At 48.5% G+C, this 57,671-nt stretch carries 48 protein-coding genes and 7 pseudogenes (2 of these 55 only partly in view); 25 read left to right on the top strand and 30 right to left on the bottom strand.

Annotated features, from left to right (window positions below; genetic code table 11):
- The 5 genes and pseudogenes from LBCZ_RS10845 to LBCZ_RS10865 all read left to right on the top strand — a co-directional run.
- On the top strand, positions 1 to 165 hold the end of the coding sequence (locus tag LBCZ_RS10845) for a C1 family peptidase (protein WP_025013305.1). The gene continues 1,182 nt to the left of window position 1, outside the view; 165 of the gene's 1,347 nt are visible here — the last part of the coding sequence; the start codon falls outside the window, past its left edge; the stop codon is at positions 163 to 165.
- Positions 166 to 377: 212 nt separating this feature from the next.
- Positions 378 to 1,478 carry an ABC transporter gene (locus tag LBCZ_RS10850; protein WP_025013306.1) on the top strand — a complete coding sequence of 367 codons (1,101 nt, stop codon included), beginning with the start codon at positions 378 to 380 and terminating at the stop codon, positions 1,476 to 1,478.
- Positions 1,478 to 2,671, top strand: a complete 1,194-nt coding sequence (locus LBCZ_RS10855; RefSeq protein WP_032958847.1) for an ABC transporter — start codon at positions 1,478 to 1,480, stop codon at positions 2,669 to 2,671. Before LBCZ_RS10850 ends, LBCZ_RS10855 begins: the two co-directional genes overlap by 1 nt.
- Positions 2,672 to 2,685: 14 nt before the next feature.
- Complete coding sequence (locus LBCZ_RS10860) at positions 2,686 to 3,564, top strand: ATP-binding cassette domain-containing protein (RefSeq protein ID WP_025013308.1); 879 nt, start codon at positions 2,686 to 2,688, stop codon at positions 3,562 to 3,564.
- 160 nt (positions 3,565 to 3,724) lie between these two features.
- Positions 3,725 to 5,759, top strand: a pseudogene (locus tag LBCZ_RS10865) (KUP/HAK/KT family potassium transporter).
- 131 nt (positions 5,760 to 5,890) lie between these two features.
- Here LBCZ_RS10865 and ppdK read toward each other — a convergent pair.
- The 3 genes from ppdK to LBCZ_RS10880 form a co-directional block, all read right to left on the bottom strand.
- Positions 5,891 to 8,518, bottom strand: a complete 2,628-nt coding sequence (gene ppdK, locus LBCZ_RS10870; RefSeq protein WP_032958848.1) for a pyruvate, phosphate dikinase — start codon at positions 8,516 to 8,518, stop codon at positions 5,891 to 5,893.
- A gap of 161 nt (positions 8,519 to 8,679) precedes the next feature.
- Complete coding sequence (locus tag LBCZ_RS10875) at positions 8,680 to 9,267, bottom strand: CBS domain-containing protein (RefSeq protein WP_080769610.1); 588 nt, start codon at positions 9,265 to 9,267, stop codon at positions 8,680 to 8,682.
- A gap of 306 nt (positions 9,268 to 9,573) precedes the next feature.
- Positions 9,574 to 10,245: a 2,3-bisphosphoglycerate-dependent phosphoglycerate mutase gene (locus LBCZ_RS10880; protein ID WP_025013311.1), complete on the bottom strand. Its 672-nt coding sequence runs from the start codon at positions 10,243 to 10,245 to the stop codon at positions 9,574 to 9,576.
- A gap of 162 nt (positions 10,246 to 10,407) precedes the next feature.
- On the opposite strand from LBCZ_RS10880, the gene LBCZ_RS10885 reads away from it, so the two are divergent.
- Both LBCZ_RS10885 and LBCZ_RS10890 read left to right on the top strand, forming a co-directional pair.
- Positions 10,408 to 11,514, top strand: a complete 1,107-nt coding sequence (locus LBCZ_RS10885) for a low temperature requirement protein A (RefSeq protein WP_025013312.1) — start codon at positions 10,408 to 10,410, stop codon at positions 11,512 to 11,514.
- A 71-nt stretch (positions 11,515 to 11,585) separates the two neighbouring features.
- Positions 11,586 to 11,870 carry a hypothetical protein gene (locus LBCZ_RS10890; protein WP_025013313.1) on the top strand — a complete coding sequence of 95 codons (285 nt, stop codon included), beginning with the start codon at positions 11,586 to 11,588 and terminating at the stop codon, positions 11,868 to 11,870.
- A gap of 159 nt (positions 11,871 to 12,029) precedes the next feature.
- On the opposite strand, the pseudogene LBCZ_RS10895 reads toward LBCZ_RS10890, so the two are convergent.
- From LBCZ_RS10895 to LBCZ_RS10915, 5 genes and pseudogenes are all read right to left on the bottom strand, one after another.
- Positions 12,030 to 13,093, bottom strand: a pseudogene (locus LBCZ_RS10895) (lactate oxidase).
- Between the two features lie 392 nt (positions 13,094 to 13,485).
- Positions 13,486 to 13,695 (bottom strand): CsbD family protein, encoded by a 210-nt coding sequence (locus LBCZ_RS10900; protein WP_025013314.1) that lies wholly within the window; start codon positions 13,693 to 13,695, stop codon positions 13,486 to 13,488.
- Positions 13,696 to 13,873: 178 nt separating this feature from the next.
- On the bottom strand, positions 13,874 to 14,131 hold the full coding sequence (locus LBCZ_RS10905) for a hypothetical protein (protein WP_025013315.1): 258 nt from the start codon (positions 14,129 to 14,131) through the stop codon (positions 13,874 to 13,876).
- A gap of 102 nt (positions 14,132 to 14,233) precedes the next feature.
- Entirely contained in the window at positions 14,234 to 14,440 is a 207-nt protein-coding gene (locus tag LBCZ_RS10910) for a hypothetical protein (protein WP_010492293.1), read from the bottom strand.
- Between the two features lie 199 nt (positions 14,441 to 14,639).
- A complete protein-coding gene (locus tag LBCZ_RS10915) occupies positions 14,640 to 14,894 on the bottom strand; it encodes a hypothetical protein (RefSeq protein ID WP_025013316.1) in 255 nt (84 codons plus the stop codon).
- A 342-nt stretch (positions 14,895 to 15,236) separates the two neighbouring features.
- On the opposite strand from LBCZ_RS10915, the gene LBCZ_RS10920 reads away from it, so the two are divergent.
- A complete protein-coding gene (locus LBCZ_RS10920) occupies positions 15,237 to 16,481 on the top strand; it encodes an MFS transporter (protein ID WP_039639383.1) in 1,245 nt (414 codons plus the stop codon).
- A gap of 101 nt (positions 16,482 to 16,582) precedes the next feature.
- Here LBCZ_RS10920 and LBCZ_RS10925 read toward each other — a convergent pair whose 3' ends face one another.
- The 3 genes from LBCZ_RS10925 to LBCZ_RS10935 all read right to left on the bottom strand — a co-directional run bounded on the left by LBCZ_RS10925 (position 16,583) and on the right by LBCZ_RS10935 (position 19,598).
- Positions 16,583 to 17,839, bottom strand: coding sequence for a glutamate-5-semialdehyde dehydrogenase (locus LBCZ_RS10925; RefSeq protein ID WP_025013317.1), 1,257 nt, complete (start codon positions 17,837 to 17,839; stop codon positions 16,583 to 16,585).
- 91 nt (positions 17,840 to 17,930) lie between these two features.
- Entirely contained in the window at positions 17,931 to 18,770 is an 840-nt protein-coding gene (proB, locus tag LBCZ_RS10930) for a glutamate 5-kinase (protein WP_025013318.1), read from the bottom strand.
- 285 nt (positions 18,771 to 19,055) lie between these two features.
- Complete coding sequence (locus LBCZ_RS10935; RefSeq protein ID WP_025013319.1) at positions 19,056 to 19,598, bottom strand: hypothetical protein; 543 nt, start codon at positions 19,596 to 19,598, stop codon at positions 19,056 to 19,058.
- A gap of 393 nt (positions 19,599 to 19,991) precedes the next feature.
- Here LBCZ_RS10935 and LBCZ_RS10940 point away from each other — a divergent pair, with 393 nt between their 5' ends.
- Complete coding sequence (locus LBCZ_RS10940; protein ID WP_010620018.1) at positions 19,992 to 21,044, top strand: IS30 family transposase; 1,053 nt, start codon at positions 19,992 to 19,994, stop codon at positions 21,042 to 21,044.
- A 104-nt stretch (positions 21,045 to 21,148) separates the two neighbouring features.
- Here the strand turns inward: LBCZ_RS10940 and LBCZ_RS10945 are convergent, their stop codons facing one another.
- Positions 21,149 to 21,706, bottom strand: a complete 558-nt coding sequence (locus LBCZ_RS10945) for a hypothetical protein (RefSeq protein ID WP_010492305.1) — start codon at positions 21,704 to 21,706, stop codon at positions 21,149 to 21,151.
- Between the two features lie 214 nt (positions 21,707 to 21,920).
- Here LBCZ_RS10945 and LBCZ_RS15010 point away from each other — a divergent pair, with 214 nt between their 5' ends.
- Both LBCZ_RS15010 and LBCZ_RS16745 read left to right on the top strand, forming a co-directional pair.
- The gene (locus LBCZ_RS15010) at positions 21,921 to 22,112 is read left to right on the top strand and encodes a hypothetical protein (RefSeq protein WP_052253364.1); all 192 of its coding nucleotides are present in this window, start codon (positions 21,921 to 21,923) and stop codon (positions 22,110 to 22,112) included.
- A 129-nt stretch (positions 22,113 to 22,241) separates the two neighbouring features.
- Positions 22,242 to 22,694 carry a CPBP family intramembrane glutamic endopeptidase gene (locus tag LBCZ_RS16745; protein WP_225423322.1) on the top strand — a complete coding sequence of 151 codons (453 nt, stop codon included), beginning with the start codon at positions 22,242 to 22,244 and terminating at the stop codon, positions 22,692 to 22,694.
- 10 nt (positions 22,695 to 22,704) lie between these two features.
- Here LBCZ_RS16745 and LBCZ_RS10955 read toward each other — a convergent pair whose 3' ends face one another.
- Positions 22,705 to 23,904 carry a DUF2075 domain-containing protein gene (locus tag LBCZ_RS10955; RefSeq protein WP_039639332.1) on the bottom strand — a complete coding sequence of 400 codons (1,200 nt, stop codon included), beginning with the start codon at positions 23,902 to 23,904 and terminating at the stop codon, positions 22,705 to 22,707.
- A gap of 200 nt (positions 23,905 to 24,104) precedes the next feature.
- Here LBCZ_RS10955 and LBCZ_RS10960 point away from each other — a divergent pair.
- The 6 genes and pseudogenes from LBCZ_RS10960 (at position 24,105) to LBCZ_RS10985 (ending at position 29,845) form a co-directional block, all read left to right on the top strand.
- Positions 24,105 to 25,159, top strand: a pseudogene (locus LBCZ_RS10960) (Mbeg1-like protein).
- Positions 25,160 to 25,406: 247 nt separating this feature from the next.
- Complete coding sequence (locus tag LBCZ_RS10965; RefSeq protein ID WP_025013859.1) at positions 25,407 to 26,057, top strand: helix-turn-helix domain-containing protein; 651 nt, start codon at positions 25,407 to 25,409, stop codon at positions 26,055 to 26,057.
- Positions 26,058 to 26,253: 196 nt separating this feature from the next.
- Positions 26,254 to 26,910, top strand: a complete 657-nt coding sequence (locus LBCZ_RS10970; RefSeq protein ID WP_025013860.1) for a helix-turn-helix domain-containing protein — start codon at positions 26,254 to 26,256, stop codon at positions 26,908 to 26,910.
- Positions 26,911 to 27,133: 223 nt separating this feature from the next.
- Positions 27,134 to 27,610, top strand: a pseudogene (locus tag LBCZ_RS10975) (helix-turn-helix domain-containing protein); the annotation flags it as partial.
- Between the two features lie 123 nt (positions 27,611 to 27,733).
- Positions 27,734 to 28,786 carry an IS30 family transposase gene (locus tag LBCZ_RS14460; protein WP_039639765.1) on the top strand — a complete coding sequence of 351 codons (1,053 nt, stop codon included), beginning with the start codon at positions 27,734 to 27,736 and terminating at the stop codon, positions 28,784 to 28,786.
- Positions 28,787 to 28,873: 87 nt separating this feature from the next.
- Positions 28,874 to 29,845: an aldo/keto reductase gene (locus LBCZ_RS10985; RefSeq protein WP_039640087.1), complete on the top strand. Its 972-nt coding sequence runs from the start codon at positions 28,874 to 28,876 to the stop codon at positions 29,843 to 29,845.
- Positions 29,846 to 30,131: 286 nt separating this feature from the next.
- On the opposite strand, the gene LBCZ_RS10990 is transcribed toward LBCZ_RS10985, so the two are convergent.
- The 6 genes and pseudogenes from LBCZ_RS10990 to LBCZ_RS15935 form a co-directional block, all read right to left on the bottom strand.
- Complete coding sequence (locus LBCZ_RS10990; protein ID WP_039640003.1) at positions 30,132 to 31,487, bottom strand: threonine/serine exporter family protein; 1,356 nt, start codon at positions 31,485 to 31,487, stop codon at positions 30,132 to 30,134.
- 112 nt (positions 31,488 to 31,599) lie between these two features.
- A pseudogene (locus tag LBCZ_RS10995) lies at positions 31,600 to 32,979 on the bottom strand (bacteriocin secretion accessory protein).
- A gap of 11 nt (positions 32,980 to 32,990) precedes the next feature.
- Positions 32,991 to 34,625, bottom strand: a pseudogene (locus LBCZ_RS11000) (peptide cleavage/export ABC transporter); the annotation flags it as partial.
- An 82-nt stretch (positions 34,626 to 34,707) separates the two neighbouring features.
- A complete protein-coding gene (locus tag LBCZ_RS11005) occupies positions 34,708 to 35,760 on the bottom strand; it encodes an IS30 family transposase (protein ID WP_010620018.1) in 1,053 nt (350 codons plus the stop codon).
- A 121-nt stretch (positions 35,761 to 35,881) separates the two neighbouring features.
- Positions 35,882 to 36,457, bottom strand: a pseudogene (locus LBCZ_RS11010) (cysteine peptidase family C39 domain-containing protein); the annotation flags it as partial.
- 316 nt (positions 36,458 to 36,773) lie between these two features.
- Positions 36,774 to 36,920 (bottom strand): bacteriocin-like peptide, LSEI_2386 family, encoded by a 147-nt coding sequence (locus LBCZ_RS15935; RefSeq protein ID WP_156129380.1) that lies wholly within the window; start codon positions 36,918 to 36,920, stop codon positions 36,774 to 36,776.
- Positions 36,921 to 37,086: 166 nt separating this feature from the next.
- On the opposite strand from LBCZ_RS15935, the gene LBCZ_RS11015 reads away from it, so the two are divergent.
- Both LBCZ_RS11015 and LBCZ_RS11020 read left to right on the top strand, forming a co-directional pair.
- Positions 37,087 to 38,388, top strand: coding sequence for a GHKL domain-containing protein (locus tag LBCZ_RS11015; RefSeq protein WP_025013933.1), 1,302 nt, complete (start codon positions 37,087 to 37,089; stop codon positions 38,386 to 38,388).
- Position 38,389: 1 nt separating this feature from the next.
- Positions 38,390 to 39,196, top strand: coding sequence for a response regulator transcription factor (locus tag LBCZ_RS11020; protein WP_025013934.1), 807 nt, complete (start codon positions 38,390 to 38,392; stop codon positions 39,194 to 39,196).
- A 180-nt stretch (positions 39,197 to 39,376) separates the two neighbouring features.
- Here the strand turns inward: LBCZ_RS11020 and LBCZ_RS11025 are convergent, their stop codons facing one another.
- The 4 genes from LBCZ_RS11025 to LBCZ_RS11045 all read right to left on the bottom strand — a co-directional run bounded on the left by LBCZ_RS11025 (position 39,377) and on the right by LBCZ_RS11045 (position 40,655).
- Positions 39,377 to 39,661 carry a hypothetical protein gene (locus tag LBCZ_RS11025; RefSeq protein WP_025013935.1) on the bottom strand — a complete coding sequence of 95 codons (285 nt, stop codon included), beginning with the start codon at positions 39,659 to 39,661 and terminating at the stop codon, positions 39,377 to 39,379.
- Between the two features lie 265 nt (positions 39,662 to 39,926).
- Positions 39,927 to 40,148, bottom strand: a complete 222-nt coding sequence (locus LBCZ_RS11035; protein WP_025013937.1) for a Blp family class II bacteriocin — start codon at positions 40,146 to 40,148, stop codon at positions 39,927 to 39,929.
- A 119-nt stretch (positions 40,149 to 40,267) separates the two neighbouring features.
- Positions 40,268 to 40,429 carry a hypothetical protein gene (locus tag LBCZ_RS11040; protein ID WP_032959198.1) on the bottom strand — a complete coding sequence of 54 codons (162 nt, stop codon included), beginning with the start codon at positions 40,427 to 40,429 and terminating at the stop codon, positions 40,268 to 40,270.
- Between the two features lie 28 nt (positions 40,430 to 40,457).
- Complete coding sequence (locus tag LBCZ_RS11045) at positions 40,458 to 40,655, bottom strand: hypothetical protein (RefSeq protein WP_025013939.1); 198 nt, start codon at positions 40,653 to 40,655, stop codon at positions 40,458 to 40,460.
- A 241-nt stretch (positions 40,656 to 40,896) separates the two neighbouring features.
- Here LBCZ_RS11045 and LBCZ_RS11050 point away from each other — a divergent pair, with 241 nt between their 5' ends.
- Complete coding sequence (locus LBCZ_RS11050; RefSeq protein WP_080769614.1) at positions 40,897 to 41,949, top strand: IS30 family transposase; 1,053 nt, start codon at positions 40,897 to 40,899, stop codon at positions 41,947 to 41,949.
- Between the two features lie 210 nt (positions 41,950 to 42,159).
- Positions 42,160 to 43,212 carry an IS30 family transposase gene (locus LBCZ_RS11055; protein ID WP_010620018.1) on the top strand — a complete coding sequence of 351 codons (1,053 nt, stop codon included), beginning with the start codon at positions 42,160 to 42,162 and terminating at the stop codon, positions 43,210 to 43,212.
- Between the two features lie 208 nt (positions 43,213 to 43,420).
- Here the strand turns inward: LBCZ_RS11055 and LBCZ_RS11060 are convergent, their stop codons facing one another.
- Entirely contained in the window at positions 43,421 to 44,374 is a 954-nt protein-coding gene (locus LBCZ_RS11060; RefSeq protein WP_025013721.1) for an aldo/keto reductase, read from the bottom strand.
- A gap of 214 nt (positions 44,375 to 44,588) precedes the next feature.
- Between LBCZ_RS11060 and LBCZ_RS11065 the strand changes: the two genes are divergently transcribed.
- Both LBCZ_RS11065 and LBCZ_RS11070 read left to right on the top strand, forming a co-directional pair.
- The gene (locus tag LBCZ_RS11065; protein ID WP_039639998.1) at positions 44,589 to 45,320 is read left to right on the top strand and encodes an SDR family oxidoreductase; all 732 of its coding nucleotides are present in this window, start codon (positions 44,589 to 44,591) and stop codon (positions 45,318 to 45,320) included.
- A gap of 34 nt (positions 45,321 to 45,354) precedes the next feature.
- Positions 45,355 to 46,500 carry an NADH-dependent flavin oxidoreductase gene (locus LBCZ_RS11070; protein ID WP_025013720.1) on the top strand — a complete coding sequence of 382 codons (1,146 nt, stop codon included), beginning with the start codon at positions 45,355 to 45,357 and terminating at the stop codon, positions 46,498 to 46,500.
- An 11-nt stretch (positions 46,501 to 46,511) separates the two neighbouring features.
- On the opposite strand, the gene LBCZ_RS11075 is transcribed toward LBCZ_RS11070, so the two are convergent.
- The 4 genes from LBCZ_RS11075 to LBCZ_RS11095 all read right to left on the bottom strand — a co-directional run bounded on the left by LBCZ_RS11075 (position 46,512) and on the right by LBCZ_RS11095 (position 51,115).
- Positions 46,512 to 46,829 (bottom strand): SHOCT domain-containing protein, encoded by a 318-nt coding sequence (locus tag LBCZ_RS11075; RefSeq protein ID WP_025013719.1) that lies wholly within the window; start codon positions 46,827 to 46,829, stop codon positions 46,512 to 46,514.
- A 51-nt stretch (positions 46,830 to 46,880) separates the two neighbouring features.
- Positions 46,881 to 48,257: a class II fumarate hydratase gene (locus tag LBCZ_RS11080; protein WP_025013718.1), complete on the bottom strand. Its 1,377-nt coding sequence runs from the start codon at positions 48,255 to 48,257 to the stop codon at positions 46,881 to 46,883.
- A 150-nt stretch (positions 48,258 to 48,407) separates the two neighbouring features.
- Entirely contained in the window at positions 48,408 to 49,163 is a 756-nt protein-coding gene (locus tag LBCZ_RS11085; RefSeq protein WP_025013717.1) for a hypothetical protein, read from the bottom strand.
- A gap of 344 nt (positions 49,164 to 49,507) precedes the next feature.
- Entirely contained in the window at positions 49,508 to 51,115 is a 1,608-nt protein-coding gene (locus LBCZ_RS11095; protein ID WP_025013716.1) for an Nramp family divalent metal transporter, read from the bottom strand.
- Positions 51,116 to 51,804: 689 nt separating this feature from the next.
- On the opposite strand from LBCZ_RS11095, the gene LBCZ_RS11100 reads away from it, so the two are divergent.
- A complete protein-coding gene (locus LBCZ_RS11100; protein WP_039639996.1) occupies positions 51,805 to 54,522 on the top strand; it encodes an HAD-IC family P-type ATPase in 2,718 nt (905 codons plus the stop codon).
- A gap of 288 nt (positions 54,523 to 54,810) precedes the next feature.
- Entirely contained in the window at positions 54,811 to 55,176 is a 366-nt protein-coding gene (locus LBCZ_RS11105; protein WP_010492426.1) for a hypothetical protein, read from the top strand.
- A gap of 199 nt (positions 55,177 to 55,375) precedes the next feature.
- Here LBCZ_RS11105 and LBCZ_RS11110 read toward each other — a convergent pair whose 3' ends face one another.
- Together LBCZ_RS11110 and LBCZ_RS11115 are read right to left on the bottom strand one after the other, a co-directional pair.
- On the bottom strand, positions 55,376 to 56,428 hold the full coding sequence (locus tag LBCZ_RS11110; RefSeq protein ID WP_010620018.1) for an IS30 family transposase: 1,053 nt from the start codon (positions 56,426 to 56,428) through the stop codon (positions 55,376 to 55,378).
- Between the two features lie 259 nt (positions 56,429 to 56,687).
- Positions 56,688 to 57,671, bottom strand: the 3' portion of a protein-coding gene (locus LBCZ_RS11115; RefSeq protein WP_025012867.1) for an MFS transporter. 387 nt of this gene lie beyond the right edge of the window; 984 of the gene's 1,371 nt are visible here — the last part of the coding sequence; the start codon falls outside the window, past its right edge; its stop codon occupies positions 56,688 to 56,690.

Consider the following 57,671-nt stretch of genomic DNA (forward strand, 5'->3'; position numbering starts at 1 on the left):
GGTTACTTCGTGGCAAGCGACGACTGGTTCGATCAATTTGTCTATCAAGTCGTTATTTCCAAGAAGTACCTGCCAACCGAATTGCAGGACGTCATCAAAAACGAATACGCCAAGCCAACCGTTCTGGCACCATGGGATCCAATGGGTGCTTTGGCATCAAGATAGTGTCAGTGAATTGAACTGGCGGCGATAAAAATAGGGACAGAAGTTTTTCGGCATTGATGCTCGAAAGGCTTTTGTCCTTTTTTGTCTGGCACTGAAACGCGCTTACAGGCCCTTACATTCCGGTTTCTAAGCGGGCCCGTGCGCGCTCTGCCTGAATTGTGGTATTCTGATGGCAACCGAATTAAAGTCATTTTTCGAAATGGAGGTCGGGTATGGGGACACAATTGGGTTTTGATTGGCGTCAAATGGTTCATTCGCGGAAGAATCTTGCCTTGGCAGGGCTGTTTGTTGCGGCTTTTATCATTGGCTTTTTTGCTTTGATGTGGACGCATCGTTTGGATGTCGGACAGACGGCACAGGCGACAGCGAATGCGGCGGTGGCTAATTACGCCGAATATAATCTGGACACGTTGAGTAAGTCGCAGAAGCCGTTGTTGGCGAATCTGGACGCGCAGAATTCGGCAACCGGTGTGATTGGCTTGGGAATTAAGCTTGGTGAGCCCGATACAACGCGGAACGGCTTGCTGAGCTTACGCAATGCACAGCTGGCAATGCGGCAGCGGCATTTTAAAGCGATCAACACGATGCCATTGCCGCCGCTTCATCAGCTAAAAGGCGATGTTTTGACGCTCACAAGACTAAAGAATGATGACAAACCTGCCGTTACCGGGGTGACAACCAGCAGTGCTTACATAGTCACTATCTTGCCTTATCTCAGTTGGCTCACCGGCGCAGCGGCTATTTTGCTTGCCTGCGATAGTTGGGTCGAACGGCGGCGCCACCAAACACTGATGACCGCACGTCCGTTAACGGCTGGCGTGGCCGGCAGCAGTCGGCTCCTGACATTAACCGGATTTTATCTGCTTATTCTGGCGGTCGGCTTGCTGGTGATCGTTGCGTTGCCAGCAATGTTTAATGGCCTCGGCGATACTGCCTATCCGCTAGCGGCCATGGGTGAGACCTTACTGCCGCTTTGGCAATATCTTTTGCTGTTCGGTGGTCTGACTCTATTGGCAGGTATCTGGATCATTACTTGTTGCATGTTGATTAACACATGGGTAACAAATGCTTATCTGACAACCTTCATTGTGACCGCAGCTGCTTTATTGCCACTTATGCTGCCGCAAGTCTTCCGCTGGCTTTGGTTCCTCCCTTTGCCGTATCTCGATAGTTACGCCACTTTAAGCGGCACGCTGGTTGACCGGCTCAATCAGCCGCTTGCCAGCGTGGGCGTCGGTGCAGCCCTGTTACTTGGCTGGGCCATCGTCAATCTGGGAATTTTCGGCTATCGCGTTAAAAAGGAGGATGCCTGATGCGCTATTTTCGGTTTCAACTCCACCAACTGCTCACCAACCGCAAAAACTTAGCCGTCATCGGCATTACCTTGGTTGCGCTACTGTGTCAATTTGTCTTTTTTCCACCCAACAACGTGCCTGCCGAGCTGCCGACAAGAAATGCGCTGACTCGCGATCGCGATAAAAATGTGGCTTTTGTCAATGAGCCTCATGGTCCCCTGACAGCTAAGTGGGTACCAGCTACCCGTGAGTTTGCCAACATCGAAACGCGCATGTTAAACGCCCAAAAGCAACAGCACACTCAGGCGTATGTGAAGGCAACCCTGCATTATCTGGCATTTTTAGGTCAAAATGCCGCCAATCCCGATGCCCAATCCAGCCCGTTTCACTATCCGCTTTCCTATTATTTTGAGAATCGCCAGTACCCTGATGCCGACGCGGCCTTTGCCAATGCGACCATGTACCGTTCGCTGGAACCGCTAGCCAAACAAGCCCATCCCGACACGGCCACGGTTCAGCAACAGACTTTTTGGCAAACGCTGTTTCGCGGTGCGGCAGGCGGCTGGCTGACAGCTTTATTGATCGTCACGATTTTGTTTGCCAACGACTTGCTGACGAGCGAACAACGCCATCGCAGCATTGCCCGCTTATTGCCGGTCAGTCCCTGGCACGCTGTCAATACCAAAACATTCACGGTTTTCACAGCATTATCCGGCTTTTTAGTGCTGGCAGTCGCCATCATTGCGGCTTTTGTCATCCCCCAACACGGTCTGGGGTCATTGTCGGCCGCAATTGCGTATTATGCTAAAGATGGCATGTCGATTAAACTGGATCCCTTAGCGCTTGGCATTGCGTTGCCGACGATTCTTGGTCTAACCCTCTTGTTAATGTGGCTGTTCATTCGCCTGAACCTGTTGTGCCAGCTGCTTTTCCATAACGAGTTGGTCGGGCTGGTTGTCAGTGCCTTGTTACTATTTGGGGAGCCACTTTATTTCATGCACGGCATTGCCTTTTCGGTTCCACAAACAGCTTACTATCTGCCTGGTTACATGAATCCGGCGGCAATCGTCAGCGGTTTACAGAATTTTCGTTACGATACGAGTCGCATGAGTCCGCTGGCTGCCGTCGTCGTTATTGGCAGTATGATTCTCATGCTTGAACTCGTGCTGTTCATCGTCACGCATCGCCGGCGCGCCGCCATTATCAAGTAAACGGAGGTCTCACAATGGAACTGCAATTACAAAGTCTCGCTTTGAGTTTTAAAAATAAGCCGCATGTCATTGATAACATCAGTCTCACCATGAGCAGTGGCTCGATTGTGGGCATCGTGGCGCCTAATGGGACAGGTAAAACCACCTTGTTGCGCCTGATCTTGAATGACCTCAAGCCGCAATCCGGTAAGGTTGTCTTAGACGGGCAAACCTATGGCAGTCAAAAGCAAAGCCTTGCGATGCATCGCCAAATGTGTCTTTTCCCGGTTCAAGACGACCTTTATCCCGACTTGTCTGGCAAAGCACATTTGGAATATTATGCGCGGCTTTGGCATAACCGGAAAAAAAGCGTCAAGCAAATCATCACGGCTCTGGATATGCACGATTATGTCAATCAGCCGGTGCGTACCTATTCGATGGGGATGAAACAGCGGCTTTGCTTCGGCATGGTCATGGCCGCAAACACGCCGATCATGCTGCTGGATGAATTCATGAACGGTTTGGACACCATCAACGTCGCGCGCATGTCGCGAATTCTGCGCGGCTTGCGGGCGGAAGGTAAGCTGATCATCACTGTGTCGCACTTATTGAACAATCTGCAGGGCTATGCTGACCTGATCTACTTTATGCGTGATGGTAAAATCATCAAAACGATCGATCAGCACGAGCAGCAGCCGCTGTACATCCAAGTGGCGGCCGACAACGCCAACCGTCTGCCGCGAATGCCATGGCAACATTACCCGAATGGCCTATTGGTTTTGTCGGTTAATGAACTTCCCGGCCAACATTTCAATCAACTGTTGTTGGGACTTGCCGCACATCACATTGCTTTTAAATTGGCGCCGCTGGATCTTGACACTTACTTCAATGAATTTTACGAAGCCGAGCGTTAATTGACAGTTTGTCCTAATGACCCAAAACCGCTTACCCGCGGCTTTCGTTGCTTAATGACAATGATCACGCGGAATTTCGTAAAATGAATTAAGCATATCTGCCTTACATTGGCGCATGTTTCTGCTACAATGGCGTTATTACTTTTCAGGGGGTGCACGAATGGCGTCAGGCTTGGCTGCTAATAAGAAGCTGAAGCATAAAATTTCTGCCGCGGCTTTACTTGTAACACTCGGTGTTGTTTATGGAGATATCGGAACATCGCCGCTTTATGTTATGAAGTCAATCGTTGCCGGAAACGGTGGCATGGGACATTTTGATACCGATTTTTTGGTCGGCTCTGTTTCGTTAATCTTCTGGACCTTGCTCATCATCACGACGATCAAGTATGTTTTGATCGCATTGCGGGCTGACAACAACGGTGAAGGTGGTATTTTTGCCTTGTACACGCTGGTTAGTCCTGCCAGCCATGATCGGCGGGGCCGCTTTGTTGGCTGATGGCATGTTGACGCCGGCTGTGACGGTGACAACGGCGATTGAAGGGCTCAAAGGCGTCCACATCAATGGCAATATTCTGATTGACAATCAGCAACAAGTCATTTGGGTTACGATTTTCATCATCACCTTTTTGTTCTTCATTCAGCGCTTTGGTACTGATCTCATCGGTAAGGCGTTCGGCCCCATTATGTTTGTGTGGTTCACCTTTTTAGGCGTTGCCGGCTTTCTCGCATTGTCAAAAGACTGGTCAATGTTACGCGCCTTGAATCCATACTACGCACTGCGTTTGCTGGTTAGCCCGGATAATAAAATGGGTCTGTTTATTTTAGGCAGCATTTTCCTGGCGACCACCGGGGCTGAAGCGTTGTATTCGGACATGGGCCATGTGGGGCGTGGCAACATATACTTAAGCTGGCCTTATGTTAATATCTGTCTGGTGTTGAACTACTTTGGCCAGGCAGTGTGGCTGGACCGCAATTCGCACGTGACAGCGTTCAATAAAATCAGTGATTTCAACCCGTTCTTTCAGATGTTGCCGGAAAGTATCCGGCTGGGTGCGATTATTTTGGCAACCTTAGCTGCGATTATTGCGTCACAGGCTTTGATTTCCGGTTCTTACACGTTAGTCTCCGAAGCCATTAAACTGCGCTTCCTACCGCGGTTGCACATTGTTTATCCAACCCGGCTTAAAGGCCAGCTGTACATCCCGGTTGTTAACACCATTTTGTGGGTAGCGTGCCTGGCAATCATCGCCTACTTCAAGACCAGCGCCGAAATGGAAGGTGCCTACGGATTGGCCATCACGATTACCATGTTGATGACCACCTTGCTGCTTTATCAATACTTACGGGTCCACCACGCGCCAACTGTGATCGCATTAGGCACCTTGATTTTCTTCGGTGCCATTGAAACGGTATTCTTCATCTCCAGTGCCGTTAAGTTTCTCCATGGCGGCTATGTCACCGCAATGATTGCCTTTGTGATCCTAGCGATTATGTTTGTCTGGCAATACGGCGGTCGGATTCGCGACGACAACACGTACCGGGCAGAAATGGCTTCACTATTCGCTTATAAAAAACAGCTTTCCGAATTACGTAGCGATCCGAACTATCCGACTTATACCACCAATTTGGTGTATATGACCCAGATTGCCAATGACCACTACATCAAAAAAGAAATCCTGTACTCGATTCTGGATAAACGGCCAAAACGTGCCCAGGTTTATTGGTTTGTAACGGTCAACGTTACCGATGAACCTTACACAGCCGAATACACGACTGACACTTACGGCACCGACTACATGGTCAATGTCCAACTGTTCCTAGGCTTCCGGATGGAGCAACAGGTCAACGTTTTCCTGCGGCAGATTGTCAATGACATGATGCGCGAAGGCGAATTGCCAACCCAGCCGCAGAAATACACCACCATCCCAGATCGACAGGTCGGTGATTGGACGTTTGTACTTTTACACGAAGAGCTGTCACCACAGACTCAGATCAAAGGCTTCCAGAAAACCATCATTCAGGCGCGGTTATGGCTCCAGCGTGTGACCGTTTCGCCAGCTCAGTGGTTCGGCCTGGAATATGCCGATACACTCGATGAGACCGTACCGCTTGTGCTTGGGAAGATTCCGATTACCAAGTTAACGCGACTAAGCAGGTCGCAGGTTGATGCTCAGGCGGAAGACGAAGACGATTAAGTCGAAAATCAAATCAAAAAGGTGCACCACAAGTCATGAAGCAAGTTTTACTGCTGACTTGGGTGCACCTTTTTATATGGTCTGAATCGCGATCATTTGACTGCGATTATTTTTACATCGGTCATTACGGATTACGAACGGGCCTTTGCCTTTTTCGTGGCCCGCAACGTTGCCTGGGCTGCGGCCAGCCGCGCAACGGGGACGCGGTATGGTGAGCAGGAAACGTAGCTGACGCCGATGCTGTCAAAGAATGTGACTGAATCCGGATCGCCACCGACTTCGCCGCAGACACCGATTGGCAACTGCGATTTTGTCGCGCGGCCTTTGTCAATTGCCATCTTCATCAACGTGCCAACGCCTTCTGTATCAACCGTTTGGAATGGATCGGCTGGCAGGATTTTCTTTTCCAGGTAGGCTGGCAGGAATGAGCCGACATCGTCACGCGAGTAGCCGAAGGTCAACTGGGTGAGATCGTTGGTGCCGAAGCTGAAGAAATCGGCAGCGTTGGCGATAGCGTCAGCGGTGACACATGCGCGCGGTGTTTCGATCATCGTTCCGACTTCATACGTCACCTGAATGCCTTTAGCTGAGGCCATCTGTTCGATTTCGTTGCTAACCAGTCGGCGTACCCAACGCAATTCGGTTTCCGAGTTAGTGAGCGGAATCATGATATGCGGCGTCACCGTGACGCCTTCATCGGCTATCCGGAAGACCGCATGCATCATCGCCCGAACCTGCATGGCGTAGATGTCCGGGAAGGTAACGGCTAAGCGATCGCCGCGATGGCCTAGCATCGGATTGACTTCTTTCAGCGCCGCCATCCGCTCGCGTAACTGGTTCTGCTCTAGACCCAGCTCATTGGCCACTTCGTTAATTTTGCGTAAGTCATGCGGGAGAAATTCATGTAATGGCGGATCCAGTAAGCGAATTGTGACACTTTTACCTGCTGCCAGACGATATAAATCGTAGAAATCCTGTTCCTGCATTTTCTCTAAGGCAGCCAGCGGTGCTTTGCGGCCTTCCGCATCTTTTGCCAAAATCAGCCGCCGCATTTGCAACAACCGCTCCGGCTGGAAAAACATGTGCTCGGTCCGAGTTAGCCCGATGCCATCTGCACCAAAAGCCAGTGCCTGCTGCAGATCCTTTGGCGTGTCGGCATTGGTGTAAACACCCATCCGACTCGCTGCTTTGGCCCAGTCCAACAAGGTGGCCAGGCTTTCCTTAACCATGGCGGTGGTTGTGATGCGCCCGCGATAAAGGTGCCCGGTTGTGCCATCGACCGATACCCAATCGCCTTCATGAAGCACGATGTCACCAACCGTGGCTGTTTTGGCATGTTCATCGACACTCAGCGCGTGCATCCGCACGACGCCGGTGGCTCCCATGCCGCGGGCAACCACCGCTGCGTGTGAGGTCATGCCGCCGCGAGCGGTGACAATCGCCTGACTGACGATCATCCCTTCAATGTCCTCCGGTGAGGTGTCCTGCCGCATCAAAATAACCTGATGACCGGCTTCGTGCGCGGCTTTGGCCTCCGCAGCGGTGAAGTAAACTTCACCGGTGGCCGCACCGGGTGATGACGGCAACCCGGTGGCCAACACATCATGGGCGGCCAATGCCTGCGGATCAAACTCCGGATGCAACATGTCACTGAGCGATTTCGGCTCAATCCGCATTAAGGCTTCCTGCCGATCAATTAGCCCTTCATTGACCAAATCGACGGCAATTTTAACCGCAGCAGCCGGCGTCCGTTTTCCGTTACGCGCCTGCAAGAGATAGAGTTCGCCGTGTTCGATCGTGAATTCAAGATCCTGCATGTCGCGATAATGCTGCTCCAAAGTCGTGGCGATCGCAGCTAGCTGATCGTAGACTTCTGGCATTTGCTCATGCAAGACCGCAACGGGTTGCGGCGTCCGCACGCCGGAGACAACATCCTCACCTTGGGCATTTAAAAGATACTCACCAAACAAGGCGCGTTCGCCGGTCGCCGGATCACGGGTAAAGGCCACCCCGGTACCGGAATCTTCACCGGCGTTGCCGAAAACCATGGTCTGCACATTAACGGCTGTGCCCAAATCTTCAGGAATATGATTTTCGCGCCGATAAATCACTGCGCGCCGATTGTTCCACGATTCAAACACCGCAACAATCGCCGCTAAGATTTGGGCTTTGGGCGATTGCGGGAACGATTTGCCTGCGTCTGTGTAAAGCTGCTTGAATGCCTGGATAATCCGCTTCAGGTCATCTGTGGTTAAGGCCAGATCAGATGTGTACCCCTTTTCCTGTTTGATCGCGGTCAAAACATCATCAAACGCACTTTCTGATAGGCCGTAGACAACATTCCCGAACATGGCCAGCAGGCGGCGATAACTATCATAGGCGAAACGCGTATCCGCCGTCAGCGTTGCCAGCGCCTGCACGGTTTGGTCATTCAACCCGATATTCAAAATCGTGTCCATCATGCCCGGCATCGAGATCGGTGCGCCGGAACGAACCGAAACCAGCAGTGGCGCGGTCGGGTCGTCGAAACGTTTTCCGGTCGCCTGTTCCAATGCCTGCAAATGCTGATCCAGCTCGGCCAACAAGGCGTCTGACAGACCATGTTGTTGCTGATAGTCGTGGCAGGCCGCCGTTGTCATGGTGAATCCCGGAGGAACCGGTAATCCATGATTCGTCATTTCGGCAAGGTTAGCCCCTTTGCCGCGCAATAAAGCCCGCATCTCCATGTTGCCTTCCGCAAACGCATAGATTTGTTTCATCACAAATCCTCCCATTCGTTAAATATGACGTTATATATGTTCGATATATAATGTATTATTTAGTTCCGAAAAATGCAAGCGTTTACACTCGAAAATTGGCCTATTTCTTTTAATTTTTTTTAAAGCAAAAAAAAAGCTGCTGGTAGTATTCGCCAAACAGCTTATGGGGAAAGGGTTTCAATCAGATATTTAAAAATACGATTCTTGGTAATCTTTCCGATGACATGCGTGTCACCCCGGTTTTGGACTACTGGCAACGAATCAACGTTGTGTTTGAGCAGCAACTTGCTGGCGTCCATAATCGTGGTATCCGCCGTCACGGTGACAACATTGGGCATGCGCGTCATCACGATACTGGCAGGCAGCGTCGTGTCGCGACCAGTAAAGCTGGCCCGCAGCAAATCCTTACGCGAAATCAAACCAACCAAGGCGCCGTCATCATCCAGTACATACAAGGAACCGACATCGGCGATAAAAAGATTGGTCACCGCTTCTTCCATCGAGGTCGTGAGCTTGATTTCCGTTGGTGGAAGCAGGATTTTGGCAATGGCCGTTTTAAACAACGCCTCATTGCCGGCCGGTAAAATGCTGGCACCCTGGTAAGCGTAACCTACTTTAGGCCGGGCATCCAGAATGCCAATCGTTGTCAGCAGACGCAAATCGGCCCGAATCGTGGCCAAACTGATTTTTAACTTGGCCGCTAATGTTTCCCCGGTCATGGGGCTGTCAGCTTTCAACAGCTGAACAATTTTACGTTGACGTTTGGTAAGTTGCGTAGGTGCCCCCTCCTTTTTATAATTAACAGTATAACATTTTTAGGATCTATAAAATCAAACATCGTTGACAAAGATAGTTGCTGGCGATATCCTCATTTCAGGAAGAGGGTTCATTCAATCGCCACGGACTTATCACCCGTAACAAGCGGTAGCACGTGATTTGCAGCTAGCAAACAATGTTTGCTAGCTGTTTTTTCGCAAAAAAACAAGTTACATGGTGCATTGAGCATTGTAACTTGTTCTGCGATACTGATTTTTTAGACAACGCCTAAGCTGCCTTCAAAGCGTTTGTTTTTTAAGAATCTTCAAGTGATCATCAAGTGTATAGACAATCGGCTGCGCATTGCCGATCTCGACTTTGTTGATACCGGCGTCGCTGATGTCTTCCATGTACTTGACCAGCGCCCGCAATGTTGATCCATGGGCCACAATGAGCTGATTCTTACCAGCCATAAGCCGCGGCGCCAACTCGGCACTCCAGTACGGCAGCAAACGCTCACTCGCATCCGCAAGACTTTCACCCCGCGGAATAATGGTGGCCGGGTACTGGTGGTACCGGCGTGAACGACTGGGATGGGCCAGCAACGGCGGATGCGCGTAAAAGCTGCGCCGCCAGCTGGCAACCTGATCCGGGCCAAAAAGTTTGCGGGTCAGGTCTTTGTTGATCCCGCGCAGTGCCCCGTAATGCCGTTCATTCAGCCGCCAACTTTTGGTAATCGGCAGGTAATTCTGCCCGATCTTGTCCTGCACAATGTAGGCAGTCATGATGGCACGTGATAGCACACTAGTATGGACATGATCAAACAGGATCCCGGTTGTCGCGATCTTGCTGCCGGCCTCGGCTGCTTGAGCCTTACCATGCGCGGTTAACCCCACATCGGACCAGCCGGTATAAGTATTTTGTTGATTGGCAATGCTTTCGCCATGGCGTAAAAGGACTAGTTTGACCAAATCTCGACCTCCCTATCTAAACTAGTATAACAATCTCAGCTGAATTAGTGTAGCCTGGCTTGGCAGCAACTGCTTTGCCGCCAAGTCACGAAAATGATAGGCTACTATATATTGAGACAAGCAAGGCGAGCACTGCCTTAGCTTTTAGAAAGAAGGATGCTCATGGCCAAGTCGCTTCGATCGGTCACGATGGTCGAGCTTTTTTATGATTTGATTTTTGCCTATGCTGTTGGTCGCATGGCGCAAACCCTGGCTTTGCCGGTGCATGGCAGGATCGCACCGCAAATAATCGGGGAATTTTTATTGATGCTGCTGGTGTTTTGGGTGATTTGGACTTACCAGACCGTCTTAACCAATCAGTTTTCGCATCCCCAATGGCGCCACAACCTTTTTAGCCTGTTCAACATGTTCTGGATCATTGTTTTGAGCACCGCGATCACCAGCGACCTCGCCACAACCAAGTGGCCGTGTCAACTGAGCACAGCAGTTTTATTTTTGAGCCTAGCAAGCGAATATGGCTTGGTTTGGCGAAGAAATCATGCGACCCTCGCCAAAATATCCGGACTGACACTTGCGACCGGTAGCGTGATCGCCTTGATATCACTTTTTCTAAAACCTTATTCCCTCTCGTTCGCTATCTTTTTTGCGGGAATTATCGGCGCCGCCCTGATGCCATCCCTGGTTTGGCGACCAAATAGAGCCCCACTGACCGATCTCGCCCATTTAAGCGAACGGTACGCGTTACTGGTTTTGTTGATCTTCGGCGAATCGATTATTGGCGTGGCGGACACAGTCTATGCCGGTCTTCCCTTCCCGGCAGCACTTTTCTTCCTGGTCGTCATGCTGTTGTTTGTGGCCTATCAACTCGTCTATGATAACGGCCTCAATCGCCGGCAGAAAAATAGCGGGTTAGCGGTAATCCATCTGCATTATCCACTTATGGCGGCGATTCTCAGTCTCAGTACGCTGATCCACTTATGGTTGGCGCACTCACTTGATCCGCAGTGGTTTGCTTTTGCTATCACCCTCACTTTGGCTGTCTACTATTTTAGCCTCATCGGTTACCTAAGTGCTTACCCGGTCAAGCGGATTGACATTGGCTTCAAGCGCTGGTTCTACTTGGGTTTCTCACTTTTGATCTTCGGCGTTTACAGCTTGATGACATCGGTTATGCCGCTGCCCTTCCTGCTTGGCTTGACCGCCTACCTCCTCGCCGACACGCTTTATCTTTGGCAATTCATCTTACATCCCAATGGACCGACCTATTAGGATGTATAATTAAAGAGTGTAAACCAGTTCACTCTGAACTGATAAATGCATCCAAGAAAGGGGAGCTCCACATGACAACCTATGATGTCACCTTCAACACGGTTGATGGCAAATCACTGATCAAGCGTAACGTCGAAAGCGACCACGAAAATGCCCGAGTTTGGGAAGACGCGGTGGAACGGTTTGACGCTGTTCACCTTTACATCAAAATGAATGACAAGACAATGGTCAGCCTACTGCGGCGAGCCGTGGTCAGAATCGATATGACGGAACTGCCAAGTGATATCGAAAAACGCGCTAATCGACGCGATGAGTTCCGTAATGCCATGTACACACTGAGTCAAATCGGCCTGTAGATGGATTATCGAAACCCAATCATACAGTGACGCGGTTTCGATGATGAATGAACATATGGCTGACTTGCTTAATTCACAAGCACGCCAAAAAAGAATCCGCCTCGGCTCAAAGCCAAAGCGGATTCTTTTTTGCGTCTTAAAGATCTACTGACACCGAAACTAGTCAGCGTAGTTAAAATGGGTTAATGGTGCGTGCTTGACGTCCTCAATGGTCTTGGTTCCGGCAAGCTGCATGATGATTTCAAGTTCGTGGTCAATTTGTTCGAACACGCTTTGAACCCCTTGAGCACCGCCTAAAGCCAAGCCGTAAATAACCGGACGACCAAATGCAACCAGATCAGCACCGGCTGCTAACGCCTTAAAAGCGTGGCTGCCGCGGCGAATGCCGGAATCAAAGATAATCGGAACGCGCTTGTTGACAGCCTTGGCAATAGCCGGCAAAACATCAAAGGAAGCCGGGCCACCATTCAACTGCCGGCCGCCATGGTTAGAAACATAGACAGCAGCTGCACCTGCGCCAATTGCCCGCAAAGCATCTTCTGGTGACTGAATGCCCTTAACGATCACCGGCAAGTCCGTGTACTCCGCAATGCGGCGGACATCGTCTTCACCGATCTTTTGTGCGGCAGAGGCATAAATTTCGCCGATACCCTTACCTTTGCCGTCGCCTTCGGAATACTTTTCCAGGTTTGGCATTGGGATTGGGAATTGGAAGTTATTAATGATATCCTCTTCGCGATAGCCATCAACGGTCGCATCAACGGGGAGGATAATCCCCTTGACACCGGCCTTTTTGGCTTCATCAAGCAAGCTCTTGTTAAAGTCCCAATCCTTGCTCATGTATAGCTGGAACAATTGCGGCGCACCGTTGCCGGCTGCTGCTGTGTCAGCAATTGATGTTGAACTGTAGGTACTTTGGGCCATCAAGCCACCAACTGCAGCCACACCGCGGGCGGTATCTTTTTCACCTTGACTGTGTGCCAGTCCTTGAGCCGCTGTCGGCGCCATCATGACTGGTGTCTTCAAGTCAATGCCCAAGAAGCTGGTCGACAAGTCCGGTGAGTCAATATTCGACAACGCCTTCGGAACAATCTGTGCATGATTGAAAGCCTTGGTGTTCTCGGCTAAAGTCCATTCATCTTCGGATCCGCCAATGACGGCAAATTCAAAATATTCAGTTTTTTCTCTGCATCGCTCTGTTCGTAACCATTAACAACTGTCATGTGTCAAAAAGCCTCCCAAATTGCTTACTTATTAGAACACTTATTAGTGTAACACTTATAATTAGTAAGTAAAGGCGTTTTGCTGATTTTTTGTAAGCGCGAGTCCGCGCGGTTAGAAGCCGGAGTGTAAGCGGCCTTGGGCGTTATGGTCGGGCTTTGACCATTGCGACCAAGGTCCTTACATGCAGGCTTCTGCGCGGGCGAACGCGTTATAGAAAGCGAAAGTCAACAAACTAAGAACCAATAGCAGAACGAAACCCTTTAATTCCTTGAAAATATAAGCCCTTACAAAGAGATCACCCAACTACACCAAACGTCCTGCAAAGCAAAAAAGAAGAAGCCCGCTACTGCGTCTTCTCCTTAAGTAACTATCGGCCGTCTTGTTTCAGCCGTTAATCTTCTTTTTTCCCTTTAGCCTTATCAACCACGTCATTGAACTTTTCGGCAATCTTGTCCTTGGCATCGCTAAGCTTTTCTTTCGCTTCGCCTACCATTTGTTCGGTCTTGCCCTTAGCCTCGGTTGATTCGTCACCAGTCACCTTGCCAGCAGTTTCCTTTACTTTACCGCTAACTTTGTCTTTTGCTGCATCAAAATCTGCCATATGATCAGTCCCTTCTTTTTTACTTACTTTAAGTGTACCAAGTTGACTGATTCGCTGGCTATTATTTTGCTCGTAAAGATATGAATTATTTTTCCGGGTTACCGCCATCCTGATTATCAAATTCGAGTGAAAAAAAGAACCCTCCATATTCATGGAGAGTCCCGCGATCATTTCAAACCTAGTGCCGTGCAGCCGGCCGTTTTTCTTCAGGCGCTGGCGGAATTACCGCCTTACCGCCTTTTTTAATATGCTTATAGTTCACAACCGTTTTGTTCTTTATATCTTCAACTAACGAAGCATCATCAGGTGAAAAACTGTCAATGGTCAGCATCGCTGCATTGGCGTATAGCTTTTCAACGGTTCCTTTGAAACTCAATGGCACATCCTTGGTCTTGCGCACTGAAACTTTGTCGCCTACAACGATATCTTGTGACACACAAAAACCTCCTCTTGAACGCGGTGTTTTGAAACCATCAGTTGGCTGAGAAACATCGCACTGGGACAAAAACTTAAATAAACTAAGTTAAGGTGGGGAGATTCACTTAGTTGCCTGCACCTTGACCTTAATTGGTGCGTTCAGATCAACCGAATCACTGTAATGCTGCAACAAGTAGCGTTGCATGGCTTCACGTGCTTCCTTCTTGGTCATCTGGTGACAGATTCGCGAAGAATCGTGCCGATGACCCCATTTGTCCGTGTATTGACCTACAACTGCATAATCACGAAGATGCGCTGCAAATAACATGATTCCCCTAACCACCTTTTCTAATTGTACCATGACTCGGTACGCGTATTTGTATCACAAGATGCATTTATACACCCTAATCGGTTCCGTTTCAACCACTTCAGCAAAAAAAGATGTTACAGTTGTCCGCAGTTCACGGGACCCCAGTAACATCAATGGTTTAGCGACTATGATTTTTTCTCTTTTAAGAGTCGATTGGCTACCCGACATCTCTTTGAAGCGGCTTGTCATATGTTGTTTCCAGACGATCGCTTTTACTCTGCTTCATTTTATTGAACGCGATAACGGTCCGGCCAATCAAATCCTGCACGTTGAAGCGATCGCGCCTGTCATAATCCAGAATCTTCACGAGCGCCGAGTTTTCGTAACATTTTTCGATTTGGCCGATGAAAGCATGTTCCATATTGCCATTGGCTTGGCACAAAACGGTCATTCCTGTTTTTGCGTGTTTCATCTTAATTGCCTCCTTGTGAGCGTGTGCTGGCTCCTGCGCCAGCGCACGCGTTAATGAATTTAGTTAAGATTATCAACACGAATATCTTATTGTCAACATAGTTATTATTTTATATATAAATATTCATGCTTTCGTCACAAATTGCCGCAGTAGCAGACGATTGTGACGTTGTTTTGACGTCAATTAGGCCCTTTTTTGTCCCGGATTTATCTTGACAACAAACCGTTTTTAAGAATGCCAAGCAAAAGATAGATCACCTAATCTGCAATTTTCAATATTGACATTCGCACTAAAAAAGCCAACGATGATGTGCAGTAAACTCTTGGCAAGGCGATGATTTTTGTGGACAGGCACGTTTTTGGAGCAACTTTTTCTTCACTACGTTCAACCAACTTCCGCCGATTTTGGATCGGTCAGTGTATTTCAGTCATGGGGACTTGGATTCAACGAACCACCCAGACATGGCTGGTTTACCAGATGACCAAGTCCGCCTTTCTGGTTGGCTTACTGGCAGCGGCCCAATTTGTCCCTATTATGGCACTCACTTTAGTCGCGGGTACGCTGATCGACCGCTATCCCAAACGCCAGATCCTTTTGCTGACACAGTTTGGTTTTTTGGTGCTGGGTGCTATCATGACGACTCTGACTTTTTTAAAAATCATTCAATACTGGCAGATTTTGGCGATCGCTTTAGGCTACGGAATTCTTCAGAGTTTTGACACGCCCACTAGGCAATCATATGTCATCGAACTTGTCGGCAGAAAAGATCTCATGAACGGCATCTCGCTGAATTCGTCTATTTTCAATCTGGCCAAAATTGCCGGTCCGTCTCTGGCGGGGATCCTCATGGTGACCATCGGCGTTGCGCCGTGTTTTCTGATCGACACCTTAAGCTATATTGCGATTATTATTGGCTTGTTCATGATTCACCAGGAGCACCCGGTTGCCCGGCACACACCGCGACATATTCTTGCTGATGTCAAAGAGGGCCTTGTTTATATTGTGCATCATGACAATGTCAAACTGAGCGCCGAACTCATGCTGATTATTTGCACGTTAAATTTCAACAATAACGTCATCATCCCCATTTATGCCCAGGAAGTTCTGGGCCGCGGTGCCCAAGGCTATGCCAACCTGTTGTCGGCCACTGGTATTGGTTCACTCATTGCAGCATTTCTCATGAGTTACCTCGCCCGATTCGGTCTTCGTCGCGATTTATATCTGTTAGTCGCACTAGGAACAGCTTTGATCCAAACGTTGATGATTTTTATCCACGTTTACTGGTTAGCCATGATTTTTATGATCGTCATTGGCTTTTGCAATATGGTTTTTCTGAATCAGTCCAATGCGGCGTTTCAGTTTTCGATTCCCAACGAGCTGCGCGGTCGCATCATGAGTGTCTATGTTTTACTCAACCAAGGCTCAACGCCAATTGGCAGTTTGTATGTCGGAGGCCTCATGGACGTTGCCGGTGGCTTATGGGGATTTCCTTCCTGCGGCTTGTTGGCACTGTTGTTACTCATTCCAACCTTGTTCGGCCATCGTGGGACCGTTAAACGCTGGTTGCACGCCAAAACCGCCGACTGATGCTGAATATATAAAAAGCAAATGAGCTTCCATCGTGCGGGAGCTCATTTACTTTTAAAAACGCCACTTGATGACGACATATTTATTGGTAAAACAATACGCTAATCTTCACGCACCTGGCCATTGCCCAGCACCTGATACTTAATCGTCGTCAACGCGGCCAAGCCCATCGGTCCGCGGGCGTGCAGCTTTTGGGTGCTGATGCCGATTTCGGCACCGAAACCGAACTCAAAGCCATCCGTGAACCGCGTTGAAGCATTCACATACACCACCGCAGCATCAACCTGTTGGAGAAATTGCTGACTGTTTTGATAATTATCCGTGATGATGGCTTCGCTGTGCTTCGTGTTGTGCGCGTTGATATGCGCGATGGCCGCTTCTTCGGAATCCACGACTCTGACTGCCATGATGAGGTCGTTATACTCCGTGTCCCAATCTTCGTCTGTTGCCGCGTGCATGCTTGGCACGATGGCGCGCGCTCGCTGATCGCCGCGCAGTTCAACGCCGTGTTCCTGCAACGCTTTGGCAATCACCGGTAGCTGCTCGTCAGCCACATCCGCATGAATCAAGAGCTTTTCGGCAGCATTGCAGACAGATGGCCGCTGAACCTTGGCGTTGACCACAATCGCCACTGCCATGTCCAGCTGTGCTTGGGCATCAACATAAATGTGGCAATTGCCAGCACCCGTCTCAATCACCGGAACCGTTGCCTGCTCCACAACCGCTTTAATCAGGCCGCGCCCGCCTCGCGGAATCAACACATCGAGGTAATCGTTGAGATGCATTAATTGATTGGCTACTTCATGCCGCGTATCCGTTACCAACTGAACTGCATCCCTCGGCAACCCGTGCGCCGCCAACGCGTCTTGCAAAACCGTTGCTAATGCCATATTGCTATGCAAGGCTTCCTTACCGCCACGTAAAATGACCGCATTGCCACTTTTAAATGTCAACGCCGCAGCATCAACCGTCACGTTCGGCCGCGCTTCATAAATCATGCCGACAACGCCCAAAGGTACTCGCTTCTGGGCAATAGTCAGCCCAGCATGATTCACCCAAGCACGATCCGTTTGGGCAGTAGGGTCGTCCAGAACCGCCACCTGCCGCACGCCCGCCGCCATGTCGGCAATCCGTGCTTCCGTCAACACCAGCCGATCCTTGAATTTGCTCGGCATCGTGCTGGCAGCTTTCAGATCTGCTTGATTAGCTGCCAAAATCGTTTCCGTTTGCGTCTCCAGCGCATCAGCCATCGCCAGTAAGCCGGCATTTTTCTGTGCCGTGGTTAATTGGCCAAGAATAGCCGCGGCCGCCTTAGCCGCTTTGCCCATTTGTTCAAGATCGATCGTCGTTGTATCCATTTAAAACGTCCCCTTTGCCGTTTATGAGCCGCAGTGGCTGACAAAATGGCTGACTTTTTCATCACGTCATCTTATATGTGCGCTTTTAAATTCAACTATTTGAAGCTTGGTTATCAGGTGACACTTGCTCCAAAACGTTGCCAAACCAAGTTCCGACTGGCTCACCAGCGACGATGCGCAGGATGATCCGCGGATCACGGCCGCTTGCCAGCACCATCTGTTTGCCGGCACGCATCATCGTTTGCGCGGCTTTTAGTTTGGTCACCATTCCGCCGGTTCCAAAACGCGTTGAACTGCCACCGGCGCCAGCTAAAACCTTGGCAGACAAATGGGTGATTTCCGGAATCAACGCCGCATCCGGATGCCGGTTAGGATCCTGATCATAAAGCCCGTCAATGTCGGAAAGTACCATCAGCAAATCCGCATCAATCTGCTTTGCGACCAAGGCCGAGAGCTGATCGTTATCGCCAAAGGTTGTCCGATGATCCAACTCGTCCACGGCCACACTATCATTCTCGTTAATGATCGGAATGACCTGCTGGGCAAGTAAGGCATCAATCGTATCAAGCACATGCTGGCGCGTTTGCGGATAATCAAACACATCATGTGTCAGCAACAACTGACCAATTTTGGCGCCGTAATCACTAAACCGTTGCGTATACAAGGTCATCAGCTCTGACTGGCCGATTGCCGCAAGTGCCTGTTGATGGGCGATCGTGGCAGGGCGCGTACTCACCCCAAGCTTCGCCATCCCGACCCCAATCGCCCCAGAAGTGACCAAAACCAATTCATAGCCTTGATTATTCAACGCAGTTAAGGCATACGCCAGCCGATCAATCGTCTGTAAGTTCACCTTGCCATTTTGGTGAATCAAACTGCTTGTCCCGATTTTGACCACAATCCGTTTACAATGCATTGCCCGTTTTACCATCGTTACCTCCGCACGCTACAACTTTCTCAGCATTCAAAAAAGCACCGTTTTAATCGAGACACCCGTTAAGGCGGTACCATTCTCGTTCAAAGCAGTGCTTTGCGCTTTTTCATGATTTAATTAGTTTGACACTAAACCCCAAGCTTGGATTCGCGAACCATTCAGAACTTTCAGCTAGTGTTCTGATCTCTGTGAGTCGCTACTTTGACTTGATGAAGTGAATTGTATGCGGCGGGAGGGTAAAAGTCAAGCGTGCCGTTTCCTCATTTTTTGACATAACGGCACTTACTGTCGTGTCACCGGCACGCGCAATGCATAAATTCGCGGTAATGAGTTGCGGCCACGCACCGGTTGGCCATTGACTGTTAACGCCCCCTGCTTCACGGATACTTTTACTGGTGAAGGTAGTCTCACTGCATAACGCTCCGGTAGTTTTAGTCTTTCAACGTAAAACCTACCATCATTCAGCTTCCGGGTAATACCGACAACACCTAATTGATCAGCCTGAGCTAGGTAAACTCCATTAGCCGTCAGCGGGTTGCCGACAAGCTGCCAATCGCCGTTTTTCATTCGGTACTGTTTGCGTCCTTTAATGTCGAAGCGGTAAAAAGCAAAAATTCCGCCGGCAAGCGGTCGCTGACACCCATCCGGAAAAACCGCCATTTGTTGGAATAGCGGCACCGACTTTTGCGACTGCTGCGCCACAACTGTTTGCTGTGCTGTGAGTGAGATTGGTTTGGTCTTGACGCCACCGCCTTGTAACCCCACGACGGCTAAAATGGCTGCCCCCGCAATCAAAATTTTAATGATGATGTGTTTCCCCCGCATTTCCCCGTCTCCATGTATTAATTTTTAAATATATTAACAATAAGTTTATCAGTTTGACTAGATGATTTGCTAACAATACACGTGTTATTAAAAATGAGTCTAAAACTCACAAAATACTGCAGCGCTGTAATTTCAAAACAGGCAGAATTACGCTACCAGAACCTCTTTCCCCCGAATTCGTCATCTTTTAACGACATAAAAAAATCCCAATCCGTCAATGCGCTTATGGCAAAGATGGATCAGGATTAAAATATGCTGTTTATTTATAAACCGCGCATTTTAGAATCAAGTTAGCCACTGTCTCAAAATTTTTTGGACAATAAAAAACATCAAGAACAGATATCCTGTATCATTGAAGTTCCTACACAAACAATGGAAGAGGATATTGTCTTGATGCAGAAACAGGATAGCACACACCGCCAAAAAGGTCAGCACTTAACATCACTCGAGCGCGGAAAAGTGGCCGGATTCCGCCAAGCTGGGAAGTCCAATCGTTGGATTGCTGCTGAAATTGGCGTCTGCCCGCAGACCATTAATAATGAAATCAAGCGAGGTACAGTAGATCAGGTCAAGAAGAGTAATGGCAAGCGCGTCTACCATCGACAATACCTGCCAGAGGCTGCTCAGGCACGTTACGAGACTGCACGCTTGAGCTGCCATCGTCCTGACAAGTTCGCCAGCGTACAGGTCTTCTTAGCCTGGTACGTACAGCGAGCTAAGCAGGACAAATGGTCGCCGGATGCTTCAATCGGCTATGCCAAGCGACACAAGCTGTTTACTCCTGAAGAGCTTGTTTGTGCCTCGACTTTGTACCAGTACATTGACGACCAACGCCTAGAGATTCGAAATATCGACCTGTTGGAGAAGACTAAGCGGAAGACCTCTCACCAGCACCACACCAAGGCTAAGCGCCTGGCTGGCCGCAGTATCGAGGAACGGCCTAAGGTCGTTGAACGACGCAGGCAGTTCGGTCACTGGGAGATGGATACCATTGTCGGTAAACGCAATGGCAAGGAGAGCGTCATCTTGACTCTGATTGAGCGCAAGACCCGTTGCCAACTTCTCCGCTTGATCGAAGGACGAGATGCAGACTCTGTGAGCTATGCATTGCGTGGAATCAAGCGCGAATGGGGAGCTTGCATCAAGACCATCACAGCCGACAACGGACCCGAGTTCACCGCCTTAAATACTGCTTTTGCTGGGACGGAAACTGAGATCTTCTACGCCCATCCTTACACGTCCTGCGACCGTGGCACCAACGAGGCACATAACCGGATGATCCGCCAGGACTTCCCTAAGGGCATGTCCCTAGATGACATTAGCCCTAGTCAAGTGCAGGCCACGCAAGACCGCTTGAATCAGTTGCCTCGCAAACAACAGGGCTACTGCACACCCCAGCAAAACTTTGAGGCCGAAGCTCGGCGCGTTCGCCGCATGGCCCAGTAGTCTCTCTAGCGCCACAACTTCTATTTGATAACGGCCTGTTCTGGGATTGTCCTCAACGACTGGCTAACTTGTTCTTGCAATTTACGTTTATTTATAAACTGCGACTAGGCGCGGACAATTTTACCAACCGCAATTGGCAGGGTCACGTGCGCATCGTAGTTCATGACCGTGCCCTTGACCGTATCAGGCAACTTCAGTGAATCCGGAACACCGTGAATATAAATCACACGTTTGTCGAGTTGCAAATCTTCGCTGCCAAATGCGGCTTTGAAAGCCTGTTGGAGTTCCTTCAAATCAACGAGCTTCTCATAGGCGTAATGCCCTTCCGCATCAGCAACCGGATAACTGTCATTTGGCACATGCATCTTGGCAGGCTCGGCATCAAACGGCACCATGGTCGTACCGGAAACTGGCTCTGTTTCTGGCAAATCAACGAAACCATCACCGTTAGCATCTTGCGCCGCCGTGGCAATTTCTGCCGGCTTCCCATCAGGAAAACCATGGAAGTGTTCCCAATGCTGGACGTTTGCCGGTGTATCAAACATCTCAATATGGATACGCAGTTGCGCACCATCAACCGTAAATTCAGCGGTGCCATGCGGCTTTGTACCGATTTTCTCTGCATTCAACGGTACAATCTCTGCCGTGTATTTCTCAGCCATATAAATCAGCTCCTGTTATGATTTTTGGAACACCCTTAGAATAACGTTTATTTTTTAATTGCTCAAATTTTAAAAGAAAATTTTTAAAGGCAGGTGCTCGTGGTATTCGTTTTGGACAACTAATTCAGCTGAAAATACTTTAGCCATGCGTTCTTGCCCATAAGTGGGTATACTGATTTTAAATTTACTCGCGACTGAACGAGGGGGGAGTCCAATGTTAGTTCACAAACCGAAATACTTTTTCTGGAAGGCAATTGGTGTTTGGCTGATAACGCTTGGTGTTATCACCTTAATCGATATTCTGGATGAACGGGCCAAGGTAGCTTATTTGCTTCAACCTATACTCCATGGAATAATCTTGTTCAGCCTTTCGTTGCTGGCCAACTGGTTATTGATCCATCAATAGGTCGGCTGGAAACCTGAGGTAACAATCCTCAAAGCTTTATTACTGGGCATTCCAATCTATCTCTTTGTTGGTTTTGGCTTATACACAGGGTCACAGCAGTTTCATCTGGACTACAATTGGCAAGCTGCCATTGCCGTAGGATTCGCTGCGGGCCTCTTTGAAGAATACTTTTGTCGCGGCTTACTCTTAGGGCTTTTATTGAAAGCCTTTAGTCGGCATTCCAAAACTTCTCAAATATGGTTGGCTGTTTTTGTCTCAAGTTTATTGTTTGGCTTGTCGCACGTCTTAAATCTTACCCACCAGTCAATGAGCGATACAATTCTGGAAATAATTTCCGCAAGCGTGGGCGGTGTGTTTTATGGCGCAGTTTATTTGCGAACCGGTACCATCTTGATGGCAATGTTGGTTCACGGACTATGGGATTTTATCGTAACACTTATAGTCAGTGGTCAAATAAACACCACTCAAACGGCTGAAGGGACGGCCAGGTCCATTCTGCTTTCATTAATTGTTCTTCTGATCAGTATTTTTTATCTACGAAAATCCAAGATACGCACCATTCAACTTGAAAAACTGACATAGCTTTACTTTTTTACCGCTTTGCAACCTCCAACAACCGTTCCCGCAGTGCCGGATCGGCCGCATATAGGTACAAGCCATGCTTTGCCCTTTTCAGCAAAATGTTAATGGCATTCATCATGATCGCGGCTTTGGCGTCCTGCGTGTCTGCCAGATCCGGCCGTTTTTTGAAGGCTTCTTTGTCTTGGTACTGTGCCAAGTTGACGGCCAGGCGATCGCGTTGCTTATCGTAGCCGAGACTTGGTCCCAAAATCACGCCAGCATAATTTAAGTCAAACCCCTGTATGGTATAAATCGAGCCAACCTCATGAAGTGTTTCGGGCCGCTGCGCCCATGGCCGGTCGGTAAAGTTGATTTTGTCCCATGGCAGACGCAAGGATCCGGCAGTGACATACCAGGTTTTGTTGTCCAATACCGTAAACGGATAGTCCGCGGTCGCGATCATGCGCGACAATCCCACCGCGGCATCGCGTTGCTGAATCAGTTGATACATTGGCTGGCCATCCGCGAAAATCCGGAAGTCAAAAGTTGCCGGTTGCGGAAGTGGCGCGATCCGGCCACGAACAAAATGATCAATCCAACGATTCACCGCCGCATCCCCTACCCGCATCTGCTCGGTTAGCCGATAATGTGTCACGGGATAATCGCGCGTAATTCGTTTGAGCAGCGCTGGGGTCCAAAAGCTTTTGAGTTTTACCAGTTGATGAAAATCAAAGACCAGCACCACCAGTTTCGCCAAGTGCAGGATATCTGTCAACTGATTGGTGTCCCGAAAATTGTTATATGGATCTGGCGCGGTTAAAAGTAAGTGGCCTTCGTCAATAAATACCACATCAGCCTTTTTGCCCGCTTTTCGATAAGCGTTGATAAAAGGCGTGGGCTTCATAAAGTCCTTTTTATGGAAATAGGCTTTGGTCCCGGCAATTTCTTTGTAAATCTTCAGCATCTCATTGTGATTGACCAACAGCTTATTGTCCGTTCCTGCAAGTGACCCACTATTTGCACGCGCGGCTTGTTGCAACTGGGTAAACGCCGCGTCCAGTACCACACTTTTACCGGATCCCGCGTCGCCTGAAATGATCAGCAGATGTGTCTGGCTTGTTGGATAATTGGTGATAATGAAGTCATGAATGTGTTGCTTCAAGGCAGCCTGTGCTGAAGTCAAAGCCGCATCCTGTGGCAAAATAAACGTTGACTGCGCTAAGTCCGGCATATGAGCACCTCCGAAATTAATATAGCATTTTCAAATTAAGTTGCCACACGTCTTCGCCAGTTAGTTAATTGGAATGACTTTTCAAAAAGAACACTAAAAGAAACCTATCTGTAAAGCAAATCACATACTTTATTCATATAAAGCGGTTAAACTATAAGTAATGAGTTTGAACTGTTATTCAAGAACTAGGAGTACTTCATATGTCTTCAATTGCTGATTACCCACAACGCCCGAGTTTGGCGTCATTTCAACAATCTCCATTGACTGAGCTGGACGCTGGTTTATTTGCGCAGCTTGGTTATTTGAATTTTAATTACCTCATTGGCCAGCCATATGCCCGGTTTGCCGATTTAAATGACAGCATGCGGCTGCATAAAGCGACCTTAACTACATGGGCCATCCCAACACACCAAGCCATGCTGCATGCGATGCATCAGAGTAAGCGATTTGCCCGCGTTGCATGGACCAACTGGCTCGAAACCTGCAGCCACCGCAATGAAGAAGATTTTGCGGCCATCACCTTTACGCTGGCACCGGATGTGTATTGCGTTAGTTTCCGCGGCACGACGAATAAACTGGTTGGTTGGAAAGAAGATCTCAATATGAGCTTCATGCCGATCATTCCGGCGCAGCGACGGGCGTTGAGCTATCTGACTAAGCAAATCAGCCGTCATCCTGGCACCTATTATCTGACTGGGCACTCCAAGGGCGGCAGCCTCGCCACGTACGCGTTCGACCATCTGCCAGAACCGCTCGCCGATCAAGTTGCGCATGTTTATAGTTTTGATGGGCCAAGTGGTGTCCCACTCGACCCCAGCCATCGTGACCGCGTGACCAAGCTTGTGCCGCAAAGTTCGCTCATCGGCGTCAGTTTGGATCCGGCAACCAACTTTGAAGTCGTTAAAAGCCGCGTCAAATTATTCGGTCAGCATGATGTGCTCACCTGGAGCATTGCAGACGATACCTTCACGCACTTGCCGACAACGACTTGGGTTTCGCGCTATTTTCAAAAAACCTTCGCCTGTGGTTAGCCGGCCTTGATGCTAAGGCAACTGCCATCACTGTCGACGCTTTGTACCGAATCCTGCGCAGCGGCAATGCCATTACACTTGATGATCTGGCAAAAACCAAAAATCACTGGCGCCACTATTTCCATGCCTTCCGTAGTTTGGACAAACATCATCGCAAACAGCTAGGCCGTTCATTCCGCGGTCTGCTCGGCGCAATGGCGGGATCGTTGGTGCAAACCCATTAAAAGTAGCAAATGGGTATGATTGTCCCACAAAATGTCTAAGAAAAAACGTTCCGCCAGACAAGCAACCGTCTTGCGGAACGTTTTTGTTTGTGTTGACATTTTTGGGACATGTGCGACTATCGACCGCTCATAAAAATCACACAAACCGCATCACACCAGTACTCTATGATTCTTAGACCCGTGCTGAGCAAAAAAGACTTGTGCAAAATCAAAAATGCTTTGACAATGTTCTCAAGGGGGTAAAGGTATGCAGTTCAGTGACAAACTCAAAATGGCACGCCAACAGCAGCACTATACGCAGACACAAGTCGCCGAACAATTACACGTGTCACCGAAAACCATTTCCAGTTGGGAGAACGCTCGCAGTTTTCCTGACATTAGCACACTCGTCAAAATCAGCGACTTCTATGATATCTCATTGGATCGCTTACTAAGGGAGGATCAGACCATGATGGAACACTATGAAGCTATCGACAAACAAACAATACGCGACAAACGGATTTTTCAGGTCACTTATTTCTTTAATCTTGTGCTTATTTTTGGGTTTGTGATTGTTCGTATACTCAGCTACACCCCACCCATTTTGCAGCAAATTGGCGGTTGGTTAATGTTGGCATTCTTCGTCAATCTGATTGTCTTGGCGACACATTATCCGGACTATCGGCTATGGACCCGCTCATGGCCACGGAGAATCTTGTTAATCGTTCTCACTATTGGCTTTGCGACAATCTTCTTCCTTATTAACCAGGAACCGATAACTATTCCCGCGGGAGACAGTTACTACCAAAACGGTTACGCGGCTGGCGCACAGCTTCGCATGGTAACGTTTCCTATCATCCAAACCTTGAGTACCATTTTTGCTGTCTTTGGTTTTGAAAGTGTTTTAGATAAGAACTAACTTTTAATCATAACCGTTTTGTTCGCTGCGCTGACCTTCAAGTTCGGTGTTTGACCGAGTTTTTGTTACTTCTCGATTTTAGAAGCCAACACAAACCATACCGTATCAACAACCCTACGACCCTTATACGCCCTAACTTGCAAAAATACTGTACATTTTTAGCTATACCTTAGCAATAAAACAGGTGGTGAAAAACTTGCAACTTAGCGACAAGCTGAAACTAGTACGACAGCAACAGCACTACACGCAGACACAAGTCACCGAGCAATTACACGTGTCACCAAAAACCATTTCCAGTTGGGAGAACGCGCGCAGTTTTCCTGACATCGGCACACTTGTCAAAATCAGCGATCTCTATGACATCTCATTGGATCGTCTATTACGGGAGGATCGAACCATGATGGATCATTATGAAGCTATCGACAAACATGCATTACGCGATAAGCGGATTTTTCAGGTCACTTACTTCGTTAACCTTATACTTCTTTTAGGTATCGTGAGTTTGAAAATGCTCACTGTTATGCTGCCTTGGGTGCGTCAATATACTATTGGGTTAAGCTTGATATTCATTGTGAACCTGATTGTATTAGCAACGCACTATCCTGTTTATCATCAGTGGGTTCGTTCACGACCGAGACTAGCCTTATTCCTCATACTTCTTGTGGGACTCACGACCGCCTTAATTTTTATTGGCTTATATGAACCAATTATAGTCCCCGGTGGCAATAACGCGTATGCTCAGGAAGCTTATATAGCCGGTTCAAAGATGGGCATTGTTTTACGCGGCATGGCAGTAACTTTCAGTACCATCTTCATCGTCTTCGGTTCTGAAGAGACCTTGGACAAAAATTAGTCTTTTATTCATAGCATACTTGGCGCACAAAAATCACAATTCTGTTTCTTGCTTGGTCTTGAACCAAGCTTTTTTAGTTGATTATCAATTGAGATGCTTTTTTGATGGGTGGCTCATAATCCGCGCCACACCAACAACTCTACGATTCTTAGAGTCACTATTTTGCAAAAAGACTTGTACATTTTTAGTCACACCTTAACAATAGCAACAGGTGGTGAAGAATATGCAGCTTAGCGACAAGCTGAAATTGGCTCGGCAACAACAGCACTTGACCCAAACACAAGTTGCCAAGCAACTACATGTTTCAGCAAAAACAATTTCCAGCTGGGAGAATGCGCGTAGCTTCCCCGACGTCGGAACTTTGGTCAGTATCAGCGACTTTTATAACATTTCTTTAGATCAATTACTTAGGGAGGACCGTACAATGATGGAGCATTACGAAACAATCAGCAAACAGGCACAAAGAGACAAATGGTATTTCAAAATTACATATTATCTAAATGTCATCTTTGTTTTAAGCACCTTGGCTTTAAAAACCGTTCCGAATAACCTAGAGACTGTATCAAGGTGGGTTCTACTCGCATCAATTATCAATTTAATGGTCTTAGCGACCCACTATCCAAACTACCACGCTTGGATCGAAGGCAAAAGTCATAGAATGTTGTTGGGAATCTTCCTCGCATTGGGCATCATTTCTTTAACGCGCATTTTAGAATCAAGTTAGCCACTGTCTCAAAATTTTTTGGACAATAAAAAACATCAAGAACAGATATCCTGTATCATTGAAGTTCCTACACAAACAATGGAAGAGGATATTGTCTTGATGCAGAAACAGGATAGCACACACCGCCAAAAAGGTCAGCACTTAACATCACTCGAGCGCGGAAAAGTGGCCGGATTCCGCCAAGCTGGGAAGTCCAATCGTTGGATTGCTGCTGAAATTGGCGTCTGCCCGCAGACCATTAATAATGAAATCAAGCGAGGTACAGTAGATCAGGTCAAGAAGAGTAATGGCAAGCGCGTCTACCATCGACAATACCTGCCAGAGGCTGCTCAGGCACGTTACGAGACTGCACGCTTGAGCTGCCATCGTCCTGACAAGTTCGCCAGCGTACAGGTCTTCTTAGCCTGGTACGTACAGCGAGCTAAGCAGGACAAATGGTCGCCGGATGCTTCAATCGGCTATGCCAAGCGACACAAGCTGTTTACTCCTGAAGAGCTTGTTTGTGCCTCGACTTTGTACCAGTACATTGACGACCAACGCCTAGAGATTCGAAATATCGACCTGTTGGAGAAGACTAAGCGGAAGACCTCTCACCAGCACCACACCAAGGCTAAGCGCCTGGCTGGCCGCAGTATCGAGGAACGGCCTAAGGTCGTTGAACGATGCAGGCAGTTCGGTCACTGGGAGATGGATACCATTGTCGGTAAACGCAATGGCAAGGAGAGCGTCATCTTGACTCTGATTGAGCGCAAGACCCGTTGCCAACTTCTCCGCTTGATCGAAGGACGAGATGCAGACTCTGTGAGCTATGCATTGCGTGGAATCAAGCGCGAATGGGGAGCTTGCATCAAGACCATCACAGCCGACAACGGACCCGAGTTCACCGCCTTAAATACTGCTTTTGCTGGGACGGAAACTGAGATCTTCTACGCCCATCCTTACACGTCCTGCGACCGTGGCACCAACGAGGCACATAACCGGATGATCCGCCAGGACTTCCCTAAGGGCATGTCCCTAGATGACATTAGCCCTAGTCAAGTGCAGGCCACGCAAGACCGCTTGAATCAGTTGCCTCGCAAACAACAGGGCTACTGCACACCCCAGCAAAACTTTGAGGCCGAAGCTCGGCGCGTTCGCCGCATGGCCCAGTAGTCTCTCTAGCGCCACAACTTCTATTTGATAACGGCCTGTTCTGGGATTGTCCTCAACGACTGGCTAACTTGTTCTTGCAATTTACGAATATCGTTTATTAGGCAAACCGGCTACAAAGTCAGTGAAGTTTCCCTCGGTACTTGGCAACTGGGCGGCAAGTGGGGGGCACCGTTTGATGCCAAAGTTGCCCGCGAAACTTTGGAAGAAGCATACGCTCATGGCGTCAACTTCTTTGATACTGCCGATGGTTATCAAGGCGGTGAAAGCGAAAAAATGGTCGGCGCTTTTGTCAAACAGCATCCCGACGTTCATTTCACGACCAAAATCGGCCGTAAAGAAGAACCGTTGACTGCCGAGCATTTTGATCCTGATCATGTACGCCGCTATGTCGATGAATCATTACAAAATATGGGCTTGGACAGCCTGGATATTGTCTTGTTGCACTGCCCGCCAATGCAGGTCTACTACCAACCCGAGACTTTCTTTGCACTGGATGTCTTGCAAAAAGCCGGCAAGATCAAGCATTACGGTGTCAGCATCGAGCGCGCAGAGGAAGGCATTAAAGCTTTGGACTATGACACGGCTGTCGTTGAAGTGATTTTCAACATGTTCCGTCTGCGCCCTGCCGAAACCTTCTTCCCGCTGGCCAAACAACATGATGTTGGCATTCTCGCTCGCGTCCCATTAGCAAGCGGCTTACTGACCGGCAAGTTCGATGAAAACACCAAATTTGCCCCGACCGATCAACGAGCCAACAATCGTCACGGCGAGCACTTCAGCAAAGGTGAAACTTTCTCCGGCGTTGATTATCTAACCGGCGTTAAAGCTGCCCGCGAACTTAAGGAACGTCTCGGTTCAGATAACCTCGCCGCAACCGCACTTCGGTTTATCCTAATGTATGATGCTGTTTCAGCCGTCATCCCCGGTGCCAGCAACCCTACCCAAATCGAACGCAACACCGATGCTGCGGATGTACCGCCGCTGACGCCTGAACAAATGGCAGTGGTTAAAGATGTGTATGACCGCCTGATCAAAAATCCGGTTGGATACGAATGGTAACAGCTTAATCACTGTTGTCAAAAGCTGCCGCTCACCGATTTATATCGATGTAAGGGTACTTTTACACGCCACCGGAGTGTGATCAAGGCCAGCTCACATGTTAGCTAGGTGGCATCAGGATTTATGCACCACTCATCGCTGCCGGCAGCTTTCTTTGGCAACAGCGCTGTTGCGACATAACGATTTGCTTCATTGCTGACAAATCAAATCATTCAAGCAATCAACGCAACAACCCCACTTTGCCAAGCAAAGTGGGGTTGTTTGTGTGCTTCGGATGACTAGAGGCTCAATCGCTTTCCCGCCACCGTGAATCCATAATCAGACGCGCGGTAAATAAGCCCAGTGGCAAAAACATGATAATGAGTGCCGCGCGGGTCATCCATTCCGCGCCAACGCCAATGTTGTTAAGACCGATATTATACACAGCCCGATAAATATAAAGGCCCGGAACCATGATCACAATTGATGGCACGGTCAGTGAAATTCGCGGATAGCCATCGACACGATTAATCGCCGAGGCAATCAAGCCTGCGACCAAGGCACCGATAAACGCTGCCGCAGCTGGCGGAATCGTATTTAAATCCACCAGTTCAAGCCGCAACGTGTTGGCGACGGACCCGATCAAACCAGCCTGAACTGCCATGCGCCGCGGACTGTTGAACATCACGGAGAAACCGAAAACGCCACAAAAACTAGCGATGAGCCGGAAAATCAGTAAAAGTGCCGGATTAAGGCCTAAATCGGCAAAATTCTCTGGGCGCAAGTGCACTACCATGGCCACTAACCACCCAACCAATGAAGCGACAATCGTGATCATCAAAGCATATAACAGCCGCTCCATGCCTGAGCGCATATCCTGCTTGGAAATATCCAACATACTGGTGATGAACGGAAAGCCCGGAATGACGAACAACATGGCGCCGATATAGCCGGCTTCATGCCGTGCAGCAATCCCCAAGCTCATTTCCAGGCCTTGGAACACAAGAAAGTAAACCAGACAGGCAACCGCAACACTGACCCCGATGCACGCCAACAACGTCCAATTGCGCCGAATCATAATCCCGCGCAGCCAGTTACCGATACCCGCACCGACAAAACAACAAATCATCTCAATCGGACCGCCACCAAGCAGGAAAACGAAGGCACAGCAGGCCAATGCCGCGGCAAGACCTGCACGAAGCGGATCATAGTTGCCGGACATTTTCTGAATCTGATCAAGCCGGTGATGAATATCTCGTACCGTCTCTTTGGCATACTGCGCATCAAACTCGCGCACAAATCGTTCCAGCGCATCCAACTTGTCCGTGTTCACACCACTTTGCGGCAACGATAACACTTCGGAATAAGCGTGGTTATTGCTGAAGCAGGTATACGACAATGAAATTAACCCAATATCAGCCGAACACGACATCCGCAAGGCTCGCGCCACCGTGTTCATGGCTTCCCGAACCCGCCACGCCCCTGTGCCACACGCCAGCAGCATAATGCCAACCCGGCCAACAAGCGATGCCCGTTCCTCAAGCGTTGCATGATCCGCCTGACGTTCTTCGCTAACGATGACGTCATACCAAGGAATCTGCATATGGTGTTTTTCTGAAAGCGGTGGATTCCCCTGCGCCGCCTGATTACTTTTTGACGTCATAACTTGTGCCAATCCTTCTTCTTATAGGAATATTCGTTTTGAAAAATGAAAAGAAACATTCACTATTTTAGCACAACTTTAGCTGGCTTATTTTAAAATATCGCCGCACTTGTTACTGGCGATTGAACATTTTATCAACAAAATACTGCCAATATGTCTTTGTTCCGGTAATGACGGTTGCTTCTCCAGCGATGCCATAGTAGACCGACTGTTGATGTGTTTTAGACAAGTGTACCCTAGCCTGGGCTTTAAAGTAGTTGCCGGTTTTGGGATTCACGGTCGGTGCAACGTCAACTGCATAAATCCGGCCGGTTATCGTCATAGGCATCGGAACGTTCCGGGCAATTCGTAAGCGAACGTTTTGACCGCGTTTCAGGCTCATGACCTCGGCCGGCGAAATTGCCATCTTCAAATCAGCTTCTTTTTGCTTAGCCAAGTCCGGTAAGATCTGTGCTAAGACAGTGCCGGTGGAAATGTACTTGTTGCCACTTAAAGCTGCTTCAAGATGCAAAATACCAGCGGCTGGTGCTTTAACTTGGTAATTGTTGCGCTGATCTTTGAGTGCCGTCTGTTTTGACTCGCCTTCCTGAATGGCCTGCTGCACCTTCAGTTGCTCTGCCGCGATGGTTTGCTGCATTTTATTTTGCAAAGAAGCTAACTTTGCCTCATTCTGACCCGTTTGTTGCGCAGAAAGATCAGCTTGTTTTTGGTTGGCGCGTTGGGTTTTCAGTGCAGCAAGCGCCTCTTTTTCACTTGTTAGCAGATTTTGCAGCTGTGACTGGTATTGACCTTTTAAATTGGCGAGATTTGCCTACTCAGTATTTTTGGCTTCGGCTTGATATTGCCCATAAAGATAACCGTAAGCATGGTCAGCTTTTAGCGGCTGATCGGTTCGGATGGCGTTTTGAGCTTTGCGAATCGCTGCTATTTTATCCTCGCTGGCTTGCATACTGGTCTGTAACAATTGAACAATTTCTTTATTCTTGGCATTCGCCACGTTTTGAGTCGCATTCACGGCCTCCGACTCTAGTTCGTAAACTCGGCGTTGATTGAAATAATCGCGCACTTGTTGTTGATAGCCGAACTTGTCGGCAGTGGTAAAAAGATCCTTATTGGCGGCAATACTCCGATTGAGTGTGTCCAATTGGTCTTTTTGATCTTTTAGCGTGGCCAACTGTTGGTTCAACACCTTTAATTGTGCAGGATTCGCTACATCGTGATACACCAGCAGCGTCTCGCCTTTTTTGACCCGCTTGCCTTCCTTCATATGATTCGTCACAATCCGATTCGCCGCTGTCCCCTGAATGGTCACGGCCGTTTTAACTGGGGCAATTTCCGCCGCCGTTGTCACGGTCACTTCGCGTTTAGCAAAAATGAAAAAGAGCAACAGGCCTATAAACAGAATCGTTGTCGGCAAGATAATCATGGTCGAAAAATTGCGGTAATGATGGTTATAAAACTCGGTGGTCTCTAGTTTCTTAAGATCAATCATCGTCAACCTCCTTATTCACTCACCAACCGCGCATAATATCCCTTCTTCGCCAGCAGTTCGGCATGATTGCCCTGCTCAACAATTTCTCCATGATCCATCACCACAATCTGTTCGGTTTTAGCCGCGATGGTGAGTCGGTGGGTGACAAAAATAATCGTTCGATCTTTCATTGCTAATAACCGATCCACAATCCGCCGCTCTGTGATGGTATCCAGACTGCTAGTCGACTCATCAAAAATCAGCACTTTGGCCGGCGACAACAACGCGCGCGCAATCGCCAAACGCTGCTTCTGCCCGCCTGATAAAATGCTCCCGCTTTCCGTGAGCTTGGTCTGCCACATTTGCGGCAGATTCATAATATCCGTGGCAATCTCCTCAACGGCACATGCGTCTTCAAGTTGCGCCTGCGTCAAATCGGCACGACTACCTAACGTTAAGTTTTCCATCACCGATCCGGAAAAAATAAATGGTTCTTGCGGCACATACTCGATATATTGCCGCAGCGTCGTGAGCGCCACATCATCGATCTGCGCGCCATTAAAAGTGATTTTCCCCCTGCCTGTTTCGACCGGGTAAAAACCGACCAATAATTTAGCCAAAGTTGATTTGCCTGACCCACTCATGCCGACAATCGTGTATTTAGCGTTTGCGGGCACTTCAAGATGGACATGCTTCAAAATATCCTGACCAAATCCATACTTAAAAGAAACGTCATTCACAATGATGGCGCCATCGATCAAGCTGCGATCGGTCAGATGGCGCTGTTCTTTAAACTCAGATTCAACCAAATAAACCTCATTCAGCCGATTATTCGCCACCTTAGCCATTTGCAATTTTGGTTGCAAGTTAATGATGCTTTCTAACGGATTGGTGAAGTATGACAGCAAGGCATTGAACGTCAGCATCTGCCCCAAGCTCATCTTGTTAGCCATCACCAGACTCGCCCCAATCCACAACACCACCACATTCAAGACGAGTTTCAGCAACCCTTTGATAGCTTGTTGAAGTTGGTCAGCTTTCGCGTAATTGAATGACTTTTTTAAATACGTAACGAATTCACGGTCAACCCGTTCATAACTGACTTTTTCGCCTGTCAGCGACTTAATGGTCTCAATACCGTTCAGATCCTCAATAATCGATGAGCTCAAAATGGCATTGCTTTCCATTGTCTCTTGATTCAGCCGATTGAAAGAACGTTGAAACGCGAAAACAATCACCAAGTAACAAGGCACCGCAATTAAGGACACCAGGAACAATGTGGTATTTTGAATGCCCAAAACAATGCCTAAAATAAGCACGATCCAAACGTCAAGAAACAGGGTCATAATCGTATTCGCCAAGGCATCGATAATTTTATTGGCATCCGAAAACCGCGACACAATCTCCCCTGTCCGACGCGTTGCAAAAAAAGACATGGGTAATTCATACAGATGCCGAACGTAACCCAAAATAACGTCAATCGACAACCGCTGGCCTAAAACCGCCATCAAAAAGTTCTGACCATACGTCAAAACGGATTGGAGGATGTAGGCGAGAATCAAACCAGTGGCAATCATTCCTAACGTCGTCCGCATGGCACTGGGAATATAGGTATCAATGATCGATTGCAGAAAATACGACCCAACAATGCTAATCACCGTGACGTAAATTGCAAGAACAAGTTAGCCAGTCGTTGAGGACAATCCCAGAACAGGCCGTTATCAAATAGAAGTTGTGGCGCTAGAGAGACTACTGGGCCATGCGGCGAACGCGCCGAGCTTCGGCCTCAAAGTTTTGCTGGGGTGTGCAGTAGCCCTGTTGTTTGCGAGGCAACTGATTCAAGCGGTCTTGCGTGGCCTGCACTTGACTAGGGCTAATGTCATCTAGGGACATGCCCTTAGGGAAGTCCTGGCGGATCATCCGGTTATGTGCCTCGTTGGTGCCACGGTCGCAGGACGTGTAAGGATGGGCGTAGAAGATCTCAGTTTCCGTCCCAGCAAAAGCAGTATTTAAGGCGGTGAACTCGGGTCCGTTGTCGGCTGTGATGGTCTTGATGCAAGCTCCCCATTCGCGCTTGATTCCACGCAATGCATAGCTCACAGAGTCTGCATCTCGTCCTTCGATCAAGCGGAGAAGTTGGCAACGGGTCTTGCGCTCAATCAGAGTCAAGATGACGCTCTCCTTGCCATTGCGTTTACCGACAATGGTATCCATCTCCCAGTGACCGAACTGCCTGCGTCGTTCAACGACCTTAGGCCGTTCCTCGATACTGCGGCCAGCCAGGCGCTTAGCCTTGGTGTGGTGCTGGTGAGAGGTCTTCCGCTTAGTCTTCTCCAACAGGTCGATATTTCGAATCTCTAGGCGTTGGTCGTCAATGTACTGGTACAAAGTCGAGGCACAAACAAGCTCTTCAGGAGTAAACAGCTTGTGTCGCTTGGCATAGCCGATTGAAGCATCCGGCGACCATTTGTCCTGCTTAGCTCGCTGTACGTACCAGGCTAAGAAGACCTGTACGCTGGCGAACTTGTCAGGACGATGGCAGCTCAAGCGTGCAGTCTCGTAACGTGCCTGAGCAGCCTCTGGCAGGTATTGTCGATGGTAGACGCGCTTGCCATTACTCTTCTTGACCTGATCTACTGTACCTCGCTTGATTTCATTATTAATGGTCTGCGGGCAGACGCCAATTTCAGCAGCAATCCAACGATTGGACTTCCCAGCTTGGCGGAATCCGGCCACTTTTCCGCGCTCGAGTGATGTTAAGTGCTGACCTTTTTGGCGGTGTGTGCTATCCTGTTTCTGCATCAAGACAATATCCTCTTCCATTGTTTGTGTAGGAACTTCAATGATACAGGATATCTGTTCTTGATGTTTTTTATTGTCCAAAAAATTTTGAGACAGTGGCTAACTTGATTCTAAAATGCGCGCTAATCACCGTGATCAACAAAGCCGCAACAATAATATTAGCAATGATCACCTTTTGCCGCGCAAGCAACGGCACAAAGGCAAACAAACTGCCTTTGTCCTCTTTGCGCGGTTGATATTGCGGTTCAGGAGCAATAAAGATAGCCACCCCCGACCACTCCTTGGCAAACTCATCTTTTGAAAGCCAGGTCATCGCGACTGAAGGGTCAGGATCACCAATTAAGATATGATCCTTCGTTGCCTTAAATACAACATAATAATGCAGCAATTCGCCGCGCTTCAAAACATGCACCAAGATCGGATATGAAACATCATCTAAATTAAACAACGTCATATCCGCCTTAACTGCCTTGGTTTCAAAATGAAGTTCCTGGGCAGCCCGAACAATGCCTAGTGCTGTTGTTCCTTCCTGATCCGTCTTGGCTAATTGCCGTAAATGCGCAAGGGAATAGTCGGACTTATGAAACTTCAGTAACATATTAAGCGCCGCAACGCCGCAATCACGCTCATCCACCTGAGGCGTGTAATAGCGTTTATAGTATGTTGCTTGACCTAGTTTGAATTTGTATTTGCCCATCAACAGCCTCCTCTTATTGGATTTCAGATTGTAAAACATGCAACGTCAACATTTCGCAGAAGCAGACGCAACAAGTTGGCCCGGAGCTTATCCTTTTATCATAGATATTAAGGTTAAGCATCTTAACTGCCGTGAAAACAAATCTATGGTAATATGACTCTGTTGAGAGTTAACAGCATCTTAAAATAGAGAATTTAATATTAAATAAAAGTTTAAGCTCACTTTTTATTTAATAAAGGTTTATTTATCCACTACCTAATTCACACATCTCTTCCAAGGATATTATGTCTTCACGCAATTCTCTTTCTTGCACTTCCTAATGTCTTCCTCGAAAAAGTTCGCCTATCCAGTTTTTTAAACCCTTAAATGGTTGGCTTATGACACGATTAGCACCTCCACGTACTTGTGAAAGGCTGTAATCCGATATGATTGCCTCTTTCTGACCACTCTTTTTGTCATTCATGGTAAGTTCCTCCTAGACAATTTATTTGATACCACCAGCCTAGCATGTATGGCACAATTGTTGTTCAACAAAAAATTAACGTCGTGTTTTGGCCAATTAACGTCGTGTTATAACACAAATGCAAGAAATAACTTGGCCTATCCTCAAGAAAGTGGGAGTTTTTGATATGGTTAGTCTGCCGAGTCATATATACTTTTTTATAAATTGGCCAATCTTCTTTTTTGGCGTTGGATTTCTTTCGTATATCTTCTTTGGCCTCATCCGTCCGCTGCACGTTGCTTCATGGTCAATTATTGGAACATCACTCTCTTTGTTCCTGTCGACTTACGGAGAAATTGGTTTTTGTTTAATATACGCTTGGTATATATCCAGAACCAATGCAAGTTCTGACAAGTTTTGGGTCTTTATTTTTATGGAAGTTAACCTTATCATCATCACGATTCAAACCTGTATCATAAGAATTTTTGCCGCGGCAGGTACGAAACAACTGACTTTAATTAGTGTAGGCACCACACTTATTCTCACTTCAACATTAGCAGCGATTGTAATCTCGCTACTAGTAAAAAAGCGAAGTCAACTCGATCAGCTGCGAACGCTCATCAAGGAGCAAAACCATCTCCAGAAATCAATTATTATCTATACAGGTGCGACCTGTGTCTCGCTATATTGTTTTGAGGCGATATCTAATCTAGTCAACATAGGCATCATGTTAGACTTGCTTATTCTTGGTATCTTTACACTGTCAGTCATCATCAACCTATATTCACTTTTCTTGATTTTGAAGTCGTTCAGTTACTATGTTGAACTCACCTGGATCAAGCGTGCCGAGGCTTCTCAACGGGCGTACTACACCACACTGAGCCAACAGCAAAAAACCACGAACAAGCTTCTACACGACTACAAAAATCTGTTAGCCTCGCTTCAACTATCTCTGCAGCAATCCTCTTCAACCATCTCTCCGGATACCCAAGCCATCCTTTCGCGGGCCCAGGCATCGCTAAACCAGGCAGAATTAAGCAAAAGTTCATTCACAGCAATTAAAAGTGATCCTTTAAAGAGCCTGCTTTATTTAAAGTGGGCTGAATCAATGAACCACAATATCATCATGAATGTTCAAACTAAAGGAATCATTCATCCTCTAGAAAGTGGTCTTGGCTTTGCCATTATCAGGGCGCTTGGCATCTTGATCGACAATGCGCTAGAGGAAACTGTCAGAATTAAACATCATCGCTTCGATGTCACGTTAATTGCCTTAAAGCAAGGTCTAGAAGTCAGCGTCATGAACGATGTCGGTCCTGACTTCAATCTGGCAGATCTTGAAAAGAAGGACTTTACGACTAAGGGCGACGGACATGGCAATGGCTTGTCCATCATCAATGAGCTCATGCAACAAAACAAAAATATTCTTATCAGAAAATCGGTTATTAGCCAACAGCTGAAAATCACTTTATTCATAGGAGATTCATGATATGATCACTAACCGTACGACCTTGAAAATCTTCATCTTGGAAGACGATGCTACCTTCCTGAGGTTCATCGAAAAAACGCTCAGAAACTACATTATGATTGAAGAATTGCATGCGGAAATTAAAATTGCTACCCAATCTGCTACGGATCTGTTAAACGCCATTGATCTGCAGCAAATTAATGACAGCTTCTTTCTGCTGGCCATTGATATTCCCGGATCCTCTATCAATGGTATTGATATTGCCAACATTGTCCGGAAACATTCGCTATATGCAGACATCATGTTCATTACCAGCCACACCGAACAAGCACTTGCCATTCTATCCCAGAAGATTCTACCTTTAGACTTAGTGGATAAAAGCGTGCCTGCAGAAGTTGAAACGCGGCTGCGTACCAATCTTGTTCAAGGGATAAAGCGATTACGGTCACGTCAACTCGAATCTCCACGGCTATTCAGCTACCAGATCGGAGCCAATCTCTTTTCACTTCCGCTAGACGACGTGCTGTACATTCAAACCGTGCTCGGTACACCTAGCACGCTCGAATTGCACGCTAAACATGAAACCACGACTTTCCCAGGGAACTTAAAGGAAGTTTCAACTCGATATCCAACCTTATTTCGATGCCATCGAAGTTTCCTGCTTAACCCCCTTCACGTTCACAAATTGAACGCCTCTGGTCGGTTTGTTTACATGGATAATCAGGATAAGCTTGACGTCAGCATTCGTAAAGTTTCAGCTTTACGTAAACTCATGGCAGCGGCTAATCGTTCACATGCTGAGGCTAACAATCTGGCGGATGACGCTTAAAAAAACGCCCGTCACCCTCGCGGCAAGTGCAAAAAAGGCCCAGAAATTCTTCCGTTTTCGAAGGAATATCTGGGCCTTTAGAAAGCTTGTCGATTGAGCTGACTTTTCGCCGATTCTCGGGCTATTGGTCGCTGATTCAAAGAACAGCTGAAAAAGCATATTAAGGAATACAACAGCCGCTCATTCACTTGCGATCCAATCATAGTTGCCTAATTGTTTGTACTCAAAGACAGCATCCCAAAATGTTTTTTCTGACTCACTGAAAGAAATACTGTCAGACAATTTGATAACCGGTGCGGTGTTAAAGAAGTATTGGAGCTTGTTGTGGAATGCAAGACCATCGCACGTTTTCAACACTTCTAATTCTCGGTCAACAAACAGTGCTGTTTCAGAGTTTTTATGACACATACTCAACTTAATGGCTAGCTTCTCCATTGCAACAATTATCTCATCTTTAGATGGCATTTTTCTGCTCCTACCCGCAGTTGCGTGATTCTTCTGCCTTTATAAACAAACTTTTAAATATGGTCATTCCTTGTTGTTTCGTTGTCGATCATACGCTCTTGTCATTGTGAACAGTTTTCTCAAAAAATCGTACGAATTGGATAGAATTGCAATGAGGATAATCGCATACACTTGCCAAATCGCATCATCAGAAATGATCCATAATAGTATGAACAAACAAAGCTGGACTATCCACATAGAGAGCGGTTGTTTAAGTCGCCTATGATCAAATACAGCCATTTTCTCCCATATAAGCGAATTCACTTCCGATTCCTCCGATAATTGCTCCTGCGATAGTACCCGCAGGACCTAAGAGAGACCCAAGAGATGCACCGGAAAGAAATCCAACAGCTCCTGCCCCTGCAGTACCATAGCCACATGTTCCTAGACGACTACCACCTGCAATTTTTGCTAAATCAGCGTTAGCCAATAATTGTACATTTTTCATAACTATTACTCCTTTACAAGCCTTTTAGTAAAATCATTTGGTTTTGATAGATCATAGGTGTTGTCAGCAAAAATCGTTAAACGTTTTTAACGACCGCCAACCTGTCTTTCCGAATAGCATTACCACGGCCTCTCCCAGCCTTGTTTAAAACCGTCAATCAGCTGGTCGGCATGATTAAATGCATCTGTCGCCAGAATGCCTAGAATCGTTGCTACCGGAATCGCGAATGGTAAGAAGCCACCTGTAATCTGGCAAAGTTCGGAATCTTTTAAATTGGTCATGACGCTCATCCTTTCTTTTGACTAATCCCTATGGCAAGTTTTCTTTTCGTTTGAGCTCATTGAGAACATCGATGCCAAGGCTCATTGCGGGTGTTGCAAAACCACCTTGAGCCCAGCTTCGTGCAATTGCTCCCAGTCCCATGCCGATGTAAGTCCAAAAATTATCAGTACCGCCACCACTGATCCGTTCCAGGCGGCTATCATCCAACGTCACGAATTGTTGCATGGCGTTTCCTCCATTTCTTCGACTTGTTCACAGCCGATATATTTAAACTTTTAGGGTGCTAGCTTCCCTAAACACAATATACGATAGGCTTGAGTTCATCTGATTAATTAATTTTAAACCGCGCATTTTAGAATCAAGTTAGCCACTGTCTCAAAATTTTTTGGACAATAAAAAACATCAAGAACAGATATCCTGTATCATTGAAGTTCCTACACAAACAATGGAAGAGGATATTGTCTTGATGCAGAAACAGGATAGCACACACCGCCAAAAAGGTCAGCACTTAACATCACTCGAGCGCGGAAAAGTGGCCGGATTCCACCAAGCTGGGAAGTCCAATCGTTGGATTGCTGCTGAAATTGGCGTCTGCCCGCAGACCATTAATAATGAAATCAAGCGAGGTACAGTAGATCAGGTCAAGAAGAGTAATGGCAAGCGCGTCTACCATCGACAATACCTGCCAGAGGCTGCTCAGGCACGTTACGAGACTGCACGCTTGAGCTGCCATCGTCCTGACAAGTTCGCCAGCGTACAGGTCTTCTTAGCCTGGTACGTACAGCGAGCTAAGCAGGACAAATGGTCGCCGGATGCTTCAATCGGCTATGCCAAGCGACACAAGCTGTTTACTCCTGAAGAGCTTGTTTGTGCCTCGACTTTGTACCAGTACATTGACGACCAACGCCTAGAGATTCGAAATATCGACCTGTTGGAGAAGACTAAGCGGAAGACCTCTCACCAGCACCACACCAAGGCTAAGCGCCTGGCTGGCCGCAGTATCGAGGAACGGCCTAAGGTCGTTGAACGACGCAGGCAGTTCGGTCACTGGGAGATGGATACCATTGTCGGTAAACGCAATGGCAAGGAGAGCGTCATCTTGACTCTGATTGAGCGCAAGACCCGTTGCCAACTTCTCCGCTTGATCGAAGGACGAGATGCAGACTCTGTGAGCTATGCATTGCGTGGAATCAAGCGCGAATGGGGAGCTTGCATCAAGACCATCACAGCCGACAACGGACCCGAGTTCACCGCCTTAAATACTGCTTTTGCTGGGACGGAAACTGAGATCTTCTACGCCCATCCTTACACGTCCTGCGACCGTGGCACCAACGAGGCACATAACCGGATGATCCGCCAGGACTTCCCTAAGGGCATGTCCTTAGATGACATTAGCCCTAGTCAAGTGCAGGCCACGCAAGACCGCTCGAATCAGTTGCCTCGCAAACAACAGGGCTACTGCACACCCCAGCAAAACTTTGAGGCCGAAGCTCGGCGCGTTCGCCGCATGGCCCAGTAGTCTCTCTAGCGCCACAACTTCTATTTGATAACGGCCTGTTCTGGGATTGTCCTCAACGACTGGCTAACTTGTTCTTGCAATTTACGATCGCGCATTTTAGAATCAAGTTAGCCACTGTCTCAAAATTTTTTGGACAATAAAAAACATCAAGAACAGATATCCTGTATCATTGAAGTTCCTACACAAACAATGGAAGAGGATATTGTCTTGATGCAGAAACAGGATAGCACACACCGCCAAAAAGGTCAGCACTTAACATCACTCGAGCGCGGAAAAGTGGCCGGATTCCGCCAAGCTGGGAAGTCCAATCGTTGGATTGCTGCTGAAATTGGCGTCTGCCCGCAGACCATTAATAATGAAATCAAGCGAGGTACAGTAGATCAGGTCAAGAAGAGTAATGGCAAGCGCGTCTACCATCGACAATACCTGCCAGAGGCTGCTCAGGCACGTTACGAGACTGCACGCTTGAGCTGTCATCGTCCTGACAAGTTCGCCAGCGTACAGGTCTTCTTAGCCTGGTACGTACAGCGAGCTAAGCAGGACAAATGGTCGCCGGATGCTTCAATCGGCTATGCCAAGCGACACAAGCTGTTTACTCCTGAAGAGCTTGTTTGTGCCTCGACTTTGTACCAGTACATTGACGACCAACGCCTAGAGATTCGAAATATCGACCTGTTGGAGAAGACTAAGCGGAAGACCTCTCACCAGCACCACACCAAGGCTAAGCGCCTGGCTGGCCGCAGTATCGAGGAACGGCCTAAGGTCGTTGAACGACGCAGGCAGTTCGGTCACTGGGAGATGGATACCATTGTCGGTAAACGCAATGGCAAGGAGAGCGTCATCTTGACTCTGATTGAGCGCAAGACCCGTTGCCAACTTCTCCGCTTGATCGAAGGACGAGATGCAGACTCTGTGAGCTATGCATTGCGTGGAATCAAGCGCGAATGGGGAGCTTGCATCAAGACCATCACAGCCGACAACGGACCCGAGTTCACCGCCTTAAATACTGCTTTTGCTGGGACGGAAACTGAGATCTTCTACGCCCATCCTTACACGTCCTGCGACCGTGGCACCAACGAGGCACATAACCGGATGATCCGCCAGGACTTCCCTAAGGGCATGTCCCTAGATGACATTAGCCCTAGTCAAGTGCAGGCCACGCAAGACCGCTTGAATCAGTTGCCTCGCAAACAACAGGGCTACTGCACACCCCAGCAAAACTTTGAGGCCGAAGCTCGGCGCGTTCGCCGCATGGCCCAGTAGTCTCTCTAGCGCCACAACTTCTATTTGATAACGGCCTGTTCTGGGATTGTCCTCAACGACTGGCTAACTTGTTCTTGCAATTTACGGATCCCAACGAACCAAAAAGTCCGACAAGATTTTGACATTTAGTCAAATCTTGTCGGACTTTTTAACGAGCCACATAAAATTAAAATGCTTTATTTGCGTGCCTTAACACGCTAGCTGATGTTTACGGCAAATCATTGCCTGCCGCAAAGTAAATGTTGTACCACTCTTGCCGCGTCAGCGTGATGTCCGCGCCGGCTGCACTTTCCTTAATATGCTCAGGGTTCATGGAGCCGAGGATAACCTGGACACCGACTGGATGGCGCAAGAGCCAAGCAACGGCGATGGCATTTTTATTAGTGTGATAGTGCTCGGCGACTTTTTGCAGCTCATCGTTCAGATCCTTGAACTTCGGACTGTCGATGAAGGTACCCTCAAACATCCCGTATTGGAACGGTGACCATGCCTGCAAGGTCATTTGTTTGCGCTGGAGATAAGGCAACAGACTGCCATCATGGTCGATGGACCGGTCGTCTTCCATGTTCGTGTGCATGCCTGCATTGACCATACCAGTATGGGCGACCGAGAATTGCACTTGATCGATTAATAGATGCTGGTGAATGCCGCTTTGTAGCAAGGCAATTTGCTCGGGATTAAAGTTTGAAACGCCGAAATGACGAACTTTGCCGCTTTGCTGCAACTCGTCAAATGCCGCCGCGACATCGTCCACTTCCATTAATGGATCCGGCCGGTGCAATAACACTGAATCGAGATAGTCGATTTGCAGGCGCTCCAAGATCTTATCAACTGCGCCCAGCAAGTGTTCCTTTGAAAAGTCATAGCGCCGTCCAAAAACAAGACTGCCGTGTGAACGATCTGGGTCAACCACGATACCGATCTTCGACTGAATATAGAGTTGATCGCGGTTAACACCGGATTGCTTCAAGGCTTCACCGAAAACTTCTTCCGACTTGCCTTGACCATAAATATCCGCGGAATCAATAAAGTTAATGCCGTCATTATACGCACTGTCTAAAACGATCGCAGCTTTTTCCGGCGAAAGTACATTCATGCGCATGATGCCCAGTGCCACGCTTGAAGCCTGCCAGTTAGAACCGCCTAATCGCACTTGTTTCATGTCTTAAAAACCCCTTTCAATGCAAACTTAACCATCGTGATATCATCTATCACAACCGTAACCGCCTCTAGTTTAGCCCCTAAAGTCCACTTGAGGTCAAGCCATTATTAGAATTTCAATATAACGACTTGTCATCATCTTTTTCGCGCGGTAATTTAAATATATAGTCACTTATTTTTTATCAGCAAAAGTTCCTTATTAGGAGGTTAATTTCATGACTGTTAAAGATAAAGTCGTTGTTATTACCGGTGCATCCAGCGGCATTGGTGCCGCGACCACGCAAGTATTGGCGCAAGCCGGTGCCAAATTGGTGATTGGGGCACGGCGCACGGAGCGGCTCGCCGAATTGGCTAAGCCTTTTGGCGATCAGGTTCATTATCAAGCAACCGATGTCACCGATCAGCAACAAGTTAAAGCCTTAGTTGATTTGGCCATTAACACCTTCGGCCACGTTGATGTGCTGTATAACAACGCCGGCCTCATGCCGCTGTCGGAACTTTCTGAGTTGAAGGTCAACGAATGGGAGCGGATGATCGACGTCAACATCAAAGGCGTCCTTTACGGGATCGCCGCCGTCTTGCCACATATGATCGCTCAGCATAGCGGGCAGATTATTACGACTGATTCGGTTGCCGGCCACATCGTTCATCCCGGCACCGCAGTTTATTCCGGAACCAAGTGGGCCATTCAGGCAATTATGGATGGCTTGCGGCAAGAACAGGCTGCCAACCATATCAAAACCACGATGATCTCCCCAGGTGCTGTTAACACCGAGCTGTTCAGCACCATCAGTGACCCCAAACGACGCGAAGCAGTCGAGTCCGACGAAAAGAATAACGGCCTCAGTCCAACCGATGTCGCCAAAGCGGTCTTATACGCCATTGATCAGCCGGCCAACGTTGCTGTTAACGAAGTTCTGATGCGTCCGGTTACCCAACAGCGTTAACCCGTGCCATTGTCTTTTGCAAAAGGAGTTTCACATGTCAGAGTATTCTTTTTTGAAACCATTCACTTTTAAACATCAAGCAATCCAGTTGAAAAATCGGGTTGTGATCCCGCCGATGACCACACGTTTATCTTTTGAAGATGGCATAGTCACCAGCGATGAAATTCGCTATTACCAAGAGCGTGCTGGCGGCGTCGGGCTTTTTATTACCGGAACTGCCAATGTTAATCCACTGGGTAAAGGCTTTGAAGGCGAATTAAGCGTTGCGGACGATCGGTTCATTCCCGGTCTCAGTAAACTGGCGGCTGCCATGAAAACCGGTGGCACCAAGGCGATTCTGCAGATTTTCAGTGCCGGTCGCATGAGCAGCAGCAAGATTTTGCGCGGTGAACAGCCGGTCAGCGCCCGTGCCGTCGCCGCCCCGCGTCCCGGTTATGAACCCCCGCGCGCACTCACGACTGCCGAGATCGAAGCAACGATTCATGATTTTGGTCAGGCGGTGCGGCGCGCGATTCTCGCCGGATTTGATGGCGTGGAATTGCATGGTGCCAACACGTATCTGATTCAGCAATTCTTTTCCCCGCACTCTAACCGGCGAACCGATGAATGGGGCGGCAATCGGGACAAGCGGATGCGCTTCCCGTTGGCTGTTGTTCATGAAGCCGAAAAAGTGATTGCGGCAACCGCTGATCGGCCATTTTTGCTGGGCTACCGGATTTCACCTGAGGAATTGGAAGAGCCGGGCATTACGTTGGATGATACGCTCGCCCTTATTGACGCCTTGAAAACCACCAAGATTGATTATCTGCATGTTTCACAATCCGATGTCTGGCGAACTTCGCTGCGGCAACCGAATAACCCGGCAATTGTGAACGAAGTAATTCGGGATCACGTTGCCGGTGCCTTCCCGATCATCGTGGTCGGCGATGTCAAAACCCCTGCTGATACCGAAAAAGCTGCGCAGGCATTTGACCTTGTCGCTATCGGCCACGAGCTGATCCGCGAGCCACATTGGGTTCAAAAAGTGTTAACCCACGACGAAAAGGCGATCCGTTACCAGATCGCCCCCGAAGATCTTGATGAGTTAGGGATTGCCCCGACTTTCCTTGACTTCATCGAAAGTATTTCCGGCGGCGCCAAGGGTGTTCCTTTGACTACCGCACTAGCTGACGACCGTTAAGCCGTTGCAATTTAAAATTTAAGTTCATCATGCGAGTCGAGCCGTAATAGCTCGGCTTTTTTCTTGTTGTATTCGTCTTGCGTAATCGCCCCAGTGTCGAGCAGGTCCTTATACGCTTTCAGCTTAGCGATCGTTGCCTGCTCATCCGCTTGTTCCTGAGCCGTTTTGGCTGCCTGGGCTGCCGCTTCCTGCTGCTTGCGGTGGTAGTACGAGTAAAGCGCGACGCCTAAAACAACGATGGCCAAAACAATGTACCAAAATTGAATCAGAATGGCGATGACGACCAGAATGGCAAAAAGGCCTGCGCAACCCATTTTTTGATTTTTCATATTGTCCTCCATATGTGCCGCTAGTAATCGTTGCAATCGTCATGATGCGGATCAGATACCGGTCATTTTTGCGGGATCCACCCAATCGTCAAACTGGGCGCTGGTGACATAACCGGATTTAAGCGCGGCAGTTTTGAGATCGGTTCCTTCGCGTTCTGCCAGTTGCGAAATTTCAGCGCTTTTTTCATACCCAATGTGCGGCGCGAGGGCCGTTACTGTCATCAGCGAGTGCGCAACCAGTGCTTTCATCCGTGGCGCATTCACGGTTAGCGAATCTACCAGCTTGGTCGTAAAACTCGACACGGTTTGGGTGAGCAGCGTGGTTGATTCAAGGAAGGTGCTGATGATCACCGGTTTATAAACATTCAGTTCAAAGTTACCTTGGGAAGCCGCAACGGCAATGGTGGTGTCGTTGCCCAACACGCGCACAGCCGCCATGGTCAACGCCTCGGCCTGGGTTGGATTCACCTTGCCTGGCATGATCGAGCTGCCAGGTTCATTGGCCGGAATGGTCAGCTCCCCATAGCCTGCACGCGGACCACTGGCCAGAAACCGAATGTCGTTAGCAATTTTCAATAGATCAGCAGCCAAGGTTCTAATACCGCCATGAACCAGACTGATTTCGGAATGCGCCGCCAAAGCCGCGAATTTATTGGTTTGAGCGGTCAATGGCAACCCATAAACATCGCTCAACCGGCCAGCAACGATTTGCCCGAAGTTTGGCGCTGCATTTAGTCCGGTCCCCACTGCGGTGCCGCCAATGGCTAACCGAAAAAGTGCCGGCTGGAGTTGCTTGATTGCCGCCTGATCATGAGCAAGCATGGCCGCCCACCCACTGACTTCCTGACCAAACGTCATTGGCGTTGCGTCTTGCAGGTGGGTGCGACCGATTTTAACTGTCTTGGCATATTCGGTTGCCTTAGTTTGTAAAGCCGTGTGCAATTCTGCCACCGCCACCAGTAATTCATTGACAGCTACTGCGGCCGTGATGTTCATGGCCGTTGGAAAGGTGTCATTCGAACTTTGGCTGCGATTCACATCGTCGTTAGGCAAAATCGGCAAATCAGGATTGAGTTTCGCCGCCTGGTGACTGACGACCTCATTCACATTCATATTCGTCTGCGTGCCGGAACCGGTTTGGTAAACGTGCAACGGAAAGTCCTGGCGTAACTGGCTATCCGGCAAGGCCAGTAGCGTATCCACCGCGCGGGTAATGAGTTGACCCTTAGGCGCAGGCAAAACGTCGGCTGCCACATTGGCGCGCGCTGCCGCTTTTTTGATTTGCAGCAACGCTTTGATTACCGCCAGCGGCATCAGCGGCCCTGCCTGAAAATTGTGCCGGCTGCGCTCGGTTTGCGGCCCCCACAATGCAGTCTCCGGAATTTCAACTGGTCCTAATGTATCTGATTCGGTACGTGTCTTTGTCATCCTTGCCCCCGTCTGCGGCGTTACCATGCCTGTCGCCAGATTGATAGTCTTATTTTACACGATCCACCAGCCAAGCGAACCCTAGGAAGCAAAAAAGTACGCCGCAGAAGATGATTTTTCCAAACTTCAGGCGTACTTTTCTAAATAATTTCAGTGTAATAGTGCCGCAACGAGCTGGGCGGCATCTTTTTTCAATTCAACGGAAGACGAGGATAAAACCGATAAGTAATAGTGAAGCGGATCAGCTTGCGGCGTTGGCATTCCGGCGTGCAACCAGCGGCTGACCAAGGCTGGGTCGGTTGACCAGGTTTGGATGCTGACCAAGCGGCGATCAGGATGATCCGGCATCGAACCCGCAATTTTGAGCGCTAATTCGGCTTTCAACAGGCGGTCATAAGCTAATTGCGAAACGGCGTAAATGAGCGGCTGGTCACTGCCGAATGTTGCGGCTTGCAACATGACCACACCTTCTGTATGAAGCGGAAAATTCTTGCGATCAACGCCGCTAAGCTTCAATAATTCGGCAAACGTGCCAGCATCATAGGTTCGGCTGGCCCGCACCGGCGACGCCATGATGCTGTTAAATTGCTTAAAAATCTGCCAAGGCGTTTGCGCTAAGTGGTAGTGCTTGTGAGTTTGTTGTTGATCCGAAAGCAATGCCCCACAAGCCTGAAGTTCCCACCGTGCTCTTTTTAAGGTCGTACGATTTTTGATCGCTGTCAGTGGCGCAAAGGTGGCAAAGAAATCCTTGCCACCGCGAAAAATCGTGCGCTGTTCGTGACTACTTTCCACGTCGAGATGATCAGCATACATCAACCCAATCAGCAAATCCGTTGCGTGTTGCGACAACATGGCTGTCCCTTTGTCTGTTTCAACATCATTCCCTAATTCTTTCGACGATTCCATTCCATCCCCACTTTCATCCTGCATCATTCAAAAAGCCGCCCTGATCACGTTGAGCTGATCAAGGCGGCTTTTTGAATATACAACAATGCTTAACAACTATCTCAACGATCTTTTGATGTCACCGTGTCCACTCACCCGATTAGAATTCGGAGTGTGCGGAGCTTGGACGAGATGGCCGGGCTTTAACCATGACTACCAAGTTCCGTTATCGGGTCAGTCAAGTACGTTCATGCGAAGGGACTTGGGTTCGCGTATGTTCCAATCCGAGAATAGCAAATAGCCACGGATCGTAACCTACTGACTCTTCAATTCCATCGCAACTCATCACCAAAGATGCAACGAGATTATTGTACGTCATTACTTGCTTTCGCCTCTTTTGCATCGGCTACAGCTTCCAGATGCGCTTCGTAGCGCTTGTTACCTTTATAGAGATCCCAGACAGTCCAGGCTAGCAACGCAAGCACCGCAACAATTAACGCATACGCGATGTCGTTCGCAATGGCAGTTTGTGCAGCCGTTGGATGGTCCCCGAAGAACCCGGCGATTGAATCTGGTAGGCCTTTAAGGTTCAGATAGGTCAAGCCGAGAACGGAGATCCAGCCAAGCACTTTGACCCAGCCGGTGTTCTTAAACCGATCTCCCATTTCGACCTTACTATTGGTAAACATTAACAGTGGCAACATTGAGAACGGTAGCGCGAAGGCCAAGAAGACCTGCGAGTTATTCATCAATGTGTTCAGCGCCTCATGTTGCTGAATCGGTGTTTCTCTGGCAGTCAACATAACGCAGACAATAACCGGAATGACGGAGATAATCCGGGTAACCAGACGGCGTGCCCACAACGGCATCTTCATGTGAATGAAGCCTTCCATGATAACCTGCCCAGTTAACGTACCGGTAATGGTTGAATTTTGACCTGATGCCAACAGTGCAACCGCAAACAGGATGGACAAAATACCGGACTTGGCAACGGCAATCAGAACCCCATTGCTAAGGGTTGAGGAATCTGACAATGCTTCAAACAAACCGAAGAAGGAAGGGTCTTTAACCGCGCCACTCTTGAAGACCGCAACCCCCATGACCAGCAGCAAGCAGTTAACAACGAACGCAAATGATAACTGGATATTGGAATCCCATGCGGAGAACTTAACCGCTTGGGCCACATCATCTGGGTCGTGGTGATCGATTTTCCGTGTCTGGGAAATCGCGCTATGCAGATACAGGTTATGCGGCATAACCGTCGCACCAATAATGCCCAACGCCCCTTGAATTGGACTCATGCCATTCACTGAAGGTGAGTTGGCGAAAGTTTTGCTTGTCGGAATGAAACCTTTTAGCAGTGCCCCCATGTTCGGATCCGATAAGGCAACTTGATAGATGAACACGAACAGGATGACAAGAATAAGTGCAACAACAATGGCTTCGATTTTGCGGAACCCGATCTTGGTCAGTAACAGTAATACCAAGACATCAAGCACCGTGATCAGTACCGAAATGACTAGCGGAATGTGGAACAAAAGATAAAGCGCGATGGCGGCACCGATAACTTCAGCAATATCAGTCGCCATGATCGCTAACTCTGTCAGAATCCATAAGACAATCCCTAATGTCTTCGATGTTCTTGCCCGAATCGCCTGGGCAAGATCCATTTGACTCACAATGCCAAGTTTAGCTGCCATGTATTGCAGCAACATCGCAATCAAACTTGACATTAGGATAACGGAAATCAATAGGTACTGGAAGTTTTGTCCCCCGGTAATGGAAGTGGACCAATTACCTGGATCCATGTAACCAACGGCAACCAGCGCCCCTGGCCCGGAATAAGCAAATAGCGTGCGCCAAAAGCCTTTCCCGTGCGGTACCTCGACAGTACCGTTAATTTCTTCCAATGATGGCCCATTCGCGTATTGGATGAGCTTCATGGAATGTTTCTTCTTGTTATCATCACTCACAATATGTCTCCCCCTGTTGAAGTCGCTTGCTGGTGCAGGAGATTGCGCCGGTAAGTGCTTTTTGTAGACGCGTTTACTGGTGTAGAAACCTCCGTGTAAGAGCCTTGGTCGCGATGGCCTAAGCCCCGGGTCATTGCGGTTGAGGACACTTACACTCCAGCTTCTAACCGCGCCAGTTCACGCTCTCTTCTTTAAAACGCGTTCACTGGGCCAGAAACCTCCGCATAAGGACCTCGACCGTAATGGCCAAAGCCCAGCCATTACGGTCGAGGCCACTTATGCTCCGGTTTCTAACCGGCCCAGTTCACGCTCTGAAAAAAGTTAAGTCCCTGGGGAACAAGGCCTTTTAGGTCTCCCTAACTTAATCCTCTAATAGAATATGCCTTGAAGCTGATATCGTCAACCGTTTCATGAAAATAATTTGTATTTTCAGTGAACAAATTGTGATTAGTTAATTTAATAATGCTGGTGCAAGAATGCCGGCTCATGGGCATTTCGCAGTTTTTTTTGTCCAGCTTGCTTTCAGAAAACTTTTTTCAGTTTCATCATGACCTTTTTTTAAAACTTGGAAAATGTGAAAATTTTCCTGCGTATTAAATCAGTTATACAAATTTATTGCATCAGGTTTAGGCATCCCATATGATAAGGATAGTAACAGAAAATTTATATCACGAAATGAGGAATTACGTATGGAAGAAGTTCCTGACGCGCAACCGCCCGCCACGGCGCACAGTATCAAGGATCTGCAGCAGCAGTTGCAGGTCCCATCCCTTGACCACGGTCTCTCCAAAGCTGAGGCCGCTGAACGTTTAAAAGTTAATGGCCCGAACGCCATTGAATCGCATCCGACGCCAAAATGGCTGATTTTTCTGCGACAGTTTAACAACCTGATCATTTATATTCTGATGATTGCCGCAATTTTGACCACGATTATTGGTGATGTCACCGATACTTCAGTCATTGTTTTGGTGATTATCGTCAACGCGATCATCGGCTACTATCAGGAAAGCAACGCCAGCGACTCGCTTGAGAAAATCAAAAAAATGCTGGCGCCTGAAGCCACTGTCTATCGGGACGGTGAGCGTCTCGACATCCCCAGTGCGGATTTAGTGGTTGGCGATGTTGTGTTCTTAGAAGCCGGCGACAATGTACCTGCCGACTTGCGCCTCGTTGATATCGACAACCTCACCATTCAAGAAGCCGTCTTGACCGGTGAGGCTAATTCTGTCATTAAGACCACTGCCACGCTGCCGGCTGATACGCCGCTTGCCGATCAAAGCAATATGGCTTTTGCTTCGACAGCCGTTGCAGGTGGTAGCGGCATCGGGATCGTGGTCGCCACTGGCCACGACACGGAATTCGGTAAAATTTCCCAAGCCGTCTCCGATGTTCGAAAGGGCCGCTCCCCGATGATGCGTGAAATTGATGGCATCGGGAAAGGCATTTCATATGCGATCATCGCCGCGGCGGTTCTGCTCTTCATTTTTGGCCTGATCATCGGCAAGTACAGTCTGCCTGTATTGGCACTCGCCATTGTCACGATGGTCGTCGGCTCGATGCCAGAAGGCTTGCCGGCCACCACCTCCGTCATCTTGGCTATGGGCGTTTCCAACATGGCCAAAAAGCAGCACGTCATCGTCAAAACCTTACCAGCCGCCGAGACTTTGGGTTCCGTTGATGTCATCTGTACCGATAAGACCGGCACGCTGACCAAAAACGAAATGACCATTACCACCATTGTCACGCCAAAGGCCACCTATGAGGTCAGCGGTTCGGGTTACACGCCGAAAGGAACCTTTACCCTTGCAGGCAAACCGATTGAGCCAACCGCCCATCCAGATTTAATTGCTTTGCTGACGGCCGGTTTTGAAGCGAACGACACCGAGCTGCATCAAGAAGACGGCCGGTATGTGATCAACGGCGAGCCCACTGATGGCGCTTTTCTCACTGCCTATTACAAAGTCTTTAAAAAGGATCCGGACAACACCGAACGCGATTTAATGCCGTTTGATTCCAACAATCGCTATATGGCCAAGTTGGCAAAGTGTGCTGACGGGAAAACCCGCTTATTCGTCAAAGGATCGCCGGAGAGGCTACTGCCCTTAGTGGTAACTGCTCATCCGGATTTCGACACCGACTATTATTTAAAGTTAACCAGTCAATTCAGTGTTCAAGGCCAGCGCGTGATTGCCGTAGCCGAAAGCATCGTCGAGCCTGACACCACCGAGATCACTCCGGCTCTTTTAGAACAAGGGCTTGATTTTCTGGGGCTCACCGCGATCATTGATCCGCCGCGTGAATCGGTCACCTCCGCGATCAAACAAATGCGGCGCGCGGGCGTTAAAGTCAAAATGATTACCGGTGATCATCCAGAAACTGCGCTGGCAATTGCACAGAAACTGGACATGGCCGATTCTCCGAAAGCCATCACCGGCGCCCAGTTAGCCGCACTATCAGATGACCAACGGCAACGGGCCATTCTGGACACCGATGTTTTTGCGCGAACCACGCCAAAAGATAAACTAACGATTGTGACCGCCTTACAGGATGCCGGCAACGTCACTGCCATGGTTGGCGACGGCGTCAATGATGCACCGGCTCTTAAAAAGTCCGATGTCGGCGTTGCTATGGGCCAATCCGGAACCGATGTCGCCAAAGATGCGGCCGACATGGTTCTGACCGACGATCGCTTTGCCCGCATGGAAACGGCGATTGCCCAAGGCCGCCGTATTTACCAAAATATCAAGAAAAGTATTCTGTTCCTGCTGCCGACATCGTTTGCGGAAGGCTTGGTGATCGTGTTCACCATTCTGACGCAACAAGCCATGCCTTTGCGTGCCAGCCAACTATTGTGGATTAACATGGTCAGCGCGATTACCATCCAATTTGTCTTCATCTTCGAACCCGCCGAAGCCGGCACGATGGATCGTCCGCCGCGAAAGAAGAATGCTTCGATGATGCACAAGCACGATGTTTTCCAGATTGCGTATGTCGCCATGATGATCGCCGGTATCGGACTGTGGGCGTTTGATTGGTTGACTGCCAACCATTTGACCGACCGCGTAACTGCCAGCACCATGATGGTCAACATGATTGTCTTGGGTAAAATCTTTTACCTCTTCAACATCCGCACAAACACCTTGGCGCTTTCCAAGAACTTCTTCAGTAACCCTATGGCGTTTGTCATCATCGCGGTCATGTTGGCTCTCCAATGCTTCTTGACTTACGTACCGTTTATGCAGGATATTTTCCAGACCGCACCTATGTCTTGGCGCGAATGGGGGTTGGCAGTTGCGGCCGGGTCTATCATCCTGATCGTCACGGAAATTGACAAAATCATTCGCATCCGTTGGGACCGGCTACATGGCCACGGTGCCTTTCCTTCTGTTTCCAAAACCAATGAATAATGTTCGGTTGACCTAAACTTTTTCTTTTCTTTTTGCGATAACAATGGTAATAATATAAGTAAGGCTTCCCTAACAAACCTTATGCGTATTCAGAAAACCCGACAAGTTGGTTCCTTATCCCCCGACTTAGCGGGTTTTTTGAGCGCTTTTTTCTTTTCAGTACCAGTGACGAGGTTGAGCACATCCGCATCGTGTCACCAAAAAATATTTCAGGCAATCCTAAATTCGGTCTTTTAAATAAAAATACAGCTGGTATACTGTAGGTGAAAAGAAGAGGAGCTGATCGTTTTGAAATTGTACCAAGGTCTCACGCAAGTCCAAATTAACGAAGAATTTGCTGGTGAAGCAAGTGGCTATAAGATTACCACGACCCTTGATAAACCGCTGAACTACGAGCCAACGATTTTGTATCAGTATTTGGATACCGTTTTAAGGCCAGGCAGCCGGCATGACCAAAATAATTTGCGTTATGTGACTGACCCAGCGTTCATCGGGGAAAATTTCGATTATCAAAGCGTTCCTTTCACCTCGCATATGACTGATTTCGATGAAAAAATGGCATTTGCACGCAAACTGGTTGCCGACCTCAACCGTCATTTGTCAGTCAACATTAAACCGGCCGACGCGGAAATCGAGTTGGTTTTTGTTGACTGAAGCAACCGCGTTACCTCCTTTCCTAGTCGCATCACGGCTTCTCTCCTGATCACTGCGGCTAAGTCATTAAGTCAAGCAGCTTAGTTGCAACAAAACACCGCCTAACTTTTTTCGTAAATTGCAAGAACAAGTTAGCCAGTCGTTGAAGGACAATCCCAGAACAGGCCGTTATCAAATAGAAGTTGTGGCGCTAGAGAGACTACTGGGCCATGCGGCGAACGCGCCGAGCTTCGGCCTCAAAGTTTTGCTGGGGTGTGCAGTAGCCCTGTTGTTTGCGAGGCAACTGATTCAAGCGGTCTTGCGTGGCCTGCACTTGACTAGGGCTAATGTCATCTAGGGACATGCCCTTAGGGAAGTCCTGGCGGATCATCCGGTTATGTGCCTCGTTGGTGCCACGGTCGCAGGACGTGTAAGGATGGGCGTAGAAGATCTCAGTTTCCGTCCCAGCAAAAGCAGTATTTAAGGCGGTGAACTCGGGTCCGTTGTCGGCTGTGATGGTCTTGATGCAAGCTCCCCATTCGCGCTTGATTCCACGCAATGCATAGCTCACAGAGTCTGCATCTCGTCCTTCGATCAAGCGGAGAAGTTGGCAACGGGTCTTGCGCTCAATCAGAGTCAAGATGACGCTCTCCTTGCCATTGCGTTTACCGACAATGGTATCCATCTCCCAGTGACCGAACTGCCTGCGTCGTTCAACGACCTTAGGCCGTTCCTCGATACTGCGGCCAGCCAGGCGCTTAGCCTTGGTGTGGTGCTGGTGAGAGGTCTTCCGCTTAGTCTTCTCCAACAGGTCGATATTTCGAATCTCTAGGCGTTGGTCGTCAATGTACTGGTACAAAGTCGAGGCACAAACAAGCTCTTCAGGAGTAAACAGCTTGTGTCGCTTGGCATAGCCGATTGAAGCATCCGGCGACCATTTGTCCTGCTTAGCTCGCTGTACGTACCAGGCTAAGAAGACCTGTACGCTGGCGAACTTGTCAGGACGATGGCAGCTCAAGCGTGCAGTCTCGTAACGTGCCTGAGCAGCCTCTGGCAGGTATTGTCGATGGTAGACGCGCTTGCCATTACTCTTCTTGACCTGATCTACTGTACCTCGCTTGATTTCATTATTAATGGTCTGCGGGCAGACGCCAATTTCAGCAGCAATCCAACGATTGGACTTCCCAGCTTGGCGGAATCCGGCCACTTTTCCGCGCTCGAGTGATGTTAAGTGCTGACCTTTTTGGCGGTGTGTGCTATCCTGTTTCTGCATCAAGACAATATCCTCTTCCATTGTTTGTGTAGGAACTTCAATGATACAGGATATCTGTTCTTGATGTTTTTTATTGTCCAAAAAATTTTGAGACAGTGGCTAACTTGATTCTAAAATGCGCGGCCTAACTTTTTCGGGTTAGGCGGCGTTTTGTTCATACAGGTATGAAAATGTTTTTAAATCTAGGTTCTACAATACGTAAAGACGGCCTTCTTGCGCAGGGATGTTACCCTCGTGAAAGGAAGCCGTCTTTGTCGTCTTATTGCGCTTTTGCGACCGTTTTCGGCAACGTCAACGCCAGTAACAAGCCGATGAGTCCCACACCGGCAAAGACAGCAAAGGTGACAACGAACCCGCCAGCATTGCTGTGCAGCGCGGTTTGCATGTTAGACAGAAGAACCGTTGCAAACATGACGCCCGCCGAACCGAACAGTTGCCGGGCGGTCGTGGTGACGGCGGTGCCATCCGCCACCAAGTCATTCGGCAAGGCGTTTGCACCAGCTGTCACTGATGGCATCATCACAAACGCATTACCGGCTTCCGTCGCCATCGCCAGCACGATAGCGCCGATTAACGGTAGGTGGTGGGCAAAAATAGCCAGCAAGCCAAAGCCGCCGGTAATCAGAACCATCCCGATCATCGCAACCAGGCGCGGCCCAAAGCGATCAAGTAGCCGACCGCTAACCGGGTTAAGCAGACTCAGTAAAACCGCTGCCGGAACCAAGGACAGTCCCGAAACCAGTGGCGACAAACCTAACAGCGTCTGAAAATACAGCGGCATTAGAATCGTCGTGACAATTAACCCGATATAGGAAATGCCGGTTAAGAACACCGCTTTGGTAAACATTCCGGTCGCAAACACGCGCATTTGCAGCATCGGTGGCTGCCGGTTTAACTGTCGGACCACGAAAATGCCTGCCGCTAAAACGCCTAGAATCAACAGGCCAACAACTCCGGCATGTAAGCCTTGTTTTGACCAAGCGCTCAAAGCGTACAACAGGATTGGAAAACTAGCAGACAAAATAAACGAAACCCAGTCCAATCGGGTTGGCGCCATCGGCATCACCGAAGCAATCGTCACCGTCGAAACTGCCAGTACCAACAGTGACACGATCAGGAAGAACAAAAACAGTGCCTGCCACGGGAACCACGTCAACAAGACGCCGGAAATAATCGGACCGACTGCCAACGCTGAGCCCATTACCAAGCCGGCGGTGCCCATCACTTTGCCACGCTCCGAATG

Origin of the sequence: Lacticaseibacillus casei DSM 20011 = JCM 1134 = ATCC 393 (assembly GCF_000829055.1) — a bacterium.
Classification (GTDB): Bacteria; Bacillota; Bacilli; order Lactobacillales; family Lactobacillaceae; genus Lacticaseibacillus; species Lacticaseibacillus casei.

Coding starts and splice junctions, on each gene's coding strand:
- LBCZ_RS10850 (WP_025013306.1), top strand. CDS start 378: ATGGGGACACAATTGGGTTTTGATTGGCGTCAAATGGTTCATTCGCGG.
- LBCZ_RS10855 (WP_032958847.1), top strand. CDS start 1,478: ATGCGCTATTTTCGGTTTCAACTCCACCAACTGCTCACCAACCGCAAA.
- LBCZ_RS10860 (WP_025013308.1), top strand. CDS start 2,686: ATGGAACTGCAATTACAAAGTCTCGCTTTGAGTTTTAAAAATAAGCCG.
- ppdK (WP_032958848.1), bottom strand. CDS start 8,518: ATGAAACAAATCTATGCGTTTGCGGAAGGCAACATGGAGATGCGGGCT.
- LBCZ_RS10885 (WP_025013312.1), top strand. CDS start 10,408: ATGGCCAAGTCGCTTCGATCGGTCACGATGGTCGAGCTTTTTTATGAT.
- LBCZ_RS10890 (WP_025013313.1), top strand. CDS start 11,586: ATGACAACCTATGATGTCACCTTCAACACGGTTGATGGCAAATCACTG.
- LBCZ_RS10900 (WP_025013314.1), bottom strand. CDS start 13,695: ATGGCAGATTTTGATGCAGCAAAAGACAAAGTTAGCGGTAAAGTAAAG.
- LBCZ_RS10910 (WP_010492293.1), bottom strand. CDS start 14,440: ATGTTATTTGCAGCGCATCTTCGTGATTATGCAGTTGTAGGTCAATAC.
- LBCZ_RS10915 (WP_025013316.1), bottom strand. CDS start 14,894: ATGAAACACGCAAAAACAGGAATGACCGTTTTGTGCCAAGCCAATGGC.
- LBCZ_RS10925 (WP_025013317.1), bottom strand. CDS start 17,839: ATGGATACAACGACGATCGATCTTGAACAAATGGGCAAAGCGGCTAAG.
- proB (WP_025013318.1), bottom strand. CDS start 18,770: ATGGTAAAACGGGCAATGCATTGTAAACGGATTGTGGTCAAAATCGGG.
- LBCZ_RS10935 (WP_025013319.1), bottom strand. CDS start 19,598: ATGCGGGGGAAACACATCATCATTAAAATTTTGATTGCGGGGGCAGCC.
- LBCZ_RS10940 (WP_010620018.1), top strand. CDS start 19,992: ATGCAGAAACAGGATAGCACACACCGCCAAAAAGGTCAGCACTTAACA.
- LBCZ_RS10945 (WP_010492305.1), bottom strand. CDS start 21,706: ATGGCTGAGAAATACACGGCAGAGATTGTACCGTTGAATGCAGAGAAA.
- LBCZ_RS15010 (WP_052253364.1), top strand. CDS start 21,921: ATGTTAGTTCACAAACCGAAATACTTTTTCTGGAAGGCAATTGGTGTT.
- LBCZ_RS10955 (WP_039639332.1), bottom strand. CDS start 23,904: ATGCCGGACTTAGCGCAGTCAACGTTTATTTTGCCACAGGATGCGGCT.
- LBCZ_RS10965 (WP_025013859.1), top strand. CDS start 25,407: ATGCAGTTCAGTGACAAACTCAAAATGGCACGCCAACAGCAGCACTAT.
- LBCZ_RS14460 (WP_039639765.1), top strand. CDS start 27,734: ATGCAGAAACAGGATAGCACACACCGCCAAAAAGGTCAGCACTTAACA.
- LBCZ_RS10990 (WP_039640003.1), bottom strand. CDS start 31,487: ATGACGTCAAAAAGTAATCAGGCGGCGCAGGGGAATCCACCGCTTTCA.
- LBCZ_RS11005 (WP_010620018.1), bottom strand. CDS start 35,760: ATGCAGAAACAGGATAGCACACACCGCCAAAAAGGTCAGCACTTAACA.
- LBCZ_RS15935 (WP_156129380.1), bottom strand. CDS start 36,920: ATGAATGACAAAAAGAGTGGTCAGAAAGAGGCAATCATATCGGATTAC.
- LBCZ_RS11015 (WP_025013933.1), top strand. CDS start 37,087: ATGGTTAGTCTGCCGAGTCATATATACTTTTTTATAAATTGGCCAATC.
- LBCZ_RS11020 (WP_025013934.1), top strand. CDS start 38,390: ATGATCACTAACCGTACGACCTTGAAAATCTTCATCTTGGAAGACGAT.
- LBCZ_RS11025 (WP_025013935.1), bottom strand. CDS start 39,661: ATGCCATCTAAAGATGAGATAATTGTTGCAATGGAGAAGCTAGCCATT.
- LBCZ_RS11035 (WP_025013937.1), bottom strand. CDS start 40,148: ATGAAAAATGTACAATTATTGGCTAACGCTGATTTAGCAAAAATTGCA.
- LBCZ_RS11040 (WP_032959198.1), bottom strand. CDS start 40,429: ATGACCAATTTAAAAGATTCCGAACTTTGCCAGATTACAGGTGGCTTC.
- LBCZ_RS11045 (WP_025013939.1), bottom strand. CDS start 40,655: ATGCAACAATTCGTGACGTTGGATGATAGCCGCCTGGAACGGATCAGT.
- LBCZ_RS11050 (WP_080769614.1), top strand. CDS start 40,897: ATGCAGAAACAGGATAGCACACACCGCCAAAAAGGTCAGCACTTAACA.
- LBCZ_RS11055 (WP_010620018.1), top strand. CDS start 42,160: ATGCAGAAACAGGATAGCACACACCGCCAAAAAGGTCAGCACTTAACA.
- LBCZ_RS11060 (WP_025013721.1), bottom strand. CDS start 44,374: ATGAAACAAGTGCGATTAGGCGGTTCTAACTGGCAGGCTTCAAGCGTG.
- LBCZ_RS11065 (WP_039639998.1), top strand. CDS start 44,589: ATGACTGTTAAAGATAAAGTCGTTGTTATTACCGGTGCATCCAGCGGC.
- LBCZ_RS11070 (WP_025013720.1), top strand. CDS start 45,355: ATGTCAGAGTATTCTTTTTTGAAACCATTCACTTTTAAACATCAAGCA.
- LBCZ_RS11075 (WP_025013719.1), bottom strand. CDS start 46,829: ATGAAAAATCAAAAAATGGGTTGCGCAGGCCTTTTTGCCATTCTGGTC.
- LBCZ_RS11080 (WP_025013718.1), bottom strand. CDS start 48,257: ATGACAAAGACACGTACCGAATCAGATACATTAGGACCAGTTGAAATT.
- LBCZ_RS11085 (WP_025013717.1), bottom strand. CDS start 49,163: ATGGAATCGTCGAAAGAATTAGGGAATGATGTTGAAACAGACAAAGGG.
- LBCZ_RS11100 (WP_039639996.1), top strand. CDS start 51,805: ATGGAAGAAGTTCCTGACGCGCAACCGCCCGCCACGGCGCACAGTATC.
- LBCZ_RS11110 (WP_010620018.1), bottom strand. CDS start 56,428: ATGCAGAAACAGGATAGCACACACCGCCAAAAAGGTCAGCACTTAACA.